The following is a 57671-nucleotide window of genomic DNA, read 5'->3' as shown; positions in this document are numbered from 1 at the left end:
GAACTATGAAAACGAGATAGCGAAAGCAGAAAGTAATGGCACTGGAAAAGTTGTATTTAAGAATATAGAATTCGGATACTATATAATAAAAGAAACTAAAGCCCCAGAAGGGTATGAGTTAACAAACAATGTATTAAAAGCAAGTATTACAACTAATGGGGAAACAGTTAAAACTAACCCAGTGAGTATATCAAATACAAAGACAAAAGGAAGTATAGAGTTTACCAAACTAGGTGAAAACAAAGAGAGATTAAAAGGAGCTGAATTCACTCTATATAAAGAAACTGATACAAAATTTGAAAGTCCAATAGATACAGCAGTAAGCGATAGAAATGGATTAGTTAAATTTAAAAATGTTGAATATGGAAGTTATGTAATTAAAGAAACTAAAGCTCCAAAGGGCTACACATTAAGTGATAAAGTTCTAAAGGCTATAGTAAGTAAAAACAAAAAAGTAGTTAAAGCTGATCCAAACAGTATTTCAAATACAAGGATTAGAGGATCAATTAGAATTACGAAAATAGATGAAAAATCTAAGAAAACATTAAATGGATCTGAATTTACATTATACTATAAAGATGGTAAAGAAATTGAAGTTTCTACAACCGACGTAGATGGTATTGTAATATTTGAATCAATTGAATATGGAGAATATATAATAAAAGAAACAAGAGCACCTGAGGGTTATATTTTAAGTAAAGATGAAAATAAGGTTAGTATTCAAACAACAGAAACTAAAGACCTGACAGTTTCTAATAAGAAGAAGGATAGCACTATAGACAGTAAAGAAAAAGATAATGGATCTTTATCCGCTAAGGATAATCTAATAACTAAAAACAATATATTAGATAAAGTAGTTAGTGTTCTTCCTAAAACTGGTAGCTTATTTGATACAGTTGTAATATTAAGTATTGGAATTTTAGTAATTCTGTCTGGTTTATATTTCTTATTAAAAAGAAATAAATAACTAAGTATATAAATAATATATATATTAAAAGCTATGAAGAAACTGTATTTCAAACTTCATAGCTTTTTTTATACGAATAATGAGGTGATTTTATGAAAAGAAAAAAATTGGGTATAATACTAGTTCTATTTGGATTGACAATAGTATTTTCAGCAGTCTATATGAAGTACGAGGGATATATAAGGCAAAAAAAGATGATAAATGAGTTTGAAAAATCTATTAACAAAGAGGATGAAAAAGAAACCAATATATATGAGGATAATGAGGTGGAATCTAAATCAGATCAAGGCTCAACCTCCGAATCAAAAGCATCACATCAGTCTATTGATCGTAATGGTACAGTTGGAATAGTATCAATTCCAAAAATAGATTTAAGAGTAGCGGTAGGTGAGGGTGTTGATATGAAGACTTTAAAATATGCTGCAGGACATTTTCCAGATACACCATATCCAGGAGAGTTAGGAAATAGCGCAATAGCAGGACATAGGAGCTATACATATAATCAATTTTTCAATAGACTGGATGAGGTAGAGAAAGATGATGAAATAAAAGTTCAAACAAAAAATGGTGAGTTTACATATGTAGTAGACAAAAAATTTGTGGTTTTGCCTGAGGAGGTATCTGTTTTAAATGATACAGAAGACTCTACACTCACTCTAGTAACTTGTACTCCTATAAGATCAGCAACTCATAGATTGATTATTAAAGCAAAATTGATGGACTAAAATAGTAATTTATAAATCTCAATAAGAACTTTATAAAAAATGATTTTTAGTAAAGTATAAATAATACTATAAATTTGTGGAATAATGGGTAATTATTATATATAATTTATTCAATAGGTTTATTAAAACAAATAAGTTTATTTATTATAATTAGGAGGTGTAACATGTATAAATTAACAAAAGACAACGATGGAATGTTAACCACAAATCTGGATTGTCCTGTATGTGAAAATAAATATATTTTTGTTGAGGGAGAAAATGGATCTATTAATGAAAAAAAATCTGATTCAAAGTCAATTTTAATTGATGCAAAATGTACTGAATGTGGCCATAAAGAAATATTTAAAGGTGAGTTAGATAAATAGTATTCAATAATTATATATGTAATCCTAGATAATTCTAGAGTCTTTGTATTAGATATACTGATACCGGATGGCTGTAATAAGTAAGATTAAATAACCCCATTTTTATATAAATAGGGTTATTTAAGATTGGGATTTATTCAACTACTATAGCATCGACTGGACAGCTATTTTCAGCCTCTTTAGCAGAATCTACTAATTCATCTGAAATATCTTTGTCACTTGCAACTGCTTTGTCTGAGGAATCATCCATAGAAAATATATCAGGACATATAGATGGGCATAGGCCACATCCTATACATAAATCCTTATCAACTTTAGCTTTCAAATTTACGTCCTCCTATTTATAAAATCATTTATCGGATTACTTTTATATCCGATTCTTTTATTATTACCAAAATTTATGGAAAAATACATTAAGTTTAAATAATTAAGATTTACCGATCCAAATTGTAAATATGTGAGTCAATTTTAATTATGAAATTACTCTAATGAAAGGATATTATTTCAATATCTATATATAATTTTCAAATTTTAAAAATTATAAAAAAAGATTTCATTTAAGTATAGGTATCTTCTAAAATTATAAACATATTAACTTAATGTAATAATGATTAATATAATAGATATTGTAGGGTTAAACTTTGAAATTAATAAAGTATGTACTACCCTACATAGCAATATAAGTAAATTAAGTAGCTATTAGAGATAATAGTATTAAATTATGGTATGTATTTTGAGATTTAATAAAATTTAAATAACATTAATACAATCTATAAGGGGGATTGTAATGTTTAGGCAAATACCTTGTGAACATGGTGAGCATGAGTTTACAAGGATCCGATCTGTAGAGTCTGAACAAGTAGGTTATCATAAAATCGAAAAACATTATGATATATATACATGTAAAATATGTGGTTGCACTTTTAAGATAATTGTAAATGAAAAAACAAGATAAATTAAACGTATTAAATGTGATATAATCATACTTTCGGTTTTAAGTATCTTTTTCGTATAATAAATAAAGTTTTAAGATTTTAATAAAATAGGGTTGCTTAAAAGCTACCCTATTATTTTTATGACTTTTTAAAGTTTTATCTAGTACACCAATGCCATTTAAGAGCATCTTTTTCTATTTTTTTAACAAAACTATCTTTAGCATCACAGTACGCATCAATGTCGGTTGGATATATCTGAGCTAATTTACTTTTTAACTCTCCATACTCCTTAGATATTTTTGGATTTTGGCGTAGATAATCTCTAAAAGCTAGATGTCTTTCTATCTCTTGAATATTGTCATATTGAAATGCATGAATTTGGTGAGTTCGGTTATCTCCGCCTTTTCGGAAATATCTTCTTCCTATAATTCCATATTCACCCATGATTTCGTAACCAATATTTTCAAAATAAAATGAGTAGTTATCCAATATATTTATGTCATTTACAACAAGCAAAATGTCAATGATAGGCTTTGCCTTTAAATTTGGAACAGAAGTACTACCGATATGAAAACATTCAACTAATTCATTTTTTAAGATTTGGCTAATTAACTGTTGTTCTTCTATGTAATTTTTTTCCCAGTTTGGATTGTAATTTACAACTGTAATATTCATTTACAATACTCCTTGATTTTTATATATTCTTTTAATTTAAACAATAATTTAATTATTTAATTATTAATTAAAGTAGGAGAGTAAACGGAATTTATTAAGATTACCATAAACTTTCTTACTTCGTTTATTATATAATTTTAGTGTAAAAATTAGTTGTTTTATCTTTACTTAATTCTACTATTTGTGGAACATAATATTTAAAATGGTCAGCTTGAGAATGATTATCTAAACAATCTTGATTTTTCCATTCTTCTAAAATTACAATTTGATTCTTATAGCTTTTATCTTGGTACACTTCATAGCTTATGCAACCATCTTCTTTTCTTGTTTCAACAACAAGTCTTTCGCATAAATTTAAAGCATTGTCTAATTCATTTTCTTTTATAAAGAATTTTGCTATAATCTTTATCATAATATCCCCCTTTAGAATTTTATTACTCTGTAAATAACAGAGTTTGATACATATCAATATGTAGCATTTTTTATTTATTAAGACTATTATACTTTTTATTATTTACAGTATCAACCAATCAATTATTTAATAAGTAAGTATATTACATTATTATCCTTTAGTTGAGCATATACATTCTTTTTAGCCTCCTGTTATTTATAATATGTTTATTAATACTATATCAATTATTAACTATTTTTGATTACGGGAATAGATACATAAGTCTAAGAACAATTAATTTAAGGTATTTTCTTATTTTAGGATAACAATTTTTAATTGTGTTAAAATATAGAAGAAGGAGGTATAAATTATGAAAAAAATTATTTTAGGATCATTTTTACCAATAATAACAATGATTGTAATATCTTTGTTATCATTTAACAATATAATAACAACTAGTTTGGGATTATCTATGTTAGATATAAATGATATATATGTTTCAGGTATTGTGCTATACATCCCAATTTCATTTTTACTTAGTGGTATTATCTGTATGATAATGCAAATAGATTTGAAACATTCTGTTATTATATCACTCTTAGGTTCAGCTATTATTTTAAGATTATTGGGATTTGGAAGCACCGGAATTATATCATATGTAGCATATTATCTTGTAACATTTTGTATAGGATATTTTATATCTATAATTATAAAAAGATATAAAGAATCTAATAAAATATCTGAAGAACTCTAGTAATAGGGTTCTTTTTTTATGATATAAAAAGTGATTCTCATTATTGAATTAACAGTAAAATAGAGGAGATTAGTTTATAACGGATTAGTTGTAGAATGGTTGAAAATGATATTAAAAAAGATAATTATTAAATGGATAGGTTAATTGCTATCCCTTTACAATAACAATTTATATAATGTGAAATAAGACATGCCACCTTATTGAAAAGATGGCATGTTGTTACATTACTATATTTTCTCCATACACTATATTATAGAATTAATGGATAAATTCACTATATATTGAAAGAATAAGTTTTGTTAATTCACTTTGAAGTCACTTAAATGCTATAGTGGATTAAGAATTACTTGTCCACTAATATATTCTATGAAGTTTAGTCTAAAAGGTGCGATTAATACATAAAATATTTTAGATAATTGATGAAAATAGTAAAAATTAGTCGAAAGAATAGCTGGGATTTTTATAAAAAAGATTTTATAATATTTAGTGTCGTATTTTGCAACATTTAAGTATAAGATTCATATTATAATATTGTGAGAAGCATATATATCTCATAATATATTTAAAAGGGGATAGAAATTTTATGAATTGTAATAGATGTGAATGTAGAAAAGAAAATTGCCATAGAGATAGAGAGCATTGCCATTGCCACAGAGATAAAGAACATTGTCAATGGGGATCTAATTGGGATGAAGAGCAAACTCATACACATGAGTATGAAGGAAGTGTTAAAATCGCAGAGCCTGAGGAAGAACCACATAATCACCGTTTTGCATGTGTAACAGGAGAAGCAATTTTCACATCAGATGGCTGTCATTTTCATAAGCTTAATAACAGAACAGATTTTTTTGAAGATCACTTCCACAAAATTTGTGATGTAACAGGTCCTGCTATTCCAGTTGGAAATGGTAGACATGTTCACTTTGTTGAGGGAGACACTACAGTTAATGATGAACATCAACATGAATTCCAATTTGCTACTTTAATAGACAATCCGATAGGGGAGGATTAGTATTTGAGTATTTGCACAATACTGTAGGCAATCCTATATAAAACAAACTATTGAACATTGAAGAGGGGTAGCTTATTTATTTGCTACCCTTTTTTAGCTAATAATACAGTTCAATTTGTGCATCGTTAACCTAGTTTGTTTGATTTAATGAATTAATAACTTTTAATAATTAATTCGACAAAATAATCCAAAATAATAATATGTTTTCAGATATACTATAAAATGTGTCAAATTATACAAAGTACTAATCAGGAGGTTTAAGTAATGAGAAAAATATTAATGACATATTTGGTAGTATTAACTGTTTTTCTAATAACAGGTTGTAGTAATGACAAAGAAGAAATAAACATATTAGCCACTACTGATTTACATGGAGAAATACCTTATAAGTTATCTTCATTTGTAAAGAATGAGTTTAATAAAGATAAAAATTTAACATTGGTTGATGCTGGTGACTTTTTTGATTCTGGAAGCATTGGTGATAATGACATGGCTAAATATTTTGATAAAAGGAATGAAAGCCCTGATACATACATAGAAGTACCTATTGCAAAAGACATGAAAAAAGTAGGGTATGATGCAGTAGTACTTGGTAATCATGAGTTTGTGTCTAATAATAAATTTGACTTAGATAATATGATTTCTGACTTTAAAAAGCAGGATATAAAAGTATTATCAGCGAATACATATAAAAAAGATGGTGAAAGTTATACTGATCCTTATATAATAAAAGATATTCCAACATCAAGTGGGATAGTAAAGTTAGGCATTTTAGGCCTTACAATAAAAGAAGTTGGCGAAAGTAAAGATTGGGTAGATGATGGAACTCAGTCTGGAAAAATTATTGAATCAAAATCCAGAGAATTAAAAGATCAGTCACAGTATGAGGGTAAATTATATATGAATGATTTAGTAAAAGATGCTAACAAATGGGTTGGAAAAATGAAAAAAGATAAAGCTGATATTATAGTAGCAGTTGTTCATTCAGGTGAAAATCCTAAGAAACCAAAAAATCCAGGTAATAGAATACAAGATTTGGCACATGAAGTAGATGGAATAGATGCAATAGTTGCTGGTCATACACATAAGCAAATTACTCAACATAATTATAAAAACAAGTCTGGCGAAAATGTAATAGTTACACAACCGGGTAAACATGGCGAGTGTATATCTAAAATAAACTTTAAATTAGAAAAGAAAAATAATGAGTGGAATGTTGTTAATAAAACTAGTGATTTAACTAAATTTGACCTGAGTGACTTACGCAAAGAAGATGAGAATTTAGGGTTGTTGTCGATGGCGTTATATGAGATTGATGATAAAGTTAAAGAGGCCAGTTTATCAGAAATAACACCATTTAAATGGGATAAGGCATATGTATTTGCTCCAGAAACACCAAGAGAAATCATATACAATAAAGTTGGTTATGAGTGGAGAGATATCACTGAAACTGAAGGCACAGACATGACACAAATGGTATTTATAAAAGATAATAAACCTGTATGTTATTTATACGGTAATATAAATGATATTGGGTTAGATGTAAATATTAATAAGTCTGAGTATAAAGATAATATAGCTACAATTATTTCTGGAGACAATGATAAACTTAGTATTGAGAAAGAAAAAGTTTCAAGAGTTATTAATGGTTATAATTATGAAGATATTGTTATATATTTAAAACAAATAGAAAAAAGTGATAATTAGATTTATATAAACTATTTCATTTTTATTGCCTGTTTTACAATCGGAAACATGATATATCTAATAGCGAATATCTACTTAGATTAATTTTCTAGGTCTTTTTTATCGATAAGCACAAATCCCATTATTTAATCTGCTATTATTGTATTAAATTAGAAATTGTATTATACAGCAACGCATAGTTTAGTAGTTGAGTGGTTGGAAAATAGAAAATTTATATAGATTGAAAAAATAACATGCCACCTTATTATACTTGGTAAGGTGGCATATCTTATTAATGAACCTCTACGTTACAAGCAATTGTTTCCAATGGTGGGCATATATAACTTTCCTCATAAATTAACCTAAGCCTTGGTTGCATTCCTTTTATTCTATATCTATCGGATGCATAGGTAATAACCCGCGTATCTATATTTCCCGTTAATAATAAGCCTTTATTTTCTATTTCTTCCTCTAGCCAAGTTTTTACAATAGAAGTTATGTCGACCTCTGAGTAGCTACAGCAATGTTTATCTTCGAAATTCACTTCTTGATTATATTTTATATTTAGACAACAATAATAAATGCTAAAAAAATCCATCAATGGATATATACTATACTTAGCATACTGATTTCTATAATAAATTTGATTTCTTAACTTTGGAGGCAATTTAAAAAGGATAAGCTTAGCCTGTTTTATGTCTTTTAAAAAAGAGCATGGAAGTAAATCAAAATATAAGTAGATTAGATAATCACAGTAATCACTACGACCTAATAGTAAATTTTCATTATCCTTATTTATATAGTTACAATCTTTTGAAAAGCTGATTGATTCCTGACATTTTAAATCTATTAAGCTCATATTATTACACCTCCTTCCTATATTGTATACAATTTTTGTATTATTGAGACTAAATGGTCTTAATTTTTACTATTTTATACATTTTTCATCATATTTCACTTCTTTCTGCTCGTTTGAATATAATATTTTATAAAGTCTTATTCAACCAAGATTTTATAAAATTTTATTAAAAAGGAGGTGTTTTCTATGGCAATTAATGTAACAGTAACTAGTGCTGAACCCTTAGACCCTAGTAAACCAAATTCATTTTTTGACATAACCTTTACTAATACTGATGCATTTGATTATGCAGGAAATTCAAATATATATTATTCTGCACTTCTTACAGACTCTACTCCTGGAACTGCTCTAACTAGAGAAGTGACTTTTGTAGTAAGTCAGATCGCTGAAGGTACAATTGCGGCTAATACAAGCAAAACCTTCACTTTTGAAAACACTACAAACTTAGTTCCTACTATTACTGGATCAGAAGGTAGAATCATATATGTAGCACAGTAGATATAATAAATTAATTTTCAAAACAAAAACTAAAGCACAGCGATTTTTCGTTGTGCTTTAAATAAGAAAGACTAGTATTAAAATGAACTACTGCTTTAAGTATTCAGTTTCTTTTATAGCCTACGCCATTTTGGTAAAAAGAGTAAAGACTGGATTAAGATAGAATAGCCAAATGAAAAGGGTGCATTAAGGCAGCCAGTTTTGAAGGGTATTAGAGAATATAAGTTATCAAATGATTGTAAAGAATAGTGAAAAGAGTAGCATATTTAGCTACTCTTGTTTTTTATTATTCATGCCTTATTTATACAACAGACAATATAAACTATTGTAATTGTATAGGTATATTAAGATTTTGCTCATTTTGAATGCGTATTAATTTTGAATACACATAATTAAGTAAAGTTCCATGATTTAATTCATCAGAAATTATACTGAAAAGTGCATCTCTATAGTAATAATTTGGTAATCCAAACATTATGAGACCTAGTTGCTTTACATACTTAGTAGATTTTACAATGGAACCGTATATACCTGTAAATAAATCTCTCGGCGGAACGAAATAAAAACCTTGTTTGATATTGGCATAAGTACCTGTCAGTTGATAATATATTTCTTTCAACAAATTTCTATTATTGATGTTATCGTTTTTTAGTGTTTCAATTATTTCTAGAATATCATATAATTCTTCAGCATTAGGTGAGGGTAATGTTTGAAATTCTGAAATAGGCATTTTATCACTTAACCAATTATATAAAAGAAAATCTTGCTCCATAGAGTTTATTGTATCCTGTATCAAATTTATTGAATTTTGCAATTGAATAGGATTTGGGTAAATATTTTGATACATAATAAACCTCCTAAATGTTTTAATATAGATATATGTGTTAAATAATTTTTTTGATACATTTATAAAAAGAAGCTTAAAATTATTCATGTTTGACCATATTAAAATTAAGAGGCTTATAGTATGGTTGTATTCGATGAAAAAGGTACTAAGCCAATATTAATAGCATAAAAGCAAGAGGCTGCTGATCCTCGACAAATATAGGGTTAATGAATTCTAAAAGTAGGTTATATAGAAATACATTATAACAAAGGATATTTAACTTTTTGTTAACAAAATTAACATAACTAATTGTTATAATGTGTATGAGATTTGATAAAATCAAAAGGCAAGATGATTCCAATGTTCAGACCTAAAAACATCCGTATCCCAAGCGGGTGTTTTTTATTGCCATAATTAATTTCATAGATATAGAGTTGTTAATTAAATACATTATTAATCAATATAAGTGTAGAGAATAGTGTAAACATTTTCCTATTTTACTGCTATAATAATGTAAATAAGGTTATAATTTCAAGTAAATATATACTTTATATTGACTGTAATATTTTAACTTAAATAAAAATAAGGAGTAAAGACAGAAGATATGATAGTTAAAAAATTAGAAGAATATATGATAAAAGATTGTGTTGACTTATTTATTTCAACCTTTTCTAAAGAGCCTTGGAATGATGTGTATGAATCAAGAGACCAGGTTATATCTTTTTTTAAACACCATTTTTATAATAATTATTTTTTAGGTTATGTTGCTATAATTGATGGAAAAATCCAAGGATTAAGTATTGGAATGAGAAAACCTTGGATAAAAGGTTTAGAATACTATATAGATGAATTTTGTATAAATCATAGTTTACAAAACAAAGGTATTGGTAGTGAATTTTTAAAAGAAATTGAAATAGATATAAAAAAAGAAGGAATCAACGGGATAATTTTAAATACCGAAAGAGAATTTCCATCATATAAATTTTATAAGGTTTTGAAGACTTTGGTTACTTAGCGATAATGGGTAAGGAATTGACATAGGATAAATTCATGTCATAAGTAAAACTATTGCAACTTCATTTCAGCTTCGAGCTTTATAAGAAGGATATTAGGTAAAAGAGGAGAGGAACTTTGGCCATTTGCACATGGATATGACAATTCAGTATCTGAATTTGAGTCTATAACTCCTGTCAAAAGTATAGGAAACTAAGTAACTACAAAGAGAAATCTAAAATTAAGCTTAGAACATAGTATTAAATAATTTAGTGAATATCAGAAAGATTCAGTAAGAATGGATTTTTATGATATTAAACCAAGTATGATACCGCAGTCCCTTATAAAAGTGGACTGCGGTTTCCATTTGCAGTTAATTAGTGACTAGATTACTTCCAATCTGAAAGTAAAGTTTTATCATTTGCAATAGCTGTTACTATTTCCTCTCCAGATTTAAAATCATCAAAAGTTCCTTTGCTAATTTCATTGATGGCTTTGTCTAATATGTTTTCATAATAAGCTTCTGGTGTCATATCAGTTGTAGTTTGGTTGAAATGCTCTTGGGATTCAGAAGCGGCTATTTTGGCATATTCGTTTTTTATCTCGTCTATTAGTTTATCACGATTCATATAATTTGCTCCTTTGTAAGAAATTTATTATTTATCGTTACCGGGTTTATGGCGACTACCAGACTGCTTCTTTGCGTTACGGCTTTCACCGTCTAATGCGCTCTCTGCCATAGTCGGGCCACCTTTTGATTTTTGTTTACGGATTGGTTTTGGATCAAGTTGTGAATCTTTAGCCATGATTATTCTCCTTCATTTTATTATTTGTAGATTTATTATTTGCAGAGTAGAGGATTTTATTCAGAAATCTAATTGTGTAGTCTGCAGGTATAGAAACCTAATCAACGGCTAATGATAATAGCGTACGAAATTATTTATACGGGATGGTGAATTATGGCTAAAGCAGGCATGAAAAGACCGGATCCAAAGGATCCGCACGGAACAGAAAGCAATAAAAAAATGAAAATAAAAAAGAATGATGTAGAGCCTGTTCCAGAAATACAGGGTAAAGCAAAGGCAGGACACAATAAAGCAAATAATATTCAAGATAACAAGAAGAGCTAATAAAATACAAAGGAATTTACTATTGTATGTAGGGCTGAGATAAATAAGTGTCTGAGCCCTTTTAAGTGTTTTATAGTTAAAAGAGATGTGGAATTTTGGTCTTTTGCCAACTGATGCAATCCCCTTAGACTTATATTATCTCTAGGTCTTTTCTTTTTTTGGTTATGAAGTATGCTATATATTAGGAGCAGGCGGAAGTACGCTTAACTATAGTATATATTGCAGATTACAATACAAGTGTAGAAATGCTTACGCTATAGGTGGTGGAGCTTCCAGGGATTAGAGAAGTTCCCTGATAATGTAACTAAGTTTGTGGGAAACTACTTTAAGGAGACTTATAGACTAGTTATTGAGTGGTAGGAAGTTAGGAAATTAATGTAAAATAATAGGGTAGCTTAATTGCTACCCATTTTCTTATTTACTATTTTGTATTATTATTCGTAACTCTTTTTTAACTTCTTCTAAGTTACAGTTACATAACATAGGAAGTAATTCTACTAAATCTTTTTGTTCATAGTCCCACCATTTTACTTGCAATAACATTTCAATTAAATCATTATCAAATCTTTTCTTAATAAACTTTGCTGGATTTCCGCCCACTAAACTATATGGTTCTACATCCTTTGTTACTACAGAGTAAGCGGCAATAATGGCACCATCTCCAATTTTAACACCTGGCATTATTATGCTTTCACGACCAATCCATACGTCATTGCCAATTATAGTATCTCCTTTTACAGGAAGTTGAGACATATGGGGTGGAGTAACTTTGGTCCATTCTCCACCAAATATATTGAATGGATATGCTGTAACGCTACTAATTCTGTGATTTGCTGAACCCATAATGAATTTGGTTCCACTTGCAATTGAACAGAACTTTCCAATAACTAATTTATCTCCAAATTCTGGATAATTAAAAAGTACATTATTTTTTTCAAACGCTGTTGGATCTGCAGAATCGTCATAATAAGTATATTCACCAATAAAAATATTGGGAGCAGTTATTACATTTTTAATAAAACAAGAAGTTTTATATTCATTTGGGAAAATTTCATTGGGGTTTGGTATATTTTTCATTTTTTTATTTCTCCTTTAATAATTTTATCACATCCTTTCTATTAGTATGTGAGGTAGAAACTGCCTTCATTTTCCTAATTTCTTTCATACTAATACCTCCAATCTAATTTTATGATTGTATTGTATCACATCTATTAATAAAGTCACACCCCTTTTAATTAGATATTATACTGAAAAATGAATATCTATAATAATAATTTGGTAATCAAAACATTATAGTTTTAATTACTTTTAGTTGTATACAATGGAATTGTATACATGTGAATAAATCTCTCGATAGAACTAAATAAAAACCTTGTTCGATATTGGCATAACTAATCTTGTATGTAAAGACTTTAAAGATACCTATATGATAGTAGTAGAGTGGTTGGAATCTAGAAAAATAATGTAATCTAAAAGAGCATGCCATCCTATTAAACCTAGTAAGATGGCATGTTTTAAATTACTATACCTTCGCTCTAACAATATAGGAGTTAATAAAATATACATAAAACTAACTGTAGGAGATAGTCAATAATTTTATTTACTTTGAAGGAAGTGTATAAATGAAATGATAACTTTAGCGGATTATATTCTTGTCCACTGATATATAATATGAAATTTATGTTGAGAAAGTGTTATTTAATGAAAATTATTCTCAATGATTTGAAAAATAGTTGATTGGTAAAAAGATAGTAAATATATGTTGATAGTAAACATAAGAGTAGTTAAATTGCTACTCTATTTTGATATTTATTCTATATTAAGGTTTACAAATTGCATAAGTAAAGAATTATATAAGTCAACATGATTTAGTTCATCAGATATTATACTTGAAATCAAATCTCTATCATTAGGATATTGCAATCTATTCATTGTGATTTTATATTTTTTAACGGATTCTAAATTTTCTACAAGAGCGTTTTCTAGTCCTGAAATAAGATTTTTGGGTGGATAAAAGGCACCATCATATAATGGAGCGTAAGTACCTGCAAGCCGAAAATACATATTATGCAGTATGTCAGCATGTTTTAACTCTTCATCTCTTATAGATTCTAAAAGTGTTATTACCTCTTTAGCCTGAGCTAGAGAAAGAGAAGGTATAGGAGAAAGTTCTGCTATTCTAACATGATCAAGTAACCATTGAAAAAATTGTAAATGTCTTTCTTTAGTTATTATAGATTCACCAAGCATATCTATTGTATTCTTCAGTTCAATAGGAACCGAATCTGGGAAAAAGTTTTCGTACATAATAACCTCCTAAATGATTTATTACATATATATGTTCTAATTTAAGTTGTAGATACTTATTAGAATAAATGCTTAAAATCACTTCATTGATGATACTATCCTTAAGAGGTAATAGTATGGATATATTCGATGAAAAAGGAATCATACCAATGTTAATAGCGGAAATGTAGGAGGCGTTTTCTCTATTGACAATGTAGTATAAGATTAGTAATACTTTACTGTATATTTATCTTTTTTTATTTTTTTCGATTTGAGTAATCGACTCTAATTTGATATAATAATCTAATGTGAAAATTAGCAAAAACTAAGGAGACGAAAGACAATGAGTAAAAGAAAACAAATTAATCTTCCTATAGAAAAAGTAGAAGAACAAGATAAATATATAGAAGCAATGCATAGAATAAATGAAGACTATTTCAACCGAACAGGAGAAAGAAAACTCGTGTTTTCAGTTACATACGGATGTCAGATGAATGAACACGACTCAGAAAAGTTACTAGCAATGTTAAATGCTATGGGTTATGATGCAACTGAAGATTCATCAGAGGCTGATCTTATAATTTACAACACATGTGCAGTTAGGGAAAATGCAGAGCTAAAAGTATATGGTAATTTGGGACATTTAAAGTCACAGAAAGAAAAAAATCCAGATATGAAAATAGTAGTATGTGGTTGCATGATGCAACAACCCCATATAGTTGAAGAAATTAAGAAGAAATATAAACATGTAGACTTAATATTCGGGACACATAATTTATATAAATTCCCAGAGATGTTAACAGAGACAATGAAAAGAGAGAAGACTCTAGTAGATGTCTGGGATGTTGATGGAGAAGTAGTTGAAGGACTAAAAAGTAACAGAAAGTTTGAGCTAAAAGCTTTTGTAAATATAATGTACGGGTGTAACAACTTCTGTACATACTGTATAGTTCCTTATACAAGAGGTAGAGAGAGAAGTAGAACACCAGAAGATATAATTGATGAAATAAAAACTTTAGTAGCAAATGGTACAAAAGAAGTAACTCTTCTTGGACAAAATGTAGATTCATATGGAAAAACACTAGATAGTAAAATTACATTTGCTGAGCTTCTTAGAATGGTTAATGATATAGAAGGCTTAGATAGAATTAGATTTATGACATCTCATCCAAAGGATATATCTGATGAAGTAATATATGCAATACGAGATTGTGAGAAAGTATGTGAATATCTACATTTACCAATACAAATAGGAAGTACAAAACTTCTTAAAAAGATGAATAGACACTATACAAAAGAATACTACTTAGAGATAATAGAAAAAGCTAAGAGAGAAGTTCCAGATATATCATTTTCAACAGATTTAATGATTGGATTTCCTGGTGAAACGGATGAAGATATCGATGATACTATAGATGTAATTGAAAAAGTAAAATATGATTCTGCTTTTACTTTTATTTATTCGAAACGTAAGGGAACACCTGCAGCTGAAATGGAAGATCAAATACCAGAAGATATAGTCCATAAGAGATTCCAAAGAGTTCTGGATTCAGTAAATAAGATATCAGCAGAAATCAATGATTCATATAAAGGAAAAGTTGTAGAGGTTTTGGTTGAGGGTAGAAGTAAAAACAATGAAGAAAAACTTTCAGGTAGAACTAGACAAAATAAATTAGTTAACTTTGATGGTGGGAATAAAGATCTGATTGGTAAATTGGTACGCGTAAAAATAACAGAAGCTAGAACATTTTCTCTAAATGGAGTAATGGTTGATTAATTACATTAATGTAGATATATATAAATAATAAAGAGAAAAAATTTAAAAAGGTGTCCATAAAAAGGACTCCTTTTTTATACTTGTCGATTGACAATTTAATATAATTGATTTAGAATTATTTTGATTCAATTATTAAAAATTTTGACTATTTAGACTAAAAGGAGATGTTTAAATGTACAGTTTCAAAAATGATTATAGTGAAATAGCACATCCAAAAGTACTTCAAAGAATAGTGGATACAAACATGATTCAAGCTGAAGGTTATGGTCTTGATGAATTTAGTTTTGAAGCTATCGATGCTATAAAAAATAAAATAAAAGATAATAGTGTTGATGTTCACTTTATAAGTGGCGGTACTCAAGCTAATCTACTAGCAACTGCAGCTTTTTTAAGAGCTCATGAAGCTGTCATATCAGCAGAGAGTGGACATATTGTTGGAAGTGAAACTGGCGCTATTGAGGCTACAGGACATAAAGTGTTTACTGTACCAACTCAAGATGGAAAACTTACCGCTGATATGGTTAAGAGTGTGTTTGATGCTCATCATCAAACAAATTTCTCACCATATCCACGCTTAGTGTACATATCAAATCCTACTGAATTAGGAACAGTTTATGATAAAAATGAGTTGAAATCTCTTCATGACTGTTGTAGAGAACTTGGAATTTATTTATTCGTAGATGGAGCTAGAATTGGCTGTGCATTGACATTAGACAAAAACGATTTGGTATTTGAAGATATGCCGAAAGTATGTGATGCTTTTTATATTGGAGGCACTAAAAATGGAGCAATGTATGGAGAAGCATTAGTAATCAAAAACGAAAATTTAAAAGGTCATTTTAGATGGCATTTAAAACAAAGAGGTGGACTTCTATCAAAAACGAGAGCTATGTCTGTCCAATTTACTGAACTTATGAATAATAATTTATACGAAAACATTGCTAAACATGCAAACCTTATGTCAGATATCTTAAGGGAAGGAATAACCAAAGCGGGATATTCATTTTATGTAAATTCTCCTACTAATCAGATATTTGTAGAATTACCTAATAAAGTACTTAAAGAGCTTGATAAGAAATATATCTACACAATATGGGGTCAACTTGATGAAAATATTACAGTAATTCGTTTAATAACTTCTTGGGCAACTCCTAAGGAAAAAGTTGAGGAATTTGTAAGAGACTTATTGTCTATAGAAGTATAAAGATAAGCTTATAATATAATAATTAAATTACTAAAAGTATAAAGCTTTTTATTGAATAATCAATTGTTTTGTTTGTTATTATTCATTAAAAAGCTTTTTTAGTAACCTTATAGTTAACCTTTACTTTTTAGATACTAACTAAATTCATTTCCAGTATATTATATACGTAACAAATAAGATGTAAAATAAGAAAAAATACAGGGAACTTTATAGACGAGTCCAAACAAGTAATAAAAGATATAGTATGGTTGTTGAGTGTTTGGAAAAGAGAAAATTGATGCAAACGTCATGTGGTATAATAGTAAACAACTTTATTAGAAAGGAGAGATATTAAATTAAAATTCTATTAAGTATACTGCTAATTGTACTAGCATTATCAAATTATATTCAATCTAAGGAAATAAAAAAATTAAGAAGATTATTTACTTGTAATGAGCAAAGTTTTATTGACGAAGCCGTAATTCAACTAAAAAATGATTCTAGTAAAACAAAAGCAGTTAGAATATTAAGAGAAAAGAATTATCCGCTAGATTTAATCAATGCGAAAAGAATTGTTGATATTGCTGAAATAAAAGTTATAGATCAAAGAGTAGAAAATTAATGTGACGAAAATGGGTGCCTTATTGCCACCCTCATTTTTATTTGATGAATATTAAATAAAAGCTCTCACTTTAATATAAAGCTTTATGTTGTATTCTTATTAAGTTATAAGTATAATCTAATTAGTGCATACATTTACATAGGTAAAATTTACCATAATGCATGAGGTAATAGTAAAAAAGGAAAGTTTATTGACAGAGGAGGAGTATTTTGGAAGATTTATTGAAATCATGTAGAGTTGCAGTAGTACAAGCATCGCCAATTTTATTCGACAAGACCGCGACAATTTTTAAAGTTATTGAAAAAATTAATGAAGCTGGAAGTAAAGGAGCCAATATTATTGTCTTTCCAGAATCGTTTGTACCTGCATATCCAAGAGGTTTTTCTTATGGGTATGTAGTAGGCAGCAGAACAATGGAAGGACGAGAGGACTGGAAGAAATATTATGATAACTCCGTCATTGTTCCTAGTAAAGATACTGATTTAATTGGACAAGCTGCAAAAGAAGCTAATGCTTATGTTTGCATAGGAGTTACTGAACGAGATAATATCAATTGTACCCTATATTGCACCACACTTTATTTTGGACCAGATGGATCATTGTTAGGAAAGCACCGCAAAATTAAGCCGACGGGTTCAGAGCGCCTTATTTGGGGAGAAGATGATGGAAGCACATTAACTGCTATCAGTACTCCTTATGGAGTAATTGGAGGTTTAACGTGTTGGGAGAATTATATGCCATTAGCGCGTGTTGCAATGTATCAAAAAGGTGTTTCAATTTATATAGCACCAACTGCTGATTCTCGCGAAGAGTGGCAATATACTATGCGTCATATTGCTTTGGAGGGAAGGTGTTTTGTGATTGGATGTAATCAATATGTTACAAAAAACATGTACCCTCAAAACTTTAATTACCAAGAAGAGCTGGACAAGTGTCCTGAAAACATGTGCCCAGGTGGGAGTTGTGTAGTCGATCCATTTGGAAAATATGTGGCTGAACCTATATGGGATAAAGAGGACATATTGTTTGCAGATCTAAATCTTGATTTAGTACCGCTTAGTCGTATGGATTTTGATCCAACCGGACATTATGCAAGACCTGATATTTTTGAGCTTATCGTACATGAATAATGTAACATGGAAGCTATAACTTAGAATGAATTCAACACTAAGAAAATGTTGTTACAAATATAAACTTAAAGAGATCCTATTAATAGGATCTCTATTGGATTGCCGCCATTTTGCATATATTTTTTAAATTAGTTATTACCATTCACTAGGTGATTGATTAAAGTAATGAGGTGTAAACTCTGTAATAATGTAATCTTGTATACCATAAACTTTAAGCGGCTCGGAAGATAAGTAATCCTCAACTTTTTCAAGAGATTCTGCTTTCATAATAAATACTCCACCACTCATATTCACTTTAAGTCCAGACATTAATATTAAGCCCTCATCCATCGCTTTTTGAGAATAGGCCATGTGTTTTTTCATCGTATTTTCATCAACTAAATCTGCATTTTTTATTATACTTTCAACAATAAAATATTTCATTTTTTGTTATCCTCCTTGAAGTAATATCCCTTGTTACTTATCTTAACTTATTTTTTATAATAAATACCCTTACTATCTTTTTTAAAACAATAAGAAGTTTTTTACTTATTTATAGATTACTACTAAATTAAAAAGAAATTTTTTTGATAAAAAGAAATACAGTCCATATAAGAGTAAGGAATGTAAATTTAAGAATACCAAACTAATAAAGAGTTCTAGATTAATTAATCTAGAACTCTTTATTAGTTTGCTTATTTTTTAGATAACATAACTTATAATTAATGATTAAGCATTGTCCTCAACTATTTTCCTTTTAATTATTGGATTATTATCCTCTAAAACAGAAATTGAATATGCAAATTGTTTGAGTTCACTAGTAGTTAAGTCTTCAGGCATGGTATCTAAGATACCTTCATTTCCAATGACACAAGGTATACCAGCGAACACGTCATGGTGGCCATACTCACCCTCTAATAAAGTAGAAGTAGTTAAGACGACATGTTCATCAAACATGATAGCTTTAGTGATCCTTGCAAGAGCCATGGCAATCCCATAGTAAGTAGCGCCTTTAGCTTCGATAATTTTATAAGCAGCATTTTTAGTCTGGAGGTAAATATTTTCTAGATCTGTGTCTGTCAATTTAAAACTTGACTTGATTTTATCCAACTTCATACCTGCAACATTAACAGTTGACCAAGGAACAAATTCTGAATCACCGTGTTCGCCTAATATATTAGCAGAAATATCTTGTGGTGCAACTTGAAATTCTTTACTCAGTTGATATCTTAAACGAGCGGTATCCAAAGTAGTACCAGAACCGATCACTTTCCCTTTAGAAAAACCGGAATATTTCCAAACTGCATATGAGATAATATCTACTGGATTAGATGCAATCAGAAATATACCATTAAAACCATTCGCAACTACATTCTCAGTTATTTTTTTTGCAATATTAATGTTAGTATTAATCAGTTCTAATCTTGATTGACCTGGTTTTTGAGGAATTCCTGCACAGATACAAACAATATCTGCTTTTTCGCAATCTTTATAGTCGCCTTTCCAAACACGAATATTTGTATAAAAACTTGGCATACCATCCTGTATATCTGCTGCATCAGCAGCTGATTTTTTCTCATTAACATCAATTAATACCAATTCATTACATAGATTTTGATTAACGAGAGCAAAAGCATAACTAGAACCTACTGAACCTGTACCAATTAAAACAACTCGTCTTGAAACATGCATGAAAACAACTCCTTTTTTTATTTTTAGAAAGCGCTTTCTATTTACAATTTAGTATAGATGATGAAATTATTATTTGCTATAACAAAAGACATTAACAAATGTTAATCTGATATAGATGATATTTTCAGTATCTCTCTTTTGCTAGTAAAAGTAGAAACAATTTGGATTATCTTGTATTATATAAATAATCAGAGTTTACAATTTAGTTAGGAGGGAAAGTGATGACTGCTCACAATGAATTTTTTCAATATGAAATGGCTTTTCATGAATATTTAGAAAAGATGCATTTTACTACTGTAAAAAAAGATCACTATCAATACATTGTTTTTGAAGGTGTGCAGATACCATTTGTATATGTTGTGAAAGAGGGTATCGTCAAAACAAGTCTTCTCACCAAGGATGGGCGTGAATTTAATATTGGTTATATTCAAAAAAATGAGTTGGTTTCCTTAGTGGGGAATGAACATTCTAATCATGTAGACATGCCTTTTAATATTAGAGTAGAAAGTGATACAGCCGAACTTTATCAAATTAATCGAGTACAATTCTGGGAAGATGTTAATAATAACGAAAATTTGTTGAAATTTGTGAAAGAATATTACCGACAAAATTTAGTTGAACAGATTAAAAAGTCACAGAATCTTGCTATGAATGGTAAATTCGGAGCTTTGTGTGCTCAAATTTATGATTTAGCAGAATTGTTTGGTTGTAAATCCAAGGAGGGTATCTTGATAGATTTTAATATCACGAATGAAGAATTAGCTAAGTTTTGTGGTATCAATTCTGCTAGTAGTATTAATCGTATGTTACGCAAGCTAAAAGATATGGATAGCATCAAAATTGTAAATAATAAAATTTTAATTAAGGATTTATCTATAATTGAATCCTTTGTTGCTTAGGTTACAGATCCAATGTGAAACTAAGAAAATATAAAGTGTTATAGTGCATTAGAGAAGAAGTATTGCCAATAGTGAAGAGAATAAAAAACTCATGGAACAGATGAAGTGAACCCCAAAAAGTTAGACATAAAAATCTAATTTTTGGAGGTTCATTTTTTGGCTAAATATGACTATGAATTTAGATTAAAAGTAATGAAATCATATCTCAAAGGAGAAGGAGGTATTCTTTCATTACAAAAAATTCAATATACCAACTACTTCTATTATTCTAGGTGGATTTTATAAGTATAAATTTACTGATTTAAATGAGTTATAGAATATAGTAATATTTGTTAAAAAAATATTTAATGTTTGTTGAAAAATTATCACAGAAGTGCTACGATTATAAGTATAAGACATTTTCGATATACAAATCACATTCAAATTTATTCTTAAATATCCTACATAAATTGATTCAATACATAAATTCGTTTTAAATTCCCTATAATTAAAAAAAATATTTTTCAAAAATGATTATATATTAACAATATATAAACATATACTCATATAAATTGTTAATATATAAACGAATTTTAAACAAGCTTCAAATTTCTTCTCGGCCTATATTCGTTTAAATAATTTGTCATTTAAGGCGTTGCTGAGGTTTTAATAATAAATTAAGGAGGGTTATAAGGATTTAAATTCGAAAAATTATCTGATGCTTACAGGGTTGTATGCAAACACAGCTGAAAATGAAGTAGAACAAGAAAACTATTTACGCATCAAATGTAATTGCTACACATATATTTTATTTGGAACCACTGCTATTGGAAGTGATTTAGCACCTAGAGTCTCTGCATGACTACATACTGAACTGAAGCTCCCATAATATTTAGGCGGATGTTAAAATTGCTCGAAATGTTAAAGAAGTAGTACCAGAACTCATTAGTCAATTAAGTGTACATTAAAAGATTAAAATAAGTTTAAAATTTTTTTTATTGAGGAGGACACTATGGAAAGTGATGTTAAAATTTATGAAAATCTTACTGTTGAGATTAACAATAAGATTTGCACTATAAAAATAAACAGACCTAAAGTTTTAAATGCAATTAATTTAAAAACTTTAGAAGAACTTTATGAAGTATTTACAGATATTGATGAAGATGAAGATATTTATGTAGTAATTTTAACAGGTGAAGGTAAAGCATTTGTTGCAGGTGCAGATATTGAATATATGAGAGACCTAGATTCAGTTTCTGCAAAGAATTTTAGTCAACTTGGCAGTAAAGCTCTTAACGCTATTGAAAATAGTAAAAAAGTTGTAATTGCTGCAGTGAATGGATTTGCATTAGGTGGTGGATGTGAAATTGCAATGGCTTGTGATCTAAGAATTGCATCATCAAATGCTAAATTTGGTCAACCTGAAGTAACTCTAGGTATAACCCCTGGTTATGGTGGTACCCAAAGACTTACAAGATTAACTGGAATGGCGAAAGCAAAAGAATTGATATTTACTGGACAAATTATAAAGGCTGAAGAAGCCAATAAAATAGGATTAGTTAATAAAGTTGTAAATCCAGAAAATTTAACTAGAGAGGTTGAAGTATTAGCTGAGACTATAACTAAAAATTCTCAGCTAGCAATTAGATATTCTAAAGAAGCTATAAAGCTAGGTTCACAAACTGACATTAATACTGGGCTAGATATCGAAACTAATTTATTTGGACTTTGCTTCTCAACTAAAGATCAAAAAGAGGGTATGTCGGCTTTTTTAGAAAAGAGAGAAGCAAAGTTTTGAAAATAATAAAAGTATAATATTTGCTGTTAACCATATTAAATAATTTATTAATATGATAAATAAAATATAAATACATAAAAATAGGGGGTAAAACTTATGAAATTAGCTGTAATAGGTAGTGGAACAATGGGTACTGGTATTTTACAAACTTTTGCAAGTAGTGGTCATGATATATGTTTAAAGAGCAGAAGCCAAGAATCATTATCTAATTGTATGACATTACTAGATAAAAATTTAAGTAGACTGGTTTCTAAAGATAAAATTAACGAATCTCAAAAATCTGAAATACTAGATCATATTACTCTAACTACTAGTTATGAGGATTTAAAAGACATGGACATAATTATTGAAGCATCTGTTGAAGATATGGATACAAAAAAAGAAGTTTTTAAATTATTAGATGAGTTATGCAAACCTGACACTATTTTAGCTACTAATACCTCATCATTATCTATAACAGAAATAGCTTCTGCTACAAAAAGACCTGATAAAGTAATTGGATTGCATTTCTTTAATCCAGTTCCTATGATGAAATTGGTTGAAGTTATAAGTGGCCAATTGACTTCAAAGGTAACTTTTGATGCAGGAATTCAACTATCAAAGAGTATTAATAAAGTGCCAGTCGATGTATCTGAATCACCAGGATTTGTTGTAAATAGAATACTTATACCTATGATAAATGAAGCGGTTGGAATTTATGCAGACGGTGTTGCTAGTAAAGAAGAAATTGATGAAGCTATGAAATTAGGAGCAAATCATCCTATGGGACCTTTGGCATTAGGAGATTTAATAGGATTAGATGTCGTTTTAGCTATAATGAATGTTCTATACAATGAATTTGGGGATACTAAATATAGACCGCATCCTTTATTGGCAAAAATGGTTAGAGCAAATCAATTGGGTAGAAAAACTAAAATAGGTTTTTATGATTACAATAAATAAAATATGATTAATAAAGCATAGATATAAAAATTAAATATATAGGAATATTCATCTCGGTATTATAAATCATATAAATTAAAAAACATTCTTATTCATACTATACTTAGCAAAATATATAGATATAGATTTAGATATTTATCATACTATTAATTAATTTGATAAAAAAATTTATAAATTTATAGAAAAATTTATTACAAAAGGAGTATTAATGAATATTTAACTTATAAACATTCTGAAGTTAAGTGGTTAATATTCTACGTTACTTAAAAACGATTTAAAAAATAAATATAAATTATTTTAAGGGGGTAATGAATATGAGAGAAGTAGTTATTGTCAGTGCTGCAAGAACAGCAGTAGGAAGTTTTGGAGGAGCATTTAAATCAGTATCAGCAGTAGACTTAGGAATAACAGCAGCTAAAGAAGCGATTAAGAGAGCAAAAATAACTCCGGATATGATAGATGAATCACTTATAGGTGGTGTACTAACAGCGGGCCTCGGTCAAAATATAGCAAGACAAGTAGCATTAGGGTCAGGAATACCAGTTGAAAAACCTGCTATGACAATAAATATAGTCTGTGGATCTGGATTAAGATCAGTTTCAATGGCATCACAACTTATCTCGTTAGGTGATGCTGAAATAATATTAGTTGGTGGGACAGAAAATATGAGCATGTCACCATACTTATCACCGAATACGAGATATGGTGCGAGAATGGGAGATACTCCTTTTGTTGATTCTATGATTAAAGATGGACTATCAGATATATTTAATAATTATCATATGGGTATAACTGCAGAAAATATAGCAGAAAAATGGAATATAACTAGAGAAGAGCAAGATCAATTAGCTTTATCAAGTCAAAATAAAGCCGAAAAAGCACAAGCTGAAGGAAAATTTGATGAGGAAATAGTTCCAGTTATTATAAAAGGACGAAAAGGTGACACAGTAGTTGATAAAGATGAATATATAAAGCTTGGTACAACAATAGATACATTATCTAAATTAAAACCAGCGTTTAAAAAAGATGGTACAGTTACAGCAGGTAATGCGTCTGGAATAAACGATGGAGCTGCTATGCTTATAGTAATGTCAAAAGAAAAGGCTGAAGAATTAGGAATAGAACCACTTGCAACTATAGATTCCTATGGAACTTCTGGAGTTGATCCAGAGATAATGGGATATGGACCAGTACCAGCTACTATAGAAGCCTTAACAAAAGCAAATATGACCATTGATGATATAGATTTAGTTGAGGCAAATGAAGCATTTGCTGCTCAATCATTAGCAGTAATAAAAGATTTAAAAATTGATACTACAAAAGTTAATGTTAATGGTGGTGCAATAGCTATAGGGCATCCAATAGGATGTTCAGGAGCTAGAATACTTACTACGCTTTTATATGAAATGAAAAGAAGAGATGCCAAAACTGGTTTAGCTACACTTTGTATCGGCGGAGGTATGGGCACTACATTAATAGTAAAAAGATAGTTTTCTGAATTAAAAATATTGCACTAAATATCCTATATATAAATTAAATTGAAAATGTATATACCTTTTATGGTTAAGTATAAAAGGTAGAAAATTAATGTAGATAGAAAAGGGTAGCATAATTGAATTGCTACCCTTATTTTTTATTGATTTTTCCAAGATTATCGATTAGTATTTAAATCTATGAAGTATTAAAATTGACATATTAAGGTCATTCAATATCAAGCTTAGCACTTAGCTTTGGTAAAATTGCAACAGTTAAAGGGATGTGAGATAATTTTTATTAATTGACAGTAAATATTAAAAATACGTATAATGTAGAGTATAGGGGGTGATAAAATGAAAAGATGTTTAAATGATATAAAATTAATTGAACATTATATTTCTGTTTTTGATAAATAAATTTCTATCAACGGATAACTATGTAAAAACAAATATATAGAGGTAGAAATTATTTTATCCCAATACAGGAAGGAATTAATATTATGAAAAACAATGTAGTAAGCAGATTAAATTCATCAAAGGTAAGTAAAGCGGTTGGGAATTATACGCATATTACAAAGATAAAACCTAACGCAACTTTTTACACATTTTCTGGACAAGTAGGAGCAGATTTGGAAGGAAACTTTCCGATTGAATTCAATCAGCAAGTAGAAAATACATTTTTAAATATATCAAATCTATTAAAAAGTATAGATTTAACTCCAGATAATATAATTAAAGTTAATATATGGGCTACAGAAGAAATTGACTGGGATTACTTTTATAAAGTATATGAAAATTTTTTTGGAAACCCGTATCCTTCAATGACAATTGCATATGTTAATGCTCTTGGTTTGAAAGAGATTAAATTGGAAATAGAAATTTGGGCTGCAGAATAGCATTCTTAGCCCGATAAACTAATAAAATGTCCTCATTATTTATATATTGAGGACATTTTTAAATTCATATAACTATTAAATAATTAATCAATTAAAAATTTAAGAAAATTTTGAAGTATTTTTGCAGTCATTCCCCAAATTATATAATTATTATATTTATAAAATAATACTGATGATTTACCTTTTTGAAATTTATAATTTTTTTGATTAGGTAAGTCAGTATAAGGCATATTGCCAGAAGGTATAATCTCTACTTCATTGGTGTATTCTTTTGGTGGATTTTCCAATAGGAATTTTACTGGAACTAAAAAAGTATGATCGACTTCATCTTTATTTATATTAAAATTATCTACATCCTTTAAATAACCTAGAAATGGATGAATAATGTAGTTAAACGAAGTTATAAGCAGATCCATCTCAGAGATAATTTCTATATTATTTTTAATTGTACCAAGTTCCTCACAAGTTTCTCTTATTGCAGCGTCATAAGGTGTTTCATCAGGTTCAATTTTACCTCCAGGGAAAGAAACCTCTCCAGGTTGGTGGTTCAAATTTCCTGATCTAAGTTCGAATAGTATATAATGTTCATTGTCTTTTTTTACTATTGGTATTAAAACAGAAGCACGTTTCATTTCATCCGCACCATTGATATACGGCTTGTAGTCTTTAAACATGCTTTTTAAATCATCTATCATGTCATCCTCCATTTGGTATTCTAAGTCTTCTATAATTATTATACATTATGATCGAGTTAAATATAAGTTTATTAAGAAAATATTAGAATATAGTATAAAGAATAATATTTTATTTATTATAAATTACTAAAATTTAGCAAATAGTAATATCAAAATAGAGTTATATTATTATATAATATTACTAAATAAAATAATATAGTTAACGGAACAGTAGTTAAAATAGAAAAAAATGAATAAAATTGTATTATAAAGATAATTGTAGTATAATCAAAGAGTAAAATAAAATATTATTGGGGAGCTTATTTGCTGAGAGGAGATTTTATCTCGACCCTATGAACCTGTATGGATAATGCCAACGTAGGGAGTACTAAAGAATTTGAAGGTCTTATCGTATTGGTAAGGCCTTTTATTTTTATCTTTACAAGTTTTATTAAACAATCAATTTCCTAGTAGGTATAATTAAGAAAAATTATTTAATATCTCTAGGTAAAATTAATTATAATTTAAGGAGTGAGTCATATGGTAATAGCAGACATAGCAGTAATGCCTTTAAGACCTTACGAAGGTGAAGAAGAAATGTACAAAGTAGTTGACGTTTGTATCGAATTGATTGAGAAAAGTGGACTAAAATGTGAAGTAGGTGCAATGAGTACAACTATAGAAGGTGAATTTGATGAAGTATTTGAAGTAATAAAAAAAGTTCACAAAGTACCCTTTGAATTAGGGTGCGAAAGAGTTATAACAATAGCGAGAGTAGATGAGAAAGCTGGAGGCCTAACTATAGATGACAAACTTAGAAACCATAGAAAAGGTGAAGAATAGTCTTTACCCTATAGCTACGTTTTTATTTATAATTATCTTCTGGCAAGTAACAGTTGATTTTTTAGAAATTCCCCAATATGTTTTACCTACACCAATAGATATAGTGAATGTATTTTTTAAAGATTATCAAAACTTATTTATGCATGCAAAAGTGACTATATTTGAGGCTGTGTTAGGTTTTATTGTATCGATTACACTGTCTCTTATCATTGGAGTACTTATGGATTTTGTTAGCATAGTTAAAAAATGCTTATATCCTCTTACTCTAGTGACTCAGATGATACCTACAATAACTATTGCGCCTCTACTAATGATTTGGTTTGGATTTGGTACAATGCCAAAAATCTTAATGGTAACGCTTACTTGTTTCTTTCCAATTCTCATCAGTTTTGTTGATGGTATAGAGAATATAGATAGGGATTATTTAAATCTTTTTAAAACGATGAAAGCTGGAAATATGAGCACTTTTATACATCTAAAGTTTCCAATGGCTTTGGACAAGCTCTTTTCAGGTCTTAAGATTTCTTCTACATATGCAATAATGGCAGCAACAGTAGCTGAGTGGCTTGGAGGAACTAAGGGACTTGGGGTATATATGGTCAGATCAAAAAGTGCATATGCTTTGGATAAGGTTTTTGCATCGACGATCTTAGTTGTTGCATTTAGTTTAATTTTTGTTGGAATTATTCAAATGATTAGAAAAATTGTATTTAAACACAGAATAATAAACTAAATCAAATCATAACCACTAAGTTGATTATTATTTTATATACAAACCAGATCTATCAAGTAAAATTATTACGGAGGGTATTATGAAACTAAAGAAAATCGGAATACTGAGTTTAGTAAGTTTAATTACTTTAGCTACAGTTACAGGGTGTTCTACAAATAATAAGGAAGATAAAGAAGGAGCAAAAGGAGAAAAATTACAGAAGGTTACTGTAGTATTGGATTGGACTCCTAATACTAACCACACTGGCCTTTATGCAGCTTTAGATAAAGGCTATTATAAAGAGCAAGGGTTAGATGTTACAATAGAACAACCGCCAGAAAGCGGTGCTGATACATTGGTTGCTACAGGCAAAGCTGATTTTGCTGTAAGTTATCAAGAACAAGTTACGTATGCTAAAACAAGTGAAGATCCTCTTCCAATAAAAGCTGTGGCTACTATTATACAACATAATACTTCAGGTTTTGCTTCTCCAAAAGAGAAAAATATTAAAACAGCTAAAGACTTTGAAGGAAAAAGCTATGGAGGATGGGGGTCCCCATCTGAAGAAGCAGTATTCAAAGCTGTTATGAAAAAGGATAATGCAGATTTCAACAAATTAAAAATTGTAAACACTGGTCAAGATGACTTTTTTGCAGCCATGAAAACAGTCGATTTTGCATGGATATTTGAAGGATGGGATGTAGTAAAAGCTCAAATGATGAATTACGACCTTAATTTTATACCTGTAAGGGACTTAGATGAGAGACTTGACTACTATACACCGTTACTAATAACTAACGAAAACTTGATAGAGAAAGATCCAGAGTTAGTTAAAAAATTCTTAAAGGCAACAACTCAAGGATATGAGTATTGTGTTAAAGATCCAAAAGGAGCTGCCGATATATTAGTAAAACACGCTCCTGAGACGGATAAGGAGTTAGCTGTAAAAAGTCAAGAATATCTTGCTGACAAGTACATTGACGATGCATCTAGATGGGGAGAAATGAAGGACAGTGTATGGAATAATTACACTTCATTCTTAAGAGAATACAAACTAATTAATAAGGATATGAAGGCAAGTGATGCTTACACAAATGAATTCTTACCAACAAAATAAAAAACTTAAAATTTCAGTAGAGAATGTGTCTAAAGATTACGATGGAAGCGAAATACTTCACGATATAAATTTAAAGGTCTATGAAGGTGAATTTGTATCTATACTTGGACCTAGTGGATGTGGTAAAAGTACCATATTTAATATGATAACTAACCTTACCAACTGTGACTCGGGACATATTGTTGTAGATGGCGAATACAGTTATATGTATCAAAAGGATTTACTTTTGCCTTATAAAAATATTATTGACAATGTATCTCTTCCGTTAATTCTAAAGAAAGAGAAAAAAAGCATTGCTAGGGATAAAGTAAAACCGTATTTTAAAACTTTTGGTATCAGCGGATATGAATACAAATATCCACATGAACTTTCTGGTGGAATGAGACAGAGGGCTAATTTTTTAAGAACATTTATAAACTCTGATGATATTATGTTACTCGATGAACCGTTTGGTTCATTGGATTCAATAACCAGAAATTCTATGCAAAGATGGCTTTTAGATATTAAAGATAAGGTGAATTCAACGATTGTACTAATAACACATGATATCGATGAGGCAATTATGCTTTCTAATAGAATATATGTAGTGTCAGACAAACCATCTACTGTAAAAAGAGAGTTCTTAATAGATAAAGATATCTATAATGTAAAAAAATTAGAAAATATAGCAGATTTAAGAGAAAATATATTAAGCTTGTTATAATATAATTTGAGATCTGTGTACAATAAAAAAATACTGGATATTAGATTTTTATCTAATATCCAGTATTTTTTTATTGATACTTTAAACTTATGCTTAAAATAACCTATCAATGACCATACTATAATACTACAATCTACGGTTAAAAATTTATACATATAAACAGTGTTAAAGGAGGAATTGATATGCCAAAGAAAAATATTGCTGTAGTTACAGGTGCTAGTAGTGGATTAGGAAAAGAATTTGTAAAACTGTTGGTAAAAGATAATGATGTAGAAGAAATATGGGCGATCGCACGAAATAATAACAAGTTGGAACAGTTGAGCAAAAAGTATGGTAGTAAAATAAAGATATTTTCTATTGATTTATCAAATACAAAGTCAATTATAGATTTCTCTAAGATATTAGAAGCAAATATCTCTAACATCCTTTATCTTATCAATAATGCTGGATTCGCTAAGTTTTGCTCTTATGATGATTTAAGTATTGAGGAATCTATAAATATGATTGATTTGAACTGCAGTGGTTTGGTAGCAATGGGACTGGTTTGTATCCCATATATGAAACCAGGAAGTCATATTATAAATATTGCTTCACAGGCTTCTTTTCAACCACTACCATATCAGAATATTTATAGTTCTACAAAATCCTTTATAAGAAATTATTCTAGGGCATTGAATGTTGAGCTTAGGGATAAAGGCATTTCGGTTACTGCTGTATGTCCAGGTTGGATTGATACTGCGTTATATGATAGAGCAATAATAGGAGCAAAAAAAGCAACTAATAACTTTAAAGGTATGGTCACTCCAGACAAGGTCGCAAAAAAAGCTGTTAAAGATGCTAATAAGAATAAGGATATGTCAATCTATAGTTTATATGTGAAATACTGTCATATTATGGCAAAGTTTTTACCTCAAAAACTAATGATGAAAATATGGTTAAAACAACAAGGTATGTAAATGATTAATATTTATAAAAGGGGGTGACTCAAAACTTTTTAAAGTCAGACACTTTTTAAATAATAATCATAAATATACGTAAAAAATTTTAAAAAATAGAAAACATTAAATAATAATGATTATCACCATATAAAAAAGATAAACAATTATGTTATAATTAGTCTATGATTTAATATAAAATAGTTAAATTATTTAACTATGAAAGGGGGTAGATCATGAAAATCGATAAAAATCGTCTTACACCTATGATGAGACAGTATTTTGATGTAAAAGAGAGATATGCAGATTGCATATTGTTTTTTAGATTGGGAGACTTTTATGAAATGTTCTTCGAAGATGCGATTATAGCTTCTAAAGTCTTAGAGATTGCTTTGACGGGAAAGTCATGTGGACTAGATGAGAGAGCACCTATGTGTGGAATCCCTTTTCATTCAGTTGATGCTTACATAACAAAACTTATAGAAAATGGATATAAGGTGGCTATAGGAGAGCAACTAGAGGATCCGGCAACTACTAAAGGAATTGTAAAGAGGGATGTTATAAGAGTAATTACACCAGGAACAGTTCTAGAAGGAAGTTTATTAGATAATAAAAAAAATAACTACCTTTTATCTATATATAAAGCAGGAGAAGATGTGGGTTTATCTTATATCGATATAAGTACAGGTGAAACAAATTCTACTTATTTACCAAGTGGTAAAGTTATCGAAGAAATAGCTAAAATTGGGCCTACAGAAATTATAGTTAATGATTTAGATTTTATAGATGAACTCAGAAATATTGCTACTATTAACAATATATATATAAATGAAAATTTCTGCACAGATTATCTAGACGATAGCATAATTAAAAAGTATTTTAATAAAGAATATATTACTAGTATACAATTCGACAAGAAAGGACTAATAAAATCTAGCCTTTCAATAATTCTTAACTATATATACAGCACGCAAAAACAAATAACTTCTAATATAAACAGTGTAAATGTATACAATTCACAAGAGTATATGGTGCTAGACGTATTTACCAGGACAAATTTAGAGCTTACGCAGACTATTAGAGGAAATAAAAAGAAGGGTTCTCTACTTCATGTACTTGATAAAACATCCACTGCTATGGGAGGAAGACTACTTAGAAAATATGTAGAAGAACCACTTATAAGAAAAGACAAGATTGAAAATAGATTAGATGTTATTGAAGAGATAAAAAATGATTTTTCTCTAAGAGAAGATCTAAGCTATATTCTTAAGAATATATACGATATAGAGAGAATCTGCGGAAAAATAGCTTTTGAAAAGATCACTCCGAAAGAGCTGATTAACCTAAAAAATTCAATAGAAAAGTTGCCTGAGTTAATAAATACAGTAAATGTTTCAGAAGCAAAAAAACTAAAAGAATACTCCGGGAATATGGACAATCTAGACGATTTATACAACTTAATAGAAGAATCGATACTAGAAGAGCCATCATTGACGATTAAAGATGGAAATATAATAAAGTCAGAGTTTAATGATGAGTTAGACGAGCTAAGAAATATTTCTAAAAACGGCGCGTTCATGATAAAAGAAGTCGAAAATAAAGAGAGAGAAAAGACTGGAGTAAAATCGTTAAAAATTGGGTTTAACAAAGTTTTTGGATACTATATAGAGATTACAAAAGCTAATTTTAAGCAAGCTAAAATAGACGATACGTATATAAGAAAACAGACTCTTAGCAATGCAGAGAGATACATAACTCCAGAACTTAAAGAAATAGAAGAAAAAATTCTAAATGCTGAAGAAAAAATAAAAAATTTAGAGTATGAAATCTTTGTAAATATAAGAAATGCAATTTATAAAAATATCGATAGAATTCAAAAAGTGGCAAATACAATAGCAAACATAGACGTTTTTGTATCTATGGCTACTGTAGCACATCAAAATAACTACGTAAAACCTAGTATTAATACAGAAGATAGATTGGATATAAATAATGGAAGACATCCAGTAATAGAAAATATAATAGGTGACGAAAATTTCGTTCCAAATGATACCTATCTAAATTCTGGTGAAAATATTATAAATATAATAACTGGTCCTAACATGTCAGGTAAATCAACTTACATGAGACAAAGTGCAATTATATCACTAATGGCACATATAGGCTCCTTTGTACCAGCAGATTATGCAGACATACCTATTATGGACAGGATATTTACTCGTGTAGGGGCTAGTGACGATCTCTCTCAGGGACAATCCACATTTATGGTTGAGATGACTGAGGTATCATTGATACTGCAAAATGCTACTGAGAAAAGCTTAGTCATACTAGACGAAATCGGGAGAGGCACAAGTACTTACGATGGAATTAGTTTAGCATGGTCTATAGTTGAATATATACAAAATAATATAAAGTGCAAAACTTTATTTGCAACACATTATCATGAATTGACAGATTTAGAAAATGAATTTGAAGATGTTAAAAATTACTCTATCGCTGTAAAAGATGATGGAGATGGGATAGTTTTTCTTAGAAAAATTATTCCTCAAGGAGCGGATAAAAGTTACGGAATATACGTAGCGGAGTTGGCAAAACTTCCTGCTAAAGTTATAAATAGAGCTAAAGATATTTTAAAAGATTTAGAGCAAAATCATATATACAATGCAAGTGCACTAAATAGAATCGCAATAACATCAGACAATGAACACATAAGTAGTAAGGGCGAAAATGCATCGATAAAAAATGACAAGCAATTTGTAGTACAAGATGATCAAAATACTGAAGTAAAAACAAATCTTAATCCAGTTAACCAAATGGAAAGAGAACTTGAAAAGATAAATAACGACAATATAAAGATTCAGTACGATACATTAAAAAAAGAATTCGACATGTTATTAAAAGAGACAAAGCAACTAAAGAAAAATGTAATTAAGGACAATAATCCAGCTCAAATTTCTTTTGATAATATAGGTAAAGATGATGTACTTGCAAATGAGATATCTTCTTTAGATATACTGAATATGACTCCACTAGATGCAATGTCGGCTCTGTATAATCTACAAAAGAAAGCCAAGGAAATCAGTTCATAGAGGAGGATTATATTATGAATAGAATCAATATCCTAGATGATATTACCATAAATAAAATAGCAGCAGGTGAAGTTGTCGAAAGACCTTCATCTGTTTTAAAGGAACTAGTTGAAAATTCAATAGACGCTAACTCGACAAAGATTAGTATAGAGATAAAAGACGGGGGAAAAGAATCAATAAAAATTGTAGATAATGGTGATGGAATAGATTCTAGTGAATTAGAGAAGTGTTTTTTAAGACATGCTACGAGTAAAATAAAAAACGTAGATGATCTTTACGAAATTTACTCACTAGGATTTAGAGGTGAAGCAATGTCATCTATATCTGCAGTTTCAAAGCTTGAAATGATCACTAAAGCTAAGGATGAACCTATAGGTACAAAAATTTCACTTGAAGGTGGTAAAATTGTATCTAAAGATCCTATAGGTACACCAAATGGAACAACCATTACAATAAAAGAATTATTTTTTAATACCCCAGCTAGAAAGAAATTTTTAAAGTCTACTCACGCTGAAACAATAAATATAAGTGATTGGATAAACAAACTTGCAATAGGTAATCCTAGTATACAGTTTAAATATATAAATAATGGAAGAAATATGTTGAATACACCTGGTGATGGAAACTTATTAAGTGCTATTAGAAGTATATATGGAAAAGAAGTATCTGAAAATTTGATAGATGTAAATTTTGAATCAAGATACTTTAAAGTAAATGGATTTATTAGCAATAATAATTTGTATAGATCGAATAAAAATCTTCAACATATTTATATAAACAATAGATTTGTAAAAAGTAAGGTTGTATTAAATGCCCTTACTGAAGGTTATAAGTCTATAATACCTATAGGAAAACATGCAGTTTGTTTTTTAAATGTATTTGTAGATCCTTCTAAAGTAGATGTAAATATACATCCAAACAAATTAGAAGTAAAGTTTGAAAAAGAACATGAGATATATATTGAACTTAGAGATTACCTTCAGCAGAGACTTTTACGATCAAATCTTATAGGTAAGTATAAAACTTATGACAATAAAAAATCAATTGTTTCTAATGGTAATTTAAAAACTACTAAACTTAATGACAAAGCTAGTACTGTAAATGAAACAAGAAGGAATAGTTTTGGTAATGCCGATAATAATACTAATGATAAAGCAATGACTAATAGTAACATTGTATACAATGAAGTTAATAAAAATAATGATCAAAACAAAACTGTATATGATGTTATTAAAGAGACGAAAAAAGTATTTGGATCAAATATAAATAATGAAGATACAAGTATGAATACCTTAGAAGAGTTTAATAAGTCTAGTAATTTTAATCCTGTTAATATTGATGAAGTACCTATAAATGAATTTCAATCTGTAAGTGATGTTTTGAATTCTTATGGTAACATTGAAGAATTAATAATAAAAAAATCTGAGGAAAAGCCAGAAAACATTCAAGGTGAATTTACAAGTAAAAATAAAATAGAATTTATAAATGAAGAAGAAAATGGAGCTATACAACGAGACGGAGAATTTAGTCTATACTTAGCTGATTACATAGTGGTTGGAGTTCTTTTTAAAACATATATAGTATTAGAAAAAAGAAATTCTATGTTTTTATTAGATCAACATGCTGCTCATGAGAGAATACTATTCGAGAGATATATGGATAAATTTTATAGACAAGACATAAATATGCAGATGTTAATAGATCCAATAGTGATGGAAGTTTCTAATGTAGATATGCTATATATAGAAGAAAATCTTGACCTTTTTATGAAATTTGGATTTGAAGTTGAAATATTTGGGAAAAACCATGTTATGGTGAGAAGTGTCCCAACTATATTCGGCGTTCCTGAGACAGAGAAATTTATTCTACAAATAATAGATAATCTTGAAGATATAAAGAGTAATTATGATTTAAAAGTAGAGAGGTTTGCATCAATGGCATGTAGGTCAGCGATTAAAGCACATGACAAAATTTACGATTTAGAAATAAAAAGTTTATTTGAACAACTTGAAAAATGCGATAACCCATTTACATGCCCACATGGGCGACCAATTATTGTTGAGATATCAAATTATGAGATAGAGAAAATGTTTAAAAGGGTAATGTAATTTTTAGTGGAGAGGAAAGTTATGAATAAGATACCTATAATTATACTTACTGGTCCTACAGCAGTTGGAAAGACGGATCTTTCAATAGAGTTGGCCAAATCTTTAGATGCTGAGATAATTTCGGCTGATTCAATGCAGTTATACGAATATATGGATATAGGAAGTGCTAAAGTTACCAAAGAAGAAATGGACAGCATCAAGCACTTTATGATAGATGAGGTTAAGCCTGATTATCCATTTTCAGTATCTGAATTTCAACAGAGGGCTAAAGAGTATATTGAAGATATACACGCAAGAGGGAAAAATATTATAGTAACTGGTGGAACGGGGCTTTATTTAAATTCTTTGATATATGATATGGATTTTGGAAAATCTAAAGCTAATACAGAACTTCGAGATAAACTTCAGCTTGAATTAGATGAATACGGCCAGGATTTTATGCATAATAAGCTTAGAGAACTAAACGAAGAAGTTGCAAACAGAATTCACAAAAACAACACTAAAAGAGTGATTAGAGCTTTGGAAGTTGAATTAAGCGGTGAAAAAATGAACGATTTTTCAAAAGACCTTAAATATAATGAAAATTACTATCCAATTATTATTGTTTTAAATAGAGATAGAGAGAATTTATATAATAGAATAAATTTAAGAGTCGATATAATGCTTGAAAATGGATTGATAGATGAAGTAAAAGATCTTTTAGATATGGGATACACAAAAGATTTAGTATCTATGCAGGGTATAGGATACAAAGAGATAATTAAATATCTTGATGGTGAATACAGTTACGAAGAAGCTGTAGAAATAATAAAAAGAGACTCAAGAAGGTATGCAAAGCGCCAGATTACTTGGTTTAAAAGATATAAAGAAGCTTCGTGGTTTGATATTGAAAAACTAAATAGTAAAGAGTTAAAAAAAGAAATATTGCTATATATTGAAAAAATGCTTTATATTATGTAGAATGATAGAGATGAGATATAATTAGTTTAATTATTATATAGGGGGTAAACTCGATGAGAAATACAGTTCTTAATTTGCAAGACCTATTTTTAAACACTTCTAGAAAAGAAAAAATAGCGGTTACAGTTTATTTACTTGATGGATCTAATTTAGAGGGTGTGGTAAAGGGATTTGATAGTTATATTGTTTTATTAGAAAAAAGCGATAAATCTCAACATATGATATATAAACATGCAATTGCTAGCATCAAGCCTAGTAAATACATAGGGCTAGGAAACAACAATCAAAATAAATAGATGTACTAATAAAAGCAGATAAAAGCTGTTTAAAATGAAGCTTTTATCTGCTTTAGTTATTACTGAAGGACAAAAGGTGATAAAATGTTAAATGAAACAAGAGAATTTTTAAAACAAATGTACAATATAGATGATGAAATTTTTAACCTATCTGAAGAGGTTTTATCTGATATAGAGTATAAATTTGATGAATTAAAAGAAATTAGAGAATATAATCAATATAAAGTATTAAATGCAATGCAGGAAGCTAGACTTAGCGATCAACATTTCAACTGGACAACGGGATATGGTTACAACGACATTGGCCGTGAAAAAGTTGAAGAAATATATTCAAAAGTATTCCATACAGAGGACGCTTTAGTTAGACCTATAATTGTAAATGGTACACATGCACTTTCATTATGTGTACAAGGGTTAGTTAGACCAGGAGATGAGATACTTTCGATAACTGGTAAACCATATGATACTCTTGAAGGTGTAATAGGAATTAGAGAAGAAAAGGGATCTCTTAAAGAATACGGAGTAACATATGAACAGGTAGATTTCTTAGAAAATGGAAATGTAGATTTAGATGGGATAAAGAATAAAATAAATAATAGAACTAAGTTAGTTATGATACAAAGATCAAAGGGTTACTCTTGGAGAAAATCTCTATCAATTGATGATATAAAAGAAGCTATAGAAACGGTAAAATCAGTTAATCCTAATCTAATTGTAATGGTTGATAATTGCTATGGTGAATTTTTAGATACCAAGGAACCTACAGATGTCGGCGCTGATGTAATGGCTGGTTCACTTATTAAAAATCCAGGTGGAGGTTTAGCCCTTACAGGTGGATATATTGCTGGGAAGAGTGATTTAATAGAGCAAATTTCTTATAGAATGACTTCACCAGGGGTTGGAAAAGAATGTGGTCTTACTTTTGGTACTACAAGAAGCGTACTGCAAGGATTCTTTATAGCACCGTATATAGTATCTCAAGCTGTTATGGGGGCAATTTTCTGTTCGAGACTTTTTGAAAAATTAGGTTACGATGTGCTTCCTAAATACGATGATCTAAGAAGTGATATTATACAATGTATAAGACTTAATAATGCTGATGAAGTAGTAAAATTTTGTGAGGGTATACAGGCGGCAGCACCAGTTGATTCTTATGTAACACCAGTGCCTTGGGATATGCCCGGTTATGAAAGTGAAGTTATAATGGCCGCTGGTGCGTTTATTCAAGGATCATCAATAGAATTAAGTGCCGACGCACCAATAAGACCTCCATATAATGTTTATTTTCAAGGTGGACTTACATTTGATCACTCTAAAATGGGTGCTCTAAAAGCGGTTGAGTATATAAATAAACTAAAAAAATAAGAATATTTTATATTATATAAGATAAAAATGATTAATATTAGAGGTGATATTGTGAAACAAAGCATACTCAAAAAAGTAGATTCTTTACAAGGTGAGATGATAAGCTCTATTCAAGAGGCGATAAAAATACCTAGTGTTATTTCTGAAAAAGAGGGAACTTATCCATTTGGTGAAAATATAGATAAGGCGCTTAGGTACATGCTTGATTTATGTGAGTCGTTGGGATTTAAAACTGTTTATAAAGATGGATATTATGGATACGCTGAAATAGGTCATGGTGATGAGATTATTGGAATTTTAGGGCATGTTGATGTTGTTTCAGAGGGCAGTTACAAGAGCTGGGAATTTCCTCCATTCAATGGTGTTGTGAATGATGGGAAAATTTACGGAAGAGGAGCTCAAGATGATAAGGGTCCAACTATTTCTGCAATATATGCAGTGAAGGCTCTTATGGATTTAGATTTAAATTTTAATAAACGTATAAGATTTATATTTGGAACAGATGAAGAAAATCTTTGGAGATGTATAAATAAATACAAAGAAAATGGAGAAGAAATACCAACGTACGGATTTACGCCGGATTCTAAATTTCCAATTATTAATGCAGAAAAAGGGCTTTTGCAAGTAAATTTAAAATGTAAAAGTACCAGTGATATAGATTTAAGTGTAGGTGAATCTTTAAATGCTGTTCCAGGTAAAGCGATTTATATCGGGAAACATATTAATAAATTGGAAGAAGAATTAAATAGGTTAAATTTTGGGTACATAGTGGATGAAAATAAAATATCTGTAAAAGGTAAGAGTGTTCACTCTGCTGTAAGTGAAACAGGTATAAATGCTCTGACTAGACTTTGTATAGCGCTAAACAATATTGGAGTTAAATCGAATACAATAAAATTTTTAGCTGAGGTTATTGGAGAAGATGCAAATGGACAAAATATTGTTAAAGACTGTAAAGATGATATATCAGGTAAGCTAACTGTAAATGCTGGGAAATTATTGATAAAAGATGGTAAAGAAATTGCAGGACTTGATATCAGGGTACCAGTATCATATAAGATTGAAGATATTGTAAAGAGTTTAAAGGAAACAGCACAAAAATATCAATTAGAGTATGAGCAGTATGATTTTTTAGATTCTATATATATTCCAGAAGATAGTATACTTGTAAACACCTTGAGAAAAGTCTATGAAGAGGAAACAGGTCTTGACGGATCTCCAGTATCATCAGGGGGGGCGACATACGCTAGAGCTCTAGAAAACTGTGTTGCATTTGGATCAATTTTCCCAGGTAGCCCTAAAACAGAGCACCAAGTTAATGAATTTGCAATTATAAACGATTTAGTTAAAGCGTCAAAGATATATGCTTTAGCAATATATGAACTTCTTATGCTTTAATATATCTCAAGTTTAGTATAAATTAATAGAATAAATTTAATTAGGGGGTGTTGGATTTAGAAATATATACTTTGATATATCTAAATTTGACACCTCGTTTATTATAAAGATACTTAAAAGGAGTAGTGTAATGAAATTAATTGTTTTTTTAGGTGCCGGTGCTTCGGCATCAGATAATTTTCCTATACAAAATGAACTTTTTAGCGCTTATTTTAAAAATCTCAAAGAAAAAGATTTTGAAAGTGAAATGAATATAGAGCTTTTTAGATTTTTTAAGCAAATGTTTGGTATAGATGTTATGAAAGACAATATGGACGAAGTTAATTTTCCTACATTTGAGGAAGTTCTAGGACTATTAGATTTAGCAGAACAAAGAGGAGAATCTTTTAGAAACTTTGGATTAGAAGATATAAATAAAAAGAGCGATAGTATAAGATATATGAGGCAATATCTTATTTTTCTAATGGCGGAGGTATTAAATACAAAATTAGATGTAGAAAATACTAATCATAATATGTTAATTAGAAATTTAATAGATAAAGAGCTTTTACTTGATACTACATTTATAAGTACCAATTATGATATATGTATAGATAATACTATTGTAACTTTGAGTGATAAGATAAATAACTATGTAATGCTAGATTATGGTATAGATTTCACTAATTTTGATATAGAGAATAGCTGGAGAAGGCCTACAGAGCCAGCTATAAAACTGTACAAGATTCACGGTTCCTTAAACTGGCTTTACTGTCCAGTTTGTAATGGGGTAACTATAACACCTTATGAGGGTGGAGTTATGAAACAACTCCAAAGGTCAAGAGAAACCAGATGCTTGGATTGCGGTGATTACACAGTTCCTATTGTAATACCACCAACATACTTTAAGAATATATCTAATATTCACATTACAAAAGTATGGAATGCAACTCAAAAAGCACTTAGAGAAGCAGATTCGGTTGTATTTTGCGGTTATTCATTTCCTGAAGCAGATATACATATAAAATATCTGTTAAAAAGAGTGCAAGGATGTAGAAGAAAGCCACCACTGAAATTTATTGTTTACAATAACCATCAAGATAAACAAGAGGTCACATTAAAAAAAGAAGAGAAAAGATATAGACGATTCTTAGGAGAGAACACTATTTTTACTAAAAAGTCATTTCAAGAATTTGCAGAAAAACCAACTGAATTTTTATAGATCGATATTATATTTATATTGTTTTTTATCTATTTAATAATCTATAAAATAATGTAGAAAAAACTAGAATATTATTGAATAAAGAGATATAATTAGTCTTAGTAAGTTCAATTTTCGTAATTAAATATTAATTTAGTTAATTATGAAATCTTGTTTAATTACGTTATATAGTCAAACGTAATATAAAAATTAAAAAATTTGAAAGGAGGCTAAACTATGGAGGAAAAAAATAAATTATCAAAAGAGGAAATTTTCGAAAACGAAAATAAAGTATACAGAACCCTTGAGAATTTAGGTATAGAGTATAATTTGATCGAACACGAACCTCTTTATACGGCTCAACAACTTGTAGTAATAAAAGATGTAGCAAAAGGAACTCATTGTAAAAACTTGTTTTTAAGGAACTCAAAAGGCAGTGAATACTATCTAATTGTTGTTAGAGATGACAAGCAAGTAGATTTAAAATCCCTAAAGGATAAGATAGGTTCTTCAAGATTATCTTTTGCTTCTCCCGAAAGATTATTTAGCGTCTTAAAATTAACACCTGGAAGTGTAAATCCATTCTCTCTTATGAACGATTTTGAACATAAGGTTAAATTGTATATAGATATAGATGTTCTTAATGGTGAGAATTTAAATTTCCACCCAAATATAAATACTAAGATGGTTAATTTATCTTTAGATGGATTTGAAAAGTTTTTAAATAATCTGGAGAACTCTATAGAAAAGATCGAGATATAGGATCTATAAGTATTTCATGAAGGATAAAAAGTAAATTAAAGTAAGACATCACATTGTCGGAGATGATATATTTACAAGAAAAGGAAGATAGGACATGTTAGGGACAATCGTAAATAGTTTGGCAATAGCAATTGGATGTTTGGTCGGTTTGGTTATTAAAAAGGGTATACCAGATAGAGTTAGTAAAACGATAATGAGTGGTTTGGCTCTGTGCGTAATTTACATAGGTATTGAAGGGAGCTTAAAGGGCGAAAATACGCTGATAACAGTAGTATGTATCGCAGTTGGTGGATTAATAGGAGAAATTATAGATATAGATAATAAAATAAATAAACTAGGAGACTTTTTACAAAATAAACTTTCTAAAGATAAAGATAGTGAAACATCTATTGCAAAAGGATTTGTAACAACTAGCTTGATTTACTGTGTCGGTGCTATGGCAATAGTAGGAGCACTAGAAAGCGGTCTAACAGGGAATCATCAAACTCTTTTTACAAAGGCACTATTAGACGGGATTTCAGCTATTATATTTACAACTACACTTGGTATTGGAGTAATATTTTCATCTGTTGCAGTATTTCTATATCAAGGCTTGATAACTATAGGAGCTTCAATTTTAGCTACTCTACTTAGTGATGCAGTAGTAACAGCACTAACTGCTGTAGGTAGTTTACTTATAATTGGCATTGGTTTAAATCTATTAGAGATCACTAAAATAAAGGTGGCAAATCTGCTACCAGCAGTATTTTTACCGATAATATTGGAATGCTAAATCTACTTTAAGCTAATACATAATAGGGAAAAGTTTAGACAAATATTTTATTTAGAAGGATAATTACATTTGTAATCAAATTAATTATACATAAGATATATTTGGAGGTATAATTATATGATTACATTTGATATAAATGGTGCAAATATTAAGTTTGATGTTCAAATGGAAAATTACAATAAAATTAGAAAATTGTTTAAATTTAGTGCAATTAAAGAAAGTCAAAGATTTAGAGATGAATGTATAAAAAATTTTCACTCTCTAAAGCAGGTTTCTGAAAGAGGTTTAAAGCTAGGTGAGAAGTATCTAACAGAGTCTTTTAAACTAGGTGTCGAAACAATAGTTGGTTATGACATTATAACAATAGATGTAGATACTTTTAAAGACATTTATTGTGATAAATATTTGGATTTTTATAGACTTTTTAACAATTACAACAAAACATACTTAATACCAAATAAAAATAAGAAAAACAATATAGTAAATATTCAGGAGATTGAGTCAGCAGTAGATAAAATAAGTTCTTTTATAAAAGATGATTTTTTTAATGTACATTTTGCAGTAATAGATGTACTTTTAGAAAATAAAATAACAAAAGTACGACCTTATATAGATGAAGAAGCAATAAGCCAATCAAATGCACTTTTTAATAATTATAAAGATGGATTCATTAGCAAACCAGATGAGTGTAAGGTAGTTAAACAAATTATTGAATTAAATCCTTATCGAGAGGATCTGTATGAGTTTTTAATAAAAGAAGATGGAGATTTATTTTATCAAATTGATGATCTCACAAATTTTTTAGGGTACTCAATGGATAAATATAAAGATTATCTAATGAATTGCTATATAGATACTTTAATTGAAAATAGAGAAAGTAATTTTGATAGTTACGATAAGTTGAAAGAAAAAATTGAAAAATATGCAAGATATATAGGTTCCAAAGAGGAAAGTTTTTTTGTAACAAAGCTTGATGCTATATATACTTTTGCAAATGCATAAGGGCTGTCTCTACAGTCCTTTTTTATTTTTTGTAGTTATTTCTGTATTTTTAATCTATAATTATAGACATATTTGTATATAATTATAGATTAAAAATTTTGCGTATTTTAAACTGAAAGGGAGCTTGCATATGGGTCATAAAATTTTGGTTGTAGATGATGATAAAGATCTTTGTGAAGTATTAAAAAAATATCTTGAAACAGAAAATTATTCGGTCGATTTTAGACATGATGGCGATAGTGGATTAAAGGGTGCGCTAGAAAATAGTTATCAACTTTTAATATTAGATATAATGTTACCTCAAAAAAACGGTTTTGAAATTTTATCGGAGATTAGGAAATCTAGCTCAGTACCAATACTTATGTTAACAGCTAAAGATAGTGAGATAGATAAAGTTTCAGGTCTTAGATTAGGAGCAGATGACTATTTAACCAAGCCTTTTAGTATGGATGAATTCATTGCTCGAGTTCAATCTCTTATAAGAAGATATACATATTTTAATGATGGGTTAAGTAGTAAAGAACTATGCTTTGTCGGATTGGCAATAAATCCAGACACTAGAGAGGTTGTAGTTGATAATAAAAAAGTTGATCTAACAGCAAAAGAATTTGATTTGTTGTATTTTCTAGCACAAAACAGTGGAAAAGTGTTTACAAAAAAACAAATATATAGAAATGTCTGGGAAGAAGACTATGCATTTGATGACAATAATATTATGGTACATATTAGAAGACTTAGGAAAAAAATTGAGCTTAAGCCTGATTCCCCAAGTTTTATTAAAACTGTATGGGGAGTTGGTTATAAATTTGGAGGTGAATAATATTGGTTAAGAATATAATAATTATTATTTTAGTTATCATATGTTTTTCATTGATTATTTATATCCTAATTTATAGGTCAAAGCTTAAAGAACTAATATATGTATTAAAATCGGTTGAAAAGAATAATAAAAATAAATTATTTGTATCAGAATCAGGATTATTCTCTAAAGTAGGCTTAGCTACAAATGAACTGATAAGATTTTATCATACAAAATTAATAGATCAAAAAAGAACAGAACAAGCAAATAAAGAGCTTATGACTAGCTTATCACATGATTTAAGGACTCCTCTTACGTCATTACTTGGTTACTTAGATGCTTTGGATAGCGATATTTTAGGAGAGGATGAAAAAATAAAGTACATTAGAACATCTCGAAAAAAAGCATACGATTTAAAAGTATTAGTCGACAACTTATTTGAGTGGTTTAAAATTGGATCGAGAGAAATACAATTTTCACCAGAAGTTAAGGATATAAACGAATTATTGAGAGAAAATATAATTGAATGGGGTCCAGTATTTGAAAAAAATAAAATATCTTTGGTAGTTGATATATCTAATGATGAATACAATGTAAATTTAGATGAAAATGCATTCAATAGATTAATTTCAAATTTATTACAAAATGCATTACAATACGGAGGGAATTATATAGAACTTAAAACACAAAAATCTAATTCATATGTTGAAATATTCGTAAAAGATAATGGAGAAGGCATTGAAGAAGAAAACCTAAAATTTATATTTGATAGACTCTATAAATGTGATAAGTCTAGAAGTAATAGAGGGAGTGGTCTAGGGCTTAGTATCGTAAAAGAATTCATTGAAATGCATAACGGAAAAATTGATGTGAAAAGTAAACATGGATTCGGAACTGAATTTATATTGTATTTCCCTATTTCATAAAAACGTACTTATGTACGTTTTTTGTGTTTAAATTTAAATTAAGAAAATTGTAAGATTTGGTTAAGCTTAGTGTAAGTAGGTTCTTGATATAATATTAAAAGAACAGGAGGAATTAAAATGGATTATATTATTAAGACAATATCACTTACAAAAAAATATGGTGACAAAAAAAGTGTAGACTCAGTAAATATAAATGTAAAACGAGGAGAGATTTATGGATTACTCGGAAGAAATGGTGCGGGAAAGACAACAACTATGAGAATGCTAATGAACTTAACCAAACCTACTTCTGGAGAAATCGAGCTATTTGGAAACAGAAAATATAAAAATTCAAAAGATGTGTACAATCGAATTGGATCAATCATAGAATATCCAGGATTTTATGAAAATTTAACGGGTGAAGAAAATCTAAATATATTCGCTAAATTACGAGGAATACAAAGGCAAGATTCGATAAAGAAAGCATTAGAAATAGTTGGATTAGAGAAAGAGCTAAAAAAGCCATTTGTCGATTATTCAATGGGTATGAAGCAAAGGTTAGGCATCGCCTCAGCAATTATGCATGAGCCTGAGCTTTTAATATTAGATGAACCGATAAATGGTTTAGATCCTGTAGGAATTCAAGAAATAAGAAGCTATTTAAAAAGATTGTGTGAAGAGAATGGAACTACTATATTTATATCTAGTCATATACTTAATGAAATCGAGCAATTAGCAGATACAGTTGGGGTTATGCATGATGGAAAAATGATAGAAGAAGTATCTATGGACGCACTTCATAAAAGAAATAGACAATATTTAGAATTTCAAACATCAAATGAAAATAAATCATGTTTGCTAATTGAGGAAAAATACAATATTAGAGACTATAAAGTGCAAGGGGATGGAAGCATTCGTATTTATACAGATTTTAATAAAAGAGCTGAGATTAATAAACTATTTGTAAAGAATGATATAGATGTTTTTAAACTTAATATAAGTGAAGAGCGTTTGGAAGATTACTTTTCAAATTTGATTGGTGGTGGGAAGATTGGTTAAGTTAGTATATTGTGAAATTTTAAAACTAAAGAGGTGTAAAATTTTTAATTTAAGTTTAATAGGAGCTTTGATAGCTCCATTAATGATTTCTGGAGAGATAGTGAAATCTAAGTTTGATAATCCTGATAAAATTATCACCTTTGCCGATCTATTTGAAAGCACGAACCTTTATATAATGATGTTATTCGGGTTAATTCTTTACGGTTTAATAGCGGCTTATTTAATAAGTAGAGAGTACTCAGAAAATACTCTAAAATCGGTTCTTACAGTACCTATTTCAAAAGCAAAATATTTATTTTCAAAGTATATAATTCTATTTATTTGGATACTACTTTTAACAATTATATCTTGGATATCCACAATAGTATTCGGATTTATTTGTGGAGCAGAATACTTAAGAACACAAGATATTATTATTTCTATAAAAGCTTACTTATTAGGAGGTGTATTTTTATTTTTAACATCTTCTCCAGTTGTTTTTATAACATTATATTCAAAAAATATCATAGCACCTATAATATTTATGGCCTCAGTAGTAATGGCTAATATTATGCTGTCAAATTCAGATCTCGGCGTATACTTTCCATGGACTACATCGCATTTAGCAGTTTCTGGTATAATTGAAAAATATAATACACCGTATGCAACTGCATATTTAATTATTATATTAACTTTTATTATTGGTATTATTGCAAGTTGGATGTATTTTGCAAAAGATGATGTGAGGTAATTTAGATTTGAAAATGTTATTTAAAAATTACAAAATAAATAGGAGGGAAAGTATTGGAAGCATTTAGTTTTGTAGAAATTTTAAAGGCAGTACTATTAGGTATAGTACAAGGAATTACAGAGTGGTTACCCGTAAGTAGTACAGGTCATATGATTTTAGTTGACGAGTTCGTAAAGTTAAATTTTTCTAAGACATTTATAAATACGTTTTTAGTTGTTATTCAGTTCGGCTCTATACTAGCAGTTGTCTTGATATTTTTTAGAAAGCTAAACCCATTTGATAAAGATAAAAGCAAAGCTCAAATGAAAGAAACTATAGATTTATGGATAAAAGTTGTGATTTCTATAATACCAATAGGAATAGTAGGAGTATTATTTGAAGATAAGATTCACGATATTTTTTATAACTCAACAGTAGTTGCCATTGCCTTAATAGTTTATGGGATCATAATGATAATGCTAGAAAATAGGAATAGCAAGCCGAAGTTTAACAGTTTTAAGGACGTTTCGTATAAAGTCGCATTTCTTATAGGTATATTTCAGTGTCTAGCACTTATTCCAGGAACATCTAGATCGGGTTCGACGATTATAGGCGCAGTGTTACTTGGAACATCTAGGGTCGTAGCAGCAGAGTTTTCTTTCTTTATGGCAATACCTACAATGCTAGGAGCTAGTGCTATAAAATTATTGAAATCTGGATTTGCGTTTAGTAGTTTTGAATGGTTGGTTCTATTAGTAGGATCAATCGTAGCGTTTTTAGTTTCTATTGTAGTGATAAAATTGTTTATGGATTATATTAAAAAACATGATTTTAAGTCTTTTGGATATTATAGAATAGTACTAGGAATTGTAGTGTTAGCATATTTCTTTATATTTTAGAATTGAATCACACTAATATCGTAAATTTCTTCAACCAAATCCAGATTACAATCTCCTATTAAAAATAAACTAATATTTTTTAATCATTGCTAAATTAAAAATAAAATAGTATTCTAAAATTATAGATTTAAAAAATTATGCTATAAACTAAAATAATGTTATTAAATTACAAATTAGGAGGTATAAATATGGTAAATTTTGAATACTTTACGCCAACAGAGGTTTTTTTTGGGAGAGATGTTGAAAATAAAGCAGGGGATCTTATTAAGAAAGGAAATTATAAAAAAGTTTTAGTTCACTTTGGTGGTTCTAGTGCAAAAAAATCAGGTTTATTAGATATAGTGTATAAATCACTGGATGATGCCGGCGTGGATTACATAAATCTTGGTGGGGTTGTACCAAATCCAAGATTATCAAAGGTATATGAAGGAATAGAACTTTGTAAAAAAGAAAAAGTTGATTTTATATTAGCTGTTGGTGGAGGTAGCGTTTTAGATTCTGCAAAAGCTATAGGTTTTGGAGTAACAAATGATGGAGATGTTTGGGATTTTTTCAGTGGAAAAAGGGTACCTGAGTCATGCCTTCCAATAGGCACTATTCTTACATTATCAGCTACAGGTAGTGAGATGAGCAATTCATCAGTCATAACTAAAGATGATAGCGGAGAGAAAAGAGGCAGCAATTCAGACTATTCAAGATGTACATTTGCACTATTAAATCCTGAATTGACATTTACACTTCCAACGTATCAGACAAGTTCAGGATGCGTTGATATCTTAATGCATACATTAGAGCGTTATTTTTCAAAAAATGAGAGAATGGAATTAGTAGACGAAATAAGCGAAGGATTACTTAGAACAGTGATAAAATATGCTGAAATACTTATGAAAGAACCTAATAATTATAATGCAAGAGCAGAAATTATGTGGGCAGGAAGTCTATCTCACAATGACCTAACAGGAGCTAGAAGTGCTGGCGGAGATTGGTCATGTCATCAATTAGAACATGAGTTAAGTGGTATGTTCGATGTTGCACATGGAGCTGGTTTATCAGCAATTTGGGGTAGTTGGGCTCGATATGTGTTAGAGAAAGATCCATCTAGATTTGCAAAGCTCGCTAAAAATGTAATGAGAGTTTCCTCTGAAGGAAAAGATAATAAGAGTGTAGCTATAGAAGGGATTGAAGCTATGGAAGATTTCTTCAGAAGAGTTGAGATGCCTACTTCTATTAAAGAATTAGGAATTGATTTAACAAATGAGCAAGTTAAAGAGCTCGCTCATAATTGCAGCTTTAAGGGCAAGAGGACTATAGGTGGCTTTAAGATTCTAGATGAGAAAGATATGGAAAATATATATGCAATGGCAAAATAGCATTAGAAGAATATTTTAGAATAAAAAATCAATATGTAAAAAAGATTAGCCTCAAATCTAAGTATGAATAGATTTGAGGCTAATAAATTATTACTTAATATTTTTTATAGCATTATTAGCGAAATCAGTATTTACAATATCGTCATAAGATACATCTTTATCAAGTTCTTTCGCTTCTTTCATAACAGCTACAAGTCTATCTAAGCTTTCTTTTTTAAGAATAGGGTCTTGTGACCAAGCATCAATAGATTTATACCTGTTAACAACAGTAGTTAAATCTTCTATAGAGATATCTTCAAAGAAAGGTTTCATAGCTTCAGCAATCTCTCTATCAGATGCTTTTTGAACCCATAATTGTCCTTTGTATACTGCATTTGTAAATCTTTGAATTAGATCAGGGTTGTTTTCCAAATAAGATTTTGTTGCAGAATATGCAGTGAATGGAATTTCTCCAGAGTCTTTTCCTATTGAAGATACAATATGACCGCTACCTTCCTTTTCCATAGTTGTAGCAGTTGGCTCAAATGCTGTAGTAAAATCAGCTTCACCACCAGCAAATGCTCCAGCCATAACACCGAATTGGTTATCAGTTTGTTTATAACACTAAGGAGAGCAATATTAATAAATATATCCTAGTAAGGTAATTTAGGGAATAGAACAATATCAAAGTCATCTTCATCACGTCTATTGTGTGTTTTAGTATATTCAACTTTATCCAAGACTGATTTTAATAAATTATTTTTTTCTTCTATATTTGACTCCTGGTAATTCTGTAATAAATATTCAAGCTTTGGTAAAAGATTAATTTTAGAGTTTTCTTTTTTAAATTCATTGTTAATTTTCTTTTTTAATTCATCAATAGATTTATTTATTTCTTCAGAGCGGATGCCTATTTTCTTAGATCTAACTAAATATGTATCGGTATCATATATTCCTTTTTCAAGTAAATCATGTAAATTATCTTTTTGTATATCCAAGTCTTTTAAATCTTTCTCGAATTTAGATAACATTTTTTTATAATCATTAACAGTAGTATTTTGGGTATCAGCAATATCATTATTCTTTAAATCAATCCTATATTCAATTAGCCATCTTTCAAGAATTTCTAATATAGACTTTTCCATAACATCTAGTTTAGTAGCTCTATTCGAACAATTAGTGCATACCATATATCTAATATATGTATTAGAACCATCGCCTTGTTTAATAGTATTTCTTTTTCCAACAAGTGTATAACCACATAATTTACATTTAACTATTCCTGCTAGTGGGTTTACTAATTTATTATTTGGAGTCGGAGAAATATATCTACTTTTTAACCTATGATTACATTCATTCCATAAATCTTCAGAGATTATTGGATCATGGATACCTTTGACAATTATCTTTTTTGAAACTTCATTTTTCGAACTTTTGGTACCTTTCCTAGAAACACTATTCCAGGTAACATATCCACAGTACACTTTATTTTTTAGAATATCTCTTACTAATTTTTCATAAAAACTTCGTCCTGTAGATGTTTTATGTCCAAGTGCATTTAAATAGCTAGCAATTTTTCGTGCACCATTTCCTTCATTATAGAGTTTATATATCATCTTTACAACCAAGGATTTTTCATCATCTATTATTAAATATCTATCTTTATTTCTATATTCAATCTTATATCCATATGGAGCGCTTTGAGCTATAAATTTACCTTCTTCGATAGATTTTATACGCCCACGCTGCATTCTTCTAGTAATTAATTTTAACTCTTTACGAGCCATGAAAGCTTCGAACTCTGAATACTCTTCATCAAACTCATTATTCAAGTCATAAATTTTACGCGGAGTAATTATCTTGGTATTACTTTGTTTAAATGTATCTAAGATAAGACCTTGATCCTGCATATTACCGCGACCTAGTCTATCAATGTCCATTACAAGTACAGCATCATATAAACCTTCACTAACTTCTTCAAGTAGATCAATCATTTTAGGTCTATTATTTACACTTTCACCACTAACTAATTCTTCTTTTATTTCAACTATGTTTAAACTTTTCTCTCTAGCAACTTTTAATAAAGTAGACTTGTGCCTGTCTAAAGTCTCAAATTCACCATGTTTTTCAGCCTCTAAATCGGCTCGAGATTTACGTAAATACATTGCAACGTTCATTTTTTATCCTCCCTTAAAAACTCGTTTTAACTTATGGATATATAATATCATAAAAATAACTTGTGTTGAAATATTACATTATTTGACAAAATAATTCTTTTCCTTCTTGTATAATGACATTAAAATGATTAAGGGGGAAATTACTATGAAGTTTTGCAAAAAAATTATAACTGTGGGCTTATCAATAGCTTTGTTATCAGGTTCATATCTAAATGCTAATGCATTAGATTCAATCGACAAAATACAAGGCAAAGATAGATATGAGACTGCAGCATTAATCGCTGACCAACAGAAATATGAGATAGCTATATTAGTTAACTCTGATAATTCATTAGCAGATGGCCTTAGCGCAAGTGGACTGGCTGGAGCAGTTGGTGCACCGATTTTACTTACAAAGAAGAATTCTATACCAGATATTACATTAACGAGGGTGGAGAAAACAAAAAAAGTCTACTTAATTGGTGGAGAAAACTCTATTGATTCAAACACTGAATCTTTCCTTAAAGAAAAAGGAATTGAAGTTAAGAGAATTAGTGGTGAAGGAAGAATTGAAACTAGTTACAACGTTGCTGATGAAGTTAAATCAATAACGAATGATATTAACAAAGTTATATTCACAAATGCATTTAAAGGCGAAGCTGATGCCATGAGTGTTGCTTCTGTAGCCGTAAGAGATAAAGCTCCTATAATTCTAACAGATGGGAAGAATGTTTCTTACAATACTACAGGGCTTAAAAGTTATGCAATAGGTGGAACTGCATCAATGAGTAATGAGTTAGTTAATAATACTAATTCAAAGAGAATCGGTGGAGCTGATAGATTTGATACTAATAAAAAAATAATTCAAGAGTTTTATGGTAATGTAAGTGAGTTTTATATAAGTAAAGCATATAATTTAGTTGATGCACTTACTGGGTCAACACTTGCAAAGAAAACTCCAATAGTGTTAGTAGAAAAAGGAAGCGACAAATCTATATTAAAAGATGCAACTAAAATAACAGCTCTAGGTGGAATAGATAGCAAAATAATAAAAGAGATTATAGATCCAATTCCGCAAGAATTAGATGCTATTATCGGAAACTGGTATAGTGAAGTTTTTGAGGATGATGACATTGAATTTAATTGGCTTTATCTAAGAGAAAATACAATCAATAATGTACCATTTGAAGTAGTTGATTGGCTAGAAACATCTAAAGGAAAAGGAATTGAAATTATTGTTCATGACCAAGCACAAGGAGATTATAGAATTGCACTAATTAACTCATGGGGAACACTTATGCAATATTCTTATGATGAATATAGAGATAAATTTATATACGAGTCGGAATATGAGAAAATAGGTGAACCTATTGAGAATGATTTTGGAAACCCACCAACTGACACCAATAACAAGATCGGATGGGTTGCAAAAGATGGAAGATGGAGATACTACGATAAAAATGGTAATGAAGTAGAAAATCAAGATTTAGCATTAAAAAAAGCAAATAAAGTGGCAAGTCAATGGGAAGAAAAAAAGATTCTTTCTTCACAAGATTTAAATAAGAAGGTAATGTTGCCTTACTTGAAGGATTATTATATAATTGCACTTGTTGGTGAGTATGAATCGCAAGCTGATTATGCATTAGTTATAAACAAAAACAATTTTTACTCATTTTATGTACATCCAAATGGAGAAATAACAAAAATAGAAAAATACTCCCAACCTAATTTTTAATAAATTATATTTGTCATTTGGAACAATTTATATTCTGGATAGTGATGAAAATAGTAAAATAAATACAGGAACATTTATAATTCATTCAAAGTATATTGAAATTAGAATTAATTGATTAGGAGAGTAGAGTATTATAACTAAAGAGATGTTATTACTGCAGAGTCTATTGATGTGGTGGTCTTTAATAGGGATTACAATATAAAATAGAATTTAAGATATTTTTTAAAAGAGTAGCGCAAGCTGCTCTTTTTTATTATATACTGTTCTTTTATAAACTACAATTATTGACATAATTTACCGAAAGTAAATATTTTCCAGTTATAGAATTGTATTAATATAACAATAAATAAGGCATTAAGGAGGTATATGTAAAACTTTTCTTTAAATTATATTAAATATTATATTGTGGTTGTGTAAATAAAAGGTTTGTTGTATCATAAAAATATAGAACATGCGTTTGATATTTTGTGTAGAATTTATTATTATGGGGGTATATGAGTGGGCGAAGAAAAAATTAATTATTTAAAGAAATTACAAGGAATAATAGCACAAGATCCAAAAGAATTCTTTGAAATTGAAGGAATTATAAAATCCGTATACTACGAAGATGTTTCAAAAAAGCGAGACAAATATATAATAAAAAAACAGACAGAGGTATTATAAGCCTCTCTCTGTCTAATTACATATCGTCATCAATAAAAGCATCTATCATTTTTTTTATTTTGTTTTGTGTTTTTGGATCTAACTCGTATAGTTTTCGTATTAGATTATGCATATCTTCATTATTGTTAGTTAATTCTTCTATTTTTTTAGTATCAATATCAGAAATTGGACTTTTGTTATCAGTTCTTCCAAGCAAATAATCTATTGATACATTAAAATAATCGCAAATGTGTATTAGAGTATCTTGATCTGGAAATCTTCTTCCACTTTCCCAATTGCTTATAGCAACTTTAGTTACATTAAATACTTTTCCTAATTCTTCTCCGGTCATATCTTTTTCAAATCTTAATTGTTTTAATCTATTTCCAAACAAATTTTCTGACATTGTTAAAATCTCCTTTTATATTTTATAATTAGCTAAATGATAACATAATATTAACATATTGATAACAGTTGTTAACAAATTGAATATTTTTTTTAGAAAAGTGTTGACAGTTAACGAAATGAAAACTATAATGTAGTTAACGAAATGAAAACAAAGAAGGTGAATATATGAATTTAAAAAAATACAGACAATTTATTAACTTAACTCAATTAGAAATGGCGAAAATAGCAAATATAGGTTCAACCGCTTACTGGTACAAAGAGAAGGGTTATAAACCTTTCAATCAAGATGAAATGTTAAAAATATACAAATACATAAAAAAAGAAATACCTAATATAACTTTTGAGGATCTTTTTTATTCAAATGGTAAACAAAATGAAAACTAATTAAATGAAAGGGGATAATTATGAATAACTTAGAACCAATCAAATTCAAAGACCAAAATGTAATAACAACAGAATTACTTGCAGAAGTATATGGAACAGACACAAAGAACATAAGTAATAATTTTAACAACAATAAAGATAAGTTTGAAGAAGGTAAACACTACTATTTTCTTGATGGTGAGAAATTGAAAGAGTTTAAAGGTAATCATATGAAATATGACAACCTTAAATTCGCTCCAAAACTATATCTTTGGACAGAAAGAGGAGCAAATAGACATTGTAAAATTCTAGACACAGATAAAGCATGGGAGCAGTTTGACAATTTAGAGGATACATATTTTAGAGTTAAAGAAAACCTTAATCCAAAGCTACCTACAAATTACATTGAAGCCCTAGAAAGTTTGGTAGAGTCGGAAAAAGAAAAAGAGCAACTGAAATTGGTAAATAGAGAGCAAGGGCAAAAATTGTTAGAAGTAAAACCAAAAGCTGAAAAATGGTCAACATTCCTAAATAGTGAAGGGCTTACAACAATAGATGACTTTTCTAAGTCAATAGCGATAAAAGATTTAGGAAGAAACAACATGTACAGCTATTTAAGGAGCAAAGGGCTGTTAAGGCAAGACAACTCACCGTACCAAGCGTACATAGAGCAAGGTTTAATGATTAAAAGACAAAGTGGTTGTTATTTATATAGAGGGTCTTTAGAAAGCAGTTATAAGACGTATCTTACAAATAAAGGTATAGATAAAATCATTACAATGCTTAATAAAGACGGATACATTCAAATTAATTAGGAGGTTGATTCGCATAGGACAAATTTATTAAAACATATCTTATGTAAAAAGGGGGGATGAGACATGGAAGTTAAATACGATGCAAGCTATTTACTTAATGGCGGAAAGACAAAAGGCTATGTAGTTTCTCCAGAGACTGTGTTAGGACGTAAAATGACCGAGGAAGAAATACAAAGAGTACTAGATGACGTAAAAAGGATAAAAATTCAACATTACACTCGTATTGAAATGGAGAAGTTAGAAAAAACAAAAGCGGAATAACAGTAAGTAATTTAATGAGGTGCTTAGGCACTTCTTAATAATAATAGTACAAGCAGGAGGTAATAAAATGAACAAATTATCAAAGATAATAGCAGGAATTTTAATATTATCAAGTTTAGCAATCGGGGCATTAGCCACTTATAACGTTAGTCATCTATACGATAGAATCGCAGATCTAGAAGAGGTTAATAGTCAACAACATAATAGGATTTCAGAATTGGAAAACAAATAAATTGGACAAACATAGGAGGCGATTAAAATATCTACAGGAAGTAATATCAAATTCTTTAGGCGTAAAAGAGGGTTTTCCAGGAGTGAGTTAGCCAACAAATTAAATATATCAGTTCATACAATTACAAAATATGAACAAGGTCAGAGGGAAGTAAAAGCCGTCAGATTGAGCGATATAGCAAAGATATTAAATGTAGACATAAAAAATTAGCGGAAAATAAAAATACCTAGGAGGTGTTGTTTTTATGAATGTTAAGGACTTTGATATATTCAAAGAGCTATGCGAATCTAGGACCAAACATTTTAGATGGGCATATGAAGACTTTTACTGGTTCAAAAGAACATTTAAAAGATTAAAACAAATAGAAATAAATTTTACATATTAAGGGGGGTAAATTAGATGGACAAGCTAATGGAAGAATTTGAAATATTTGTAGATGCAAGTATCAACACAGTTGAGGGAATGTTAAAAGATAATGAATTAAGATTAACTGAAATCAAAGGAACTGCGATTAAATATTGTTCAAAAGATGAAGGTAGAATCGAAAATCAACAAGCTGTTGTGAATGATTTAAAGTCACAATTAAAAATGGCAAAAGAAATCAGAAAAGGGCTACTTCTTATTTCAGAAAGAGAAGAACAAAAAGAAAAGAGCCACGGCAATGGCTCAATTCAAGAATTACAAAATTTAATTACGTTAATTATACCACAGGAGGCATAATTATGAAAATACAAGATTTAGAAACAGATATATTACTAACTAAATTAGATACAAATTTCTTTGATGAAGACTACAAAACTGGCTATATAGAAGGACTAGAAGCCTTTGCAAAAAGATATAAACAAAATTATAGCTTAGTAGATCTTAAAAGATATTTAATAGATGTAACAAAAGAAGGTTACAAAGGAAGTTATGTAGATGGTTTTGTGTTTGCATACAAAAGTAATCT

Annotated in this window: 63 protein-coding genes and 1 riboswitch (1 of these 64 running past the window's edge); of the genes, 48 read left to right on the top strand and 15 right to left on the bottom strand. The window is 29.2% G+C overall.

The window, feature by feature from the left end:
- The 3 genes from KQI18_RS09900 to KQI18_RS09890 all read left to right on the top strand — a co-directional run.
- A protein-coding gene (locus KQI18_RS09900) for an LPXTG cell wall anchor domain-containing protein (RefSeq protein WP_216467662.1) crosses the window boundary here: on the top strand, positions 1-967 show its end. 4967 nt of this gene lie to the left of the window's left edge; only the last 967 of its 5934 coding nucleotides appear in the window; its start codon lies off the left edge, out of view; its stop codon occupies positions 965-967.
- A gap of 92 nt (positions 968-1059) precedes the next feature.
- The gene (locus KQI18_RS09895) at positions 1060-1692 is read left to right on the top strand and encodes a class D sortase (RefSeq protein ID WP_216467661.1); all 633 of its coding nucleotides are present in this window, start codon (positions 1060-1062) and stop codon (positions 1690-1692) included.
- Positions 1693-1856: 164 nt separating this feature from the next.
- A complete protein-coding gene (locus KQI18_RS09890) occupies positions 1857-2057 on the top strand; it encodes a hypothetical protein (RefSeq protein ID WP_216467660.1) in 201 nt (66 codons plus the stop codon).
- A 133-nt stretch (positions 2058-2190) separates the two neighbouring features.
- Here KQI18_RS09890 and KQI18_RS09885 read toward each other — a convergent pair whose 3' ends face one another.
- Positions 2191-2382: a ferredoxin gene (locus tag KQI18_RS09885; protein WP_216467659.1), complete on the bottom strand. Its 192-nt coding sequence runs from the start codon at positions 2380-2382 to the stop codon at positions 2191-2193.
- A gap of 462 nt (positions 2383-2844) precedes the next feature.
- Here KQI18_RS09885 and KQI18_RS09880 point away from each other — a divergent pair, with 462 nt between their 5' ends.
- Positions 2845-3012 carry a hypothetical protein gene (locus KQI18_RS09880; protein ID WP_216467658.1) on the top strand — a complete coding sequence of 56 codons (168 nt, stop codon included), beginning with the start codon at positions 2845-2847 and terminating at the stop codon, positions 3010-3012.
- A 136-nt stretch (positions 3013-3148) separates the two neighbouring features.
- On the opposite strand, the gene KQI18_RS09875 is transcribed toward KQI18_RS09880, so the two are convergent.
- Together KQI18_RS09875 and KQI18_RS09870 are read right to left on the bottom strand one after the other, a co-directional pair.
- A complete protein-coding gene (locus KQI18_RS09875) occupies positions 3149-3667 on the bottom strand; it encodes a GrpB family protein (RefSeq protein ID WP_216467657.1) in 519 nt (172 codons plus the stop codon).
- 127 nt (positions 3668-3794) lie between these two features.
- Positions 3795-4079: a putative quinol monooxygenase gene (locus tag KQI18_RS09870; protein WP_216467656.1), complete on the bottom strand. Its 285-nt coding sequence runs from the start codon at positions 4077-4079 to the stop codon at positions 3795-3797.
- 349 nt (positions 4080-4428) lie between these two features.
- Between KQI18_RS09870 and KQI18_RS09865 the strand changes: the two genes are divergently transcribed.
- The 3 genes from KQI18_RS09865 to KQI18_RS09855 all read left to right on the top strand — a co-directional run bounded on the left by KQI18_RS09865 (position 4429) and on the right by KQI18_RS09855 (position 7531).
- Positions 4429-4812: a hypothetical protein gene (locus tag KQI18_RS09865; protein WP_216467654.1), complete on the top strand. Its 384-nt coding sequence runs from the start codon at positions 4429-4431 to the stop codon at positions 4810-4812.
- Positions 4813-5395: 583 nt separating this feature from the next.
- Positions 5396-5824 (top strand): YmaF family protein, encoded by a 429-nt coding sequence (locus tag KQI18_RS09860; RefSeq protein ID WP_216467652.1) that lies wholly within the window; start codon positions 5396-5398, stop codon positions 5822-5824.
- A 264-nt stretch (positions 5825-6088) separates the two neighbouring features.
- Positions 6089-7531: a metallophosphoesterase gene (locus tag KQI18_RS09855; RefSeq protein WP_216467651.1), complete on the top strand. Its 1443-nt coding sequence runs from the start codon at positions 6089-6091 to the stop codon at positions 7529-7531.
- Between the two features lie 271 nt (positions 7532-7802).
- On the opposite strand, the gene KQI18_RS09850 is transcribed toward KQI18_RS09855, so the two are convergent.
- Complete coding sequence (locus tag KQI18_RS09850; RefSeq protein WP_216467650.1) at positions 7803-8369, bottom strand: DNRLRE domain-containing protein; 567 nt, start codon at positions 8367-8369, stop codon at positions 7803-7805.
- Between the two features lie 186 nt (positions 8370-8555).
- Here KQI18_RS09850 and KQI18_RS09845 point away from each other — a divergent pair, with 186 nt between their 5' ends.
- The gene (locus KQI18_RS09845; protein WP_216467648.1) at positions 8556-8867 is read left to right on the top strand and encodes a hypothetical protein; all 312 of its coding nucleotides are present in this window, start codon (positions 8556-8558) and stop codon (positions 8865-8867) included.
- A 322-nt stretch (positions 8868-9189) separates the two neighbouring features.
- On the opposite strand, the gene KQI18_RS09840 is transcribed toward KQI18_RS09845, so the two are convergent.
- Positions 9190-9714, bottom strand: a complete 525-nt coding sequence (locus KQI18_RS09840; protein WP_216467647.1) for a hypothetical protein — start codon at positions 9712-9714, stop codon at positions 9190-9192.
- Positions 9715-10297: 583 nt separating this feature from the next.
- Between KQI18_RS09840 and KQI18_RS09835 the strand changes: the two genes are divergently transcribed.
- The gene (locus KQI18_RS09835) at positions 10298-10708 is read left to right on the top strand and encodes a GNAT family N-acetyltransferase (protein WP_216467645.1); all 411 of its coding nucleotides are present in this window, start codon (positions 10298-10300) and stop codon (positions 10706-10708) included.
- A 367-nt stretch (positions 10709-11075) separates the two neighbouring features.
- Here the strand turns inward: KQI18_RS09835 and KQI18_RS09830 are convergent, their stop codons facing one another.
- Together KQI18_RS09830 and KQI18_RS09825 are read right to left on the bottom strand one after the other, a co-directional pair.
- The gene (locus tag KQI18_RS09830) at positions 11076-11315 is read right to left on the bottom strand and encodes a hypothetical protein (protein ID WP_216467640.1); all 240 of its coding nucleotides are present in this window, start codon (positions 11313-11315) and stop codon (positions 11076-11078) included.
- 27 nt (positions 11316-11342) lie between these two features.
- Complete coding sequence (locus KQI18_RS09825; protein ID WP_200865870.1) at positions 11343-11492, bottom strand: hypothetical protein; 150 nt, start codon at positions 11490-11492, stop codon at positions 11343-11345.
- A 153-nt stretch (positions 11493-11645) separates the two neighbouring features.
- Here KQI18_RS09825 and KQI18_RS09820 point away from each other — a divergent pair, with 153 nt between their 5' ends.
- Complete coding sequence (locus KQI18_RS09820; protein WP_216467638.1) at positions 11646-11816, top strand: hypothetical protein; 171 nt, start codon at positions 11646-11648, stop codon at positions 11814-11816.
- A gap of 414 nt (positions 11817-12230) precedes the next feature.
- Here KQI18_RS09820 and KQI18_RS09815 read toward each other — a convergent pair whose 3' ends face one another.
- Positions 12231-12893: a CatB-related O-acetyltransferase gene (locus tag KQI18_RS09815; RefSeq protein WP_216467636.1), complete on the bottom strand. Its 663-nt coding sequence runs from the start codon at positions 12891-12893 to the stop codon at positions 12231-12233.
- 732 nt (positions 12894-13625) lie between these two features.
- On the bottom strand, positions 13626-14123 hold the full coding sequence (locus KQI18_RS09810; protein ID WP_216467634.1) for a ferritin-like domain-containing protein: 498 nt from the start codon (positions 14121-14123) through the stop codon (positions 13626-13628).
- A gap of 322 nt (positions 14124-14445) precedes the next feature.
- Here KQI18_RS09810 and miaB point away from each other — a divergent pair, with 322 nt between their 5' ends.
- From miaB to KQI18_RS09795, 3 genes are all read left to right on the top strand, one after another.
- Positions 14446-15879 (top strand): tRNA (N6-isopentenyl adenosine(37)-C2)-methylthiotransferase MiaB, encoded by a 1434-nt coding sequence (gene miaB, locus KQI18_RS09805; RefSeq protein ID WP_216467632.1) that lies wholly within the window; start codon positions 14446-14448, stop codon positions 15877-15879.
- A gap of 172 nt (positions 15880-16051) precedes the next feature.
- Positions 16052-17083, top strand: a complete 1032-nt coding sequence (locus tag KQI18_RS09800) for a threonine aldolase family protein (RefSeq protein ID WP_216467630.1) — start codon at positions 16052-16054, stop codon at positions 17081-17083.
- An 810-nt stretch (positions 17084-17893) separates the two neighbouring features.
- The gene (locus tag KQI18_RS09795) at positions 17894-18814 is read left to right on the top strand and encodes a carbon-nitrogen hydrolase family protein (RefSeq protein WP_216467628.1); all 921 of its coding nucleotides are present in this window, start codon (positions 17894-17896) and stop codon (positions 18812-18814) included.
- A gap of 135 nt (positions 18815-18949) precedes the next feature.
- Here KQI18_RS09795 and KQI18_RS09790 read toward each other — a convergent pair whose 3' ends face one another.
- On the bottom strand, positions 18950-19237 hold the full coding sequence (locus KQI18_RS09790) for a YciI family protein (protein ID WP_216467627.1): 288 nt from the start codon (positions 19235-19237) through the stop codon (positions 18950-18952).
- 285 nt (positions 19238-19522) lie between these two features.
- Positions 19523-20485 (bottom strand): L-lactate dehydrogenase, encoded by a 963-nt coding sequence (locus KQI18_RS09785; protein ID WP_216467626.1) that lies wholly within the window; start codon positions 20483-20485, stop codon positions 19523-19525.
- Positions 20486-20706: 221 nt separating this feature from the next.
- Between KQI18_RS09785 and KQI18_RS09780 the strand changes: the two genes are divergently transcribed.
- The 5 genes from KQI18_RS09780 to KQI18_RS09760 all read left to right on the top strand — a co-directional run bounded on the left by KQI18_RS09780 (position 20707) and on the right by KQI18_RS09760 (position 26474).
- On the top strand, positions 20707-21384 hold the full coding sequence (locus tag KQI18_RS09780) for a Crp/Fnr family transcriptional regulator (RefSeq protein WP_216467625.1): 678 nt from the start codon (positions 20707-20709) through the stop codon (positions 21382-21384).
- Between the two features lie 991 nt (positions 21385-22375).
- Positions 22376-23161 (top strand): enoyl-CoA hydratase-related protein, encoded by a 786-nt coding sequence (locus tag KQI18_RS09775; protein WP_216467624.1) that lies wholly within the window; start codon positions 22376-22378, stop codon positions 23159-23161.
- 96 nt (positions 23162-23257) lie between these two features.
- Entirely contained in the window at positions 23258-24103 is an 846-nt protein-coding gene (locus KQI18_RS09770) for a 3-hydroxybutyryl-CoA dehydrogenase (protein WP_216467623.1), read from the top strand.
- 314 nt (positions 24104-24417) lie between these two features.
- Entirely contained in the window at positions 24418-25593 is a 1176-nt protein-coding gene (locus tag KQI18_RS09765; RefSeq protein WP_216467622.1) for an acetyl-CoA C-acetyltransferase, read from the top strand.
- A gap of 485 nt (positions 25594-26078) precedes the next feature.
- A complete protein-coding gene (locus tag KQI18_RS09760; RefSeq protein ID WP_216467621.1) occupies positions 26079-26474 on the top strand; it encodes a RidA family protein in 396 nt (131 codons plus the stop codon).
- 83 nt (positions 26475-26557) lie between these two features.
- Here the strand turns inward: KQI18_RS09760 and KQI18_RS09755 are convergent, their stop codons facing one another.
- Complete coding sequence (locus KQI18_RS09755) at positions 26558-27169, bottom strand: NUDIX hydrolase (protein ID WP_216467619.1); 612 nt, start codon at positions 27167-27169, stop codon at positions 26558-26560.
- A 281-nt stretch (positions 27170-27450) separates the two neighbouring features.
- A riboswitch (TPP riboswitch) is annotated at positions 27451-27550 on the top strand.
- Between the two features lie 138 nt (positions 27551-27688).
- On the opposite strand from KQI18_RS09755, the gene KQI18_RS09750 reads away from it, so the two are divergent.
- The 21 genes from KQI18_RS09750 to KQI18_RS09650 all read left to right on the top strand — a co-directional run bounded on the left by KQI18_RS09750 (position 27689) and on the right by KQI18_RS09650 (position 50131).
- Positions 27689-27991, top strand: coding sequence for an MTH1187 family thiamine-binding protein (locus KQI18_RS09750; protein WP_216467618.1), 303 nt, complete (start codon positions 27689-27691; stop codon positions 27989-27991).
- A complete protein-coding gene (locus KQI18_RS09745) occupies positions 27954-28724 on the top strand; it encodes an ABC transporter permease (RefSeq protein WP_216467617.1) in 771 nt (256 codons plus the stop codon). The genes KQI18_RS09750 and KQI18_RS09745 overlap by 38 nt, the downstream gene beginning before the upstream one ends.
- A gap of 79 nt (positions 28725-28803) precedes the next feature.
- Complete coding sequence (locus tag KQI18_RS09740; protein ID WP_216467615.1) at positions 28804-29820, top strand: ABC transporter substrate-binding protein; 1017 nt, start codon at positions 28804-28806, stop codon at positions 29818-29820.
- A complete protein-coding gene (locus tag KQI18_RS09735) occupies positions 29786-30523 on the top strand; it encodes an ABC transporter ATP-binding protein (protein WP_216467613.1) in 738 nt (245 codons plus the stop codon). Before KQI18_RS09740 ends, KQI18_RS09735 begins: the two co-directional genes overlap by 35 nt.
- A gap of 182 nt (positions 30524-30705) precedes the next feature.
- Positions 30706-31479 (top strand): SDR family NAD(P)-dependent oxidoreductase, encoded by a 774-nt coding sequence (locus KQI18_RS09730; RefSeq protein ID WP_216467612.1) that lies wholly within the window; start codon positions 30706-30708, stop codon positions 31477-31479.
- A 215-nt stretch (positions 31480-31694) separates the two neighbouring features.
- The gene (mutS, locus tag KQI18_RS09725; protein ID WP_216467610.1) at positions 31695-34547 is read left to right on the top strand and encodes a DNA mismatch repair protein MutS; all 2853 of its coding nucleotides are present in this window, start codon (positions 31695-31697) and stop codon (positions 34545-34547) included.
- An 11-nt stretch (positions 34548-34558) separates the two neighbouring features.
- Positions 34559-36655, top strand: a complete 2097-nt coding sequence (gene mutL / locus KQI18_RS09720; RefSeq protein ID WP_216467860.1) for a DNA mismatch repair endonuclease MutL — start codon at positions 34559-34561, stop codon at positions 36653-36655.
- Positions 36656-36676: 21 nt separating this feature from the next.
- Positions 36677-37615 carry a tRNA (adenosine(37)-N6)-dimethylallyltransferase MiaA gene (gene miaA / locus KQI18_RS09715; protein ID WP_216467609.1) on the top strand — a complete coding sequence of 313 codons (939 nt, stop codon included), beginning with the start codon at positions 36677-36679 and terminating at the stop codon, positions 37613-37615.
- 53 nt (positions 37616-37668) lie between these two features.
- Positions 37669-37911, top strand: a complete 243-nt coding sequence (hfq, locus tag KQI18_RS09710; protein WP_216467608.1) for an RNA chaperone Hfq — start codon at positions 37669-37671, stop codon at positions 37909-37911.
- Positions 37912-37995: 84 nt separating this feature from the next.
- On the top strand, positions 37996-39276 hold the full coding sequence (locus KQI18_RS09705) for an aminotransferase class I/II-fold pyridoxal phosphate-dependent enzyme (RefSeq protein WP_216467607.1): 1281 nt from the start codon (positions 37996-37998) through the stop codon (positions 39274-39276).
- Positions 39277-39327: 51 nt separating this feature from the next.
- Complete coding sequence (locus KQI18_RS09700) at positions 39328-40674, top strand: M20 family metallopeptidase (protein ID WP_216467606.1); 1347 nt, start codon at positions 39328-39330, stop codon at positions 40672-40674.
- Positions 40675-40804: 130 nt separating this feature from the next.
- Entirely contained in the window at positions 40805-41875 is a 1071-nt protein-coding gene (locus tag KQI18_RS09695) for an SIR2 family protein (RefSeq protein WP_216467605.1), read from the top strand.
- A 216-nt stretch (positions 41876-42091) separates the two neighbouring features.
- The gene (locus KQI18_RS09690) at positions 42092-42616 is read left to right on the top strand and encodes a prolyl-tRNA synthetase associated domain-containing protein (RefSeq protein WP_216467604.1); all 525 of its coding nucleotides are present in this window, start codon (positions 42092-42094) and stop codon (positions 42614-42616) included.
- A gap of 94 nt (positions 42617-42710) precedes the next feature.
- The gene (locus KQI18_RS09685) at positions 42711-43388 is read left to right on the top strand and encodes a DUF554 domain-containing protein (RefSeq protein WP_216467602.1); all 678 of its coding nucleotides are present in this window, start codon (positions 42711-42713) and stop codon (positions 43386-43388) included.
- 117 nt (positions 43389-43505) lie between these two features.
- Complete coding sequence (locus KQI18_RS09680; protein WP_216467601.1) at positions 43506-44390, top strand: kinase; 885 nt, start codon at positions 43506-43508, stop codon at positions 44388-44390.
- Positions 44391-44520: 130 nt separating this feature from the next.
- Positions 44521-45210, top strand: a complete 690-nt coding sequence (locus KQI18_RS09675; RefSeq protein WP_216467600.1) for a response regulator transcription factor — start codon at positions 44521-44523, stop codon at positions 45208-45210.
- 2 nt (positions 45211-45212) lie between these two features.
- A complete protein-coding gene (locus KQI18_RS09670) occupies positions 45213-46115 on the top strand; it encodes a sensor histidine kinase (protein WP_216467599.1) in 903 nt (300 codons plus the stop codon).
- Between the two features lie 117 nt (positions 46116-46232).
- Positions 46233-47153, top strand: coding sequence for an ABC transporter ATP-binding protein (locus KQI18_RS09665; protein WP_216467598.1), 921 nt, complete (start codon positions 46233-46235; stop codon positions 47151-47153).
- Positions 47146-47883, top strand: a complete 738-nt coding sequence (locus KQI18_RS09660) for an ABC transporter permease (RefSeq protein WP_216467597.1) — start codon at positions 47146-47148, stop codon at positions 47881-47883. Before KQI18_RS09665 ends, KQI18_RS09660 begins: the two co-directional genes overlap by 8 nt.
- Before the next feature lie 53 nt (positions 47884-47936).
- The gene (locus KQI18_RS09655; RefSeq protein ID WP_216467596.1) at positions 47937-48761 is read left to right on the top strand and encodes an undecaprenyl-diphosphate phosphatase; all 825 of its coding nucleotides are present in this window, start codon (positions 47937-47939) and stop codon (positions 48759-48761) included.
- A 188-nt stretch (positions 48762-48949) separates the two neighbouring features.
- Entirely contained in the window at positions 48950-50131 is a 1182-nt protein-coding gene (locus KQI18_RS09650) for an iron-containing alcohol dehydrogenase (RefSeq protein WP_216467594.1), read from the top strand.
- A 90-nt stretch (positions 50132-50221) separates the two neighbouring features.
- Here the strand turns inward: KQI18_RS09650 and KQI18_RS09645 are convergent, their stop codons facing one another.
- Both KQI18_RS09645 and KQI18_RS09640 read right to left on the bottom strand, forming a co-directional pair.
- A complete protein-coding gene (locus tag KQI18_RS09645) occupies positions 50222-50701 on the bottom strand; it encodes an ABC transporter substrate-binding protein (RefSeq protein ID WP_236887725.1) in 480 nt (159 codons plus the stop codon).
- Between the two features lie 62 nt (positions 50702-50763).
- Positions 50764-52287 (bottom strand): recombinase family protein, encoded by a 1524-nt coding sequence (locus KQI18_RS09640; RefSeq protein ID WP_216467593.1) that lies wholly within the window; start codon positions 52285-52287, stop codon positions 50764-50766.
- Between the two features lie 145 nt (positions 52288-52432).
- Here KQI18_RS09640 and KQI18_RS14330 point away from each other — a divergent pair, with 145 nt between their 5' ends.
- Together KQI18_RS14330 and KQI18_RS09630 are read left to right on the top strand one after the other, a co-directional pair.
- Positions 52433-54001, top strand: a complete 1569-nt coding sequence (locus KQI18_RS14330; protein ID WP_216467592.1) for a cell wall-binding repeat-containing protein — start codon at positions 52433-52435, stop codon at positions 53999-54001.
- Between the two features lie 498 nt (positions 54002-54499).
- Positions 54500-54664: a hypothetical protein gene (locus tag KQI18_RS09630; RefSeq protein ID WP_216467591.1), complete on the top strand. Its 165-nt coding sequence runs from the start codon at positions 54500-54502 to the stop codon at positions 54662-54664.
- Positions 54665-54680: 16 nt separating this feature from the next.
- Here the strand turns inward: KQI18_RS09630 and KQI18_RS09625 are convergent, their stop codons facing one another.
- Positions 54681-55049, bottom strand: coding sequence for a helix-turn-helix domain-containing protein (locus KQI18_RS09625; protein ID WP_216467590.1), 369 nt, complete (start codon positions 55047-55049; stop codon positions 54681-54683).
- A gap of 167 nt (positions 55050-55216) precedes the next feature.
- Between KQI18_RS09625 and KQI18_RS09620 the strand changes: the two genes are divergently transcribed.
- From KQI18_RS09620 to KQI18_RS09590, 7 genes are all read left to right on the top strand, one after another.
- Positions 55217-55435: a helix-turn-helix domain-containing protein gene (locus tag KQI18_RS09620; protein ID WP_216467589.1), complete on the top strand. Its 219-nt coding sequence runs from the start codon at positions 55217-55219 to the stop codon at positions 55433-55435.
- 20 nt (positions 55436-55455) lie between these two features.
- Entirely contained in the window at positions 55456-56229 is a 774-nt protein-coding gene (locus KQI18_RS09615; RefSeq protein WP_216467588.1) for an ORF6N domain-containing protein, read from the top strand.
- A 63-nt stretch (positions 56230-56292) separates the two neighbouring features.
- On the top strand, positions 56293-56490 hold the full coding sequence (locus KQI18_RS09610) for a hypothetical protein (protein ID WP_216467587.1): 198 nt from the start codon (positions 56293-56295) through the stop codon (positions 56488-56490).
- Positions 56491-56557: 67 nt separating this feature from the next.
- A complete protein-coding gene (locus tag KQI18_RS09605; protein WP_216467585.1) occupies positions 56558-56722 on the top strand; it encodes a hypothetical protein in 165 nt (54 codons plus the stop codon).
- Positions 56723-56743: 21 nt separating this feature from the next.
- Entirely contained in the window at positions 56744-56932 is a 189-nt protein-coding gene (locus KQI18_RS14565) for a helix-turn-helix domain-containing protein (RefSeq protein WP_216467859.1), read from the top strand.
- A gap of 189 nt (positions 56933-57121) precedes the next feature.
- Complete coding sequence (locus KQI18_RS09595; protein ID WP_216467584.1) at positions 57122-57442, top strand: hypothetical protein; 321 nt, start codon at positions 57122-57124, stop codon at positions 57440-57442.
- 2 nt (positions 57443-57444) lie between these two features.
- On the top strand, positions 57445-57671 hold a 227-nt coding region (locus KQI18_RS09590; protein WP_216467582.1), incomplete at its 3' end, for a hypothetical protein.

Origin of the sequence: Metaclostridioides mangenotii (assembly GCF_018917235.1) — a bacterium.
Lineage (GTDB): Bacteria > Bacillota > Clostridia > Peptostreptococcales > Peptostreptococcaceae > Metaclostridioides.
The sequence above is the reverse complement of the archived record's forward strand: the minus strand, read 5'-3'. Positions and strand labels throughout refer to the sequence as shown.

What these genes read in the sequence shown, in the direction of transcription:
- KQI18_RS09895 (WP_216467661.1), top strand. Translation starts at nt 1,060, where the DNA reads ATGAAAAGAAAAAAATTGGGTATAATACTAGTTCTATTTGGATTGACA.
- KQI18_RS09760 (WP_216467621.1), top strand. Translation starts at nt 26,079, where the DNA reads ATGAAAAACAATGTAGTAAGCAGATTAAATTCATCAAAGGTAAGTAAA.
- KQI18_RS09785 (WP_216467626.1), bottom strand. Translation starts at nt 20,485, where the DNA reads ATGCATGTTTCAAGACGAGTTGTTTTAATTGGTACAGGTTCAGTAGGT.
- KQI18_RS09735 (WP_216467613.1), top strand. Translation starts at nt 29,786, where the DNA reads ATGCTTACACAAATGAATTCTTACCAACAAAATAAAAAACTTAAAATT.
- miaA (WP_216467609.1), top strand. Translation starts at nt 36,677, where the DNA reads ATGAATAAGATACCTATAATTATACTTACTGGTCCTACAGCAGTTGGA.
- KQI18_RS09750 (WP_216467618.1), top strand. Translation starts at nt 27,689, where the DNA reads ATGGTAATAGCAGACATAGCAGTAATGCCTTTAAGACCTTACGAAGGT.
- KQI18_RS09685 (WP_216467602.1), top strand. Translation starts at nt 42,711, where the DNA reads ATGTTAGGGACAATCGTAAATAGTTTGGCAATAGCAATTGGATGTTTG.
- KQI18_RS09855 (WP_216467651.1), top strand. Translation starts at nt 6,089, where the DNA reads ATGAGAAAAATATTAATGACATATTTGGTAGTATTAACTGTTTTTCTA.
- KQI18_RS09745 (WP_216467617.1), top strand. Translation starts at nt 27,954, where the DNA reads ATGACAAACTTAGAAACCATAGAAAAGGTGAAGAATAGTCTTTACCCT.
- KQI18_RS09825 (WP_200865870.1), bottom strand. Translation starts at nt 11,492, where the DNA reads ATGGCTAAAGATTCACAACTTGATCCAAAACCAATCCGTAAACAAAAA.
- KQI18_RS09860 (WP_216467652.1), top strand. Translation starts at nt 5,396, where the DNA reads ATGAATTGTAATAGATGTGAATGTAGAAAAGAAAATTGCCATAGAGAT.
- KQI18_RS09830 (WP_216467640.1), bottom strand. Translation starts at nt 11,315, where the DNA reads ATGAATCGTGATAAACTAATAGACGAGATAAAAAACGAATATGCCAAA.
- KQI18_RS09690 (WP_216467604.1), top strand. Translation starts at nt 42,092, where the DNA reads ATGGAGGAAAAAAATAAATTATCAAAAGAGGAAATTTTCGAAAACGAA.
- KQI18_RS09870 (WP_216467656.1), bottom strand. Translation starts at nt 4,079, where the DNA reads ATGATAAAGATTATAGCAAAATTCTTTATAAAAGAAAATGAATTAGAC.
- KQI18_RS09800 (WP_216467630.1), top strand. Translation starts at nt 16,052, where the DNA reads ATGTACAGTTTCAAAAATGATTATAGTGAAATAGCACATCCAAAAGTA.
- KQI18_RS09620 (WP_216467589.1), top strand. Translation starts at nt 55,217, where the DNA reads ATGAATTTAAAAAAATACAGACAATTTATTAACTTAACTCAATTAGAA.
- KQI18_RS09730 (WP_216467612.1), top strand. Translation starts at nt 30,706, where the DNA reads ATGCCAAAGAAAAATATTGCTGTAGTTACAGGTGCTAGTAGTGGATTA.
- KQI18_RS09815 (WP_216467636.1), bottom strand. Translation starts at nt 12,893, where the DNA reads ATGAAAAATATACCAAACCCCAATGAAATTTTCCCAAATGAATATAAA.
- KQI18_RS09835 (WP_216467645.1), top strand. Translation starts at nt 10,298, where the DNA reads ATGATAGTTAAAAAATTAGAAGAATATATGATAAAAGATTGTGTTGAC.
- KQI18_RS09880 (WP_216467658.1), top strand. Translation starts at nt 2,845, where the DNA reads ATGTTTAGGCAAATACCTTGTGAACATGGTGAGCATGAGTTTACAAGG.
- KQI18_RS09865 (WP_216467654.1), top strand. Translation starts at nt 4,429, where the DNA reads ATGAAAAAAATTATTTTAGGATCATTTTTACCAATAATAACAATGATT.
- KQI18_RS09640 (WP_216467593.1), bottom strand. Translation starts at nt 52,287, where the DNA reads ATGAACGTTGCAATGTATTTACGTAAATCTCGAGCCGATTTAGAGGCT.
- KQI18_RS09675 (WP_216467600.1), top strand. Translation starts at nt 44,521, where the DNA reads ATGGGTCATAAAATTTTGGTTGTAGATGATGATAAAGATCTTTGTGAA.
- hfq (WP_216467608.1), top strand. Translation starts at nt 37,669, where the DNA reads ATGAGAAATACAGTTCTTAATTTGCAAGACCTATTTTTAAACACTTCT.
- KQI18_RS09780 (WP_216467625.1), top strand. Translation starts at nt 20,707, where the DNA reads ATGACTGCTCACAATGAATTTTTTCAATATGAAATGGCTTTTCATGAA.
- KQI18_RS09615 (WP_216467588.1), top strand. Translation starts at nt 55,456, where the DNA reads ATGAATAACTTAGAACCAATCAAATTCAAAGACCAAAATGTAATAACA.
- KQI18_RS09875 (WP_216467657.1), bottom strand. Translation starts at nt 3,667, where the DNA reads ATGAATATTACAGTTGTAAATTACAATCCAAACTGGGAAAAAAATTAC.
- KQI18_RS09810 (WP_216467634.1), bottom strand. Translation starts at nt 14,123, where the DNA reads ATGTACGAAAACTTTTTCCCAGATTCGGTTCCTATTGAACTGAAGAAT.
- KQI18_RS09740 (WP_216467615.1), top strand. Translation starts at nt 28,804, where the DNA reads ATGAAACTAAAGAAAATCGGAATACTGAGTTTAGTAAGTTTAATTACT.
- KQI18_RS09765 (WP_216467622.1), top strand. Translation starts at nt 24,418, where the DNA reads ATGAGAGAAGTAGTTATTGTCAGTGCTGCAAGAACAGCAGTAGGAAGT.
- KQI18_RS09770 (WP_216467623.1), top strand. Translation starts at nt 23,258, where the DNA reads ATGAAATTAGCTGTAATAGGTAGTGGAACAATGGGTACTGGTATTTTA.
- KQI18_RS14330 (WP_216467592.1), top strand. Translation starts at nt 52,433, where the DNA reads ATGAAGTTTTGCAAAAAAATTATAACTGTGGGCTTATCAATAGCTTTG.
- KQI18_RS09605 (WP_216467585.1), top strand. Translation starts at nt 56,558, where the DNA reads ATGAACAAATTATCAAAGATAATAGCAGGAATTTTAATATTATCAAGT.
- mutS (WP_216467610.1), top strand. Translation starts at nt 31,695, where the DNA reads ATGAAAATCGATAAAAATCGTCTTACACCTATGATGAGACAGTATTTT.
- KQI18_RS09755 (WP_216467619.1), bottom strand. Translation starts at nt 27,169, where the DNA reads ATGATAGATGATTTAAAAAGCATGTTTAAAGACTACAAGCCGTATATC.
- KQI18_RS09890 (WP_216467660.1), top strand. Translation starts at nt 1,857, where the DNA reads ATGTATAAATTAACAAAAGACAACGATGGAATGTTAACCACAAATCTG.
- KQI18_RS09625 (WP_216467590.1), bottom strand. Translation starts at nt 55,049, where the DNA reads ATGTCAGAAAATTTGTTTGGAAATAGATTAAAACAATTAAGATTTGAA.
- KQI18_RS09695 (WP_216467605.1), top strand. Translation starts at nt 40,805, where the DNA reads ATGAAATTAATTGTTTTTTTAGGTGCCGGTGCTTCGGCATCAGATAAT.
- KQI18_RS09680 (WP_216467601.1), top strand. Translation starts at nt 43,506, where the DNA reads ATGATTACATTTGATATAAATGGTGCAAATATTAAGTTTGATGTTCAA.
- KQI18_RS09790 (WP_216467627.1), bottom strand. Translation starts at nt 19,237, where the DNA reads ATGAAATATTTTATTGTTGAAAGTATAATAAAAAATGCAGATTTAGTT.
- KQI18_RS09845 (WP_216467648.1), top strand. Translation starts at nt 8,556, where the DNA reads ATGGCAATTAATGTAACAGTAACTAGTGCTGAACCCTTAGACCCTAGT.
- miaB (WP_216467632.1), top strand. Translation starts at nt 14,446, where the DNA reads ATGAGTAAAAGAAAACAAATTAATCTTCCTATAGAAAAAGTAGAAGAA.
- KQI18_RS09705 (WP_216467607.1), top strand. Translation starts at nt 37,996, where the DNA reads ATGTTAAATGAAACAAGAGAATTTTTAAAACAAATGTACAATATAGAT.
- KQI18_RS09650 (WP_216467594.1), top strand. Translation starts at nt 48,950, where the DNA reads ATGGTAAATTTTGAATACTTTACGCCAACAGAGGTTTTTTTTGGGAGA.
- KQI18_RS09610 (WP_216467587.1), top strand. Translation starts at nt 56,293, where the DNA reads ATGGAAGTTAAATACGATGCAAGCTATTTACTTAATGGCGGAAAGACA.
- KQI18_RS09665 (WP_216467598.1), top strand. Translation starts at nt 46,233, where the DNA reads ATGGATTATATTATTAAGACAATATCACTTACAAAAAAATATGGTGAC.
- KQI18_RS09840 (WP_216467647.1), bottom strand. Translation starts at nt 9,714, where the DNA reads ATGTATCAAAATATTTACCCAAATCCTATTCAATTGCAAAATTCAATA.
- KQI18_RS09595 (WP_216467584.1), top strand. Translation starts at nt 57,122, where the DNA reads ATGGACAAGCTAATGGAAGAATTTGAAATATTTGTAGATGCAAGTATC.
- KQI18_RS09820 (WP_216467638.1), top strand. Translation starts at nt 11,646, where the DNA reads ATGGCTAAAGCAGGCATGAAAAGACCGGATCCAAAGGATCCGCACGGA.
- KQI18_RS09775 (WP_216467624.1), top strand. Translation starts at nt 22,376, where the DNA reads ATGGAAAGTGATGTTAAAATTTATGAAAATCTTACTGTTGAGATTAAC.
- KQI18_RS09645 (WP_236887725.1), bottom strand. Translation starts at nt 50,701, where the DNA reads ATGGCTGGAGCATTTGCTGGTGGTGAAGCTGATTTTACTACAGCATTT.
- KQI18_RS09850 (WP_216467650.1), bottom strand. Translation starts at nt 8,369, where the DNA reads ATGAGCTTAATAGATTTAAAATGTCAGGAATCAATCAGCTTTTCAAAA.